This window comes from Sorangium sp. So ce281, assembly GCF_051527395.1.
In the GTDB taxonomy this organism is placed as follows: domain Bacteria; phylum Myxococcota_A; class Polyangia; order Polyangiales; family Polyangiaceae; genus Sorangium; species Sorangium cellulosum_B.
The window spans coordinates 1-57,671 of record NZ_CP150322.1 but is presented as its reverse complement, the minus strand read 5'-3'; the positions used below and the strand labels follow the sequence as shown (position 1 = coordinate 57,671).

The following is a 57,671-nucleotide window of genomic DNA, read 5'->3' as shown; positions in this document are numbered from 1 at the left end:
CCGGCGATCGGGCGCGGCCGGCGCCGCGACACGGCGGCGTGGGAGCGCGGGCCGCTGAGCTTGTCTTTCCGCACGCGGGCGCTACCCCATGATCGAGGCGAGGGCGCGCGAGGCGGGGAGGTCGAGATGAGCTCACAGCGAAACAAGATCCTTGGTTCGATTGCAGGGAGCGGCGCCGTCGCCGTCCGCGGGGCGGCGGAGGCGCTGTTCTCCGCGGCGGGCAAGGGGCTCCTCGACGAGGGCACGCGGGAGGGCCTGAAGCGCGTGATGGTCGAGAACACCACGGCGGTCGTGGACGCGCTCGCGCCCGGGCTCTCGCTGGGCACGCAGACGACGGCGAAGCTCATCGCGGATCAGGGCGGAACGCAGGCCGCCGCGATCGTCGCGCAGGCGGCGGGGCGGCACGCGGGCCAGGCGGCGCTCACCGACGGCGTCTCGACCGCGGTCGCGAAGGGGCTGGCCCGCGAGGCGATGAAGGCCGCGGGCCGGGAGGTCCTGAAGGGCGCGGGCAAGGCGGCCGGTATCGGGTTCGTGATCGAGGGCGCCTTCGGTGCCTACGAGGGCATCACGGCCTACCAGCGAGGCGAGATGACGAGGAAGGAAGCGCTCGCGCACGCGGCGCAGGAGGCCTCGACTGGCGCGGTGGCGACCGGCGCCGGCGTGCTGCTCGCGGCGGGCCTCGTCGCGGTGACCGGCGGCGCCGCGGCGCCTCTCGTCTTCGCGGTGGGCGCTGGCGGCGCGATCGGCGCGAAGCAGGCCCTGCGGCGGCTCGTCGGCCGGGTGTCCTCGAAGGTCCTGGCCCGTAAAGTCGCTGGCGAAGGCCAGGTGGGATGACGCCACCAAGGTGGCGTGTGTCCCGGCCAGCCCGAGATCGGCGCCGGCGCCGGCGCCACGATCCGAGCGGGCATGTCGGCGCCTGGCACCGGGCAGGGCGGCGGCCGGTCCGAGCGCTTCGAGCGCCGGGCGGAGTGGACGCTCTCCTTCCGCACCGGCCTCCCCGCCCCTCTCGCCGATCGGTGCGCCCGTGCGCCCGCGCCGCTCAGAACGGCGGCGGCGCCGTCTCACCGGTCGGCAGCGGGCCCGGCTCCGGCGCGTGCTCCGACTCGACCGGCGCTGGCGCGGCCCCCGGCTCCACCGGCGGCGGCCCCTCACCTGGCGCCGGCGGGGTGCCCTCCTGCTCGGCTGGCGCCCCGCCGTCCGCCGGCTCCGCACCCGCGTCCGCCTCGGGGACCTGCGCCTCCTCGGTCGGCTCCGTCCCGGCGACGAACACCTCCTCGATGGCGTCTTCCTGCCCCTCGCGCGCGAGAAGGCCCGTCAGCGGATCGATCTTCACGCGCACGACGCCGCTCGGCACCGGGAAATCGGCGGCCGGGCGCTTCGCATGCGCCTGCTTCATGAAATCCACGAACGCCGGCAGCGCCGCCATCGCGCCCGTCTCGCCGCTGCCGAGCGGCGCCGCGTCGTCGTAGCCGGTCCACACGGCGCACGCGATGTCGGTCGAGTAGCCCACGAACCAGGTGTCCTTCGACTGGTTCGTCGTCCCCGTCTTGCCGGCGATCGGGCGCCCCAGCGAGCGCGCCTGCCTGGCGGTCCCGCTCTGCACGACCGACGTCAGCACGCTCGTGAGCACGTAGGCCTCCTCCTCCTCCATCACGCGGTGCCCCGGAGGGCGTGGCGGCAGCGGGATCTCCACCCCGCCGGGGCCGACGATCTTCGTGATCAGGACCGGCTGCTCGTGGACGCCGCCCGCGGCGATGCTCGCGTACGCGGCGGCCATCTCGCGCGGCGTGACCTCGTAGGCGCCGAGGGCGAGCGACAGATCTGCGCCGAGCTTCGACTGGACGCCGAGCGCGCCGGCGAAGGCGACCACGTTCGAGGCGCCGACGCGCGACAGCGCCGACACCGCGGCCACGTTCACGCTGTGCGCCGCCGCCTCCCGGAGCCGCGCCGGCGACTTCCCCTCGCTCTCGTCGTAGTTCTGCGGCTTGTACCCGGCGATGGCCAGCGGATCGGTGTCGAGGATCGTCGCCGGTGTCAGCGTGCGCGCGTGGATGCCGTAGCCGTAGACGAGCGCCTTGAACGTCGACCCTGGCTGCCGCCGCGCGAACGTCGCCCGGTCGAGCCCGCCGCGCATCGCCTCGTAGCCGCCGACGAGGGCGACGATCTCGCGCGTCCGCACGTCGATCGCGACGAGCGCCCCCTCGGGTCCGAGCTCGAGCCGCAGCGGCACGGGGGCCGCGGGCTTCCCCGGCTTGCCCGCGGGCGGGGCGCGCCCAGCCTCTCCGGCGGCGTCCTCGTCCTCTTCCTGGCCGGCGGCGGCCGCTTCGACGACCGGCTCCGGCGCGGGGCCGATCAGGCTGACGCGCACCACCTTGTCGACGTCGGCGAACTTGCTCGGCGGGAGCCCGTTCGGGTTGTACCGCTGCGCGCCGCGGAGCGTGACCGTGCCTTCCAGCGTGCCCACGCGCACCGAAAGCGTCCCTCGGGCGTCGTCGGCGCCCGTCACGACCCCCCGGAAGACCTTGTGGCCGGCGGGCGTCCCCTCGAAGGCCGGCGGCTCTTTCTTGCTCCGCGCGAGCGGGCCGAGCAGCTTGTGCCGCTTCGCGTAGGCGTCGAGGTTCTTGCGGACGGACGCGCGCGCCGCCGCCTGCATCGCCGGATCGATCGTGGTCGTGATCGTGTAGCCGCCTTGCTGCGCGGCGGGCCCGACGAGCTCGCGCAGCACGCGCTGCGCCTCCGCGACCACCTCGGGCGCGAGCTCGGCGAGCGATTCGGTCTCGATGGCGAGCACGACCGGCTCCTGCTTCGCTTGCGCCACCTGGATCTCGTCGGCGAAGGCCTTGCGCTGCATCTGATCGAGCACGAAGTCCCGCCGCGCCGCGGCGCGCTCGGGGTTCACCCGCGGCGAGTACACCGAAGGCCCCTTCACGACGGCGACGAGCAGCGCGGCCTCGGCGAGCGTCACGTCGCGCACGCTCTTCCCGAAGTAGTAGCGGCTCGCCTCCTCGACCCCGTAGCGGCCGTGGCCGAAGTAGATCTTGTTGAGGTAGAGCTCCAGGATCTCGTCCTTGGTGAGCTCCTGCTCGATCTTGCGGGCGAGGATGATCTCGCGCGCCTTGCGGTTGAAGGTCCGGTCCGGCGTGAGCAGGACGTTCTTCACGACCTGCTGCGTGATGGTGCTCGCGCCCTGCCGGGCCCGGGTCGAGCGGAGGTTCACCGCGAGGGCGCGGAGCATGCCGAGGTAGTTCAGCCCTGCGTGCTCGTAGAAGCCTGCGTCCTCGGCGGCGAGCGCGGCCAGCTTCACCTGGCTCGGGATCTCGCCGATCCGCACCACGGTGCGCCGCTCGGTGAAGACCTCACCGAGGCGCGTCCCGTCGCGCGCGAGGATGCGCGTCACCTGCGGGGGCCGGTAGTCCTTGAGCTCGTGGGTCGAGGGGAGATCCGCCTCGTAGTGCCGGATGACGAGCGCGATCGTGGCGGCGGCGAGGACGAGCAGCGCCGCGAGCGCGATCCCGATGCGCTTCGCCCACGTCGCGATCGTGGGGCCTCTCTCCTGCGGGGGCGCCCCGTCCGGCTGGCTGGGCGGGCGCTGCGCGCCCTCGAGGTGCGGCGCGCTCGCCGGCCGCGTTGCCCCGCTGATCCGCTCCGGCGGCTCACTCCCTCGCCCCGGCGGCCCCGACCGCCGCGCCGGCGGCTCCGACGCCTGACGCAGCGGATCCGACGCCCGGCGTAGCGGGTCCGACGCCTGACGCAGCGGATCCGACGCTTGACGCAGCGGATCCGACGCCCGATCCGGCGCATCGGTCTTCCTGACCGGATCGTTCTCGTTTCCCCCTGGGTTCCGTGATTGCTCCGAGGCCATGACGCCGTCCCCGTGAACGCTGGCGCAGGCGATGCGCATCCAGAGCGCCCGGCGCGCCGGCGCGGCGACGCTAGCACGCCCGCGGAGGCCCGCCTCGATCCGGGGCGCGCTCGCGGAGGATCAGCCCTGGAAAAGCCGCATGGCCACGATGGTGATCAGGATGCCCGCGATCAGGCAGCCCGCCGCGATGCCGACGAGGAGCAGCGGCTTCGCCTCCGCCTTGGCCGGCGCCTTGGTGGGCTGCTTGGCGAGGGGCGCCGGCGCGGGCGCTGGCCTCGCGGACGGCGCCGGCGGCTGCTGGACCATCTTCACCGTCTTCGCGGGCGACTTGAACGCGGACGACGCGGGCCCCTTGTTCGCCTGGAGCGCGGCGGCGTGCTGTTTCGACGCTTGCTCGAGCGCCGCGTTCGCCTTCTTCGGCATCATCGCCGTGTAGCCCTTGCCCGCGCCGCCCGCGAACGGCTTGAGCGCGTCCGCGAACTCCGCGGCCGACTCGAACCGATCCTCGGGCCGCTTCTCGAGCGCCTTGCCGAGCACCGCGCCGAGCCCCGGCGGAAACTGCTTCCCGGGGACGCGCTCGTCGAGCGGGATCGGGTTCCTCGTCACGTGGTGCTGGATGTACTCCATGGGCGTGCGCGCCTCGAACGGCAGCTTGCCCGTGAGCACCTCGTACAGGATCGTCGCGAGCGAGTAGATGTCGCTCCGCGCGTCGAGCACCTTGCCCTGCGCTTGCTCGGGCGACATGAACTCCGGCGTCCCGAAGACCATGCCCTCCTGCGTGAGCATCACCGACCCCGGCCTGAGCTCGCGCTCCGTCACCTTCGCGAGGCCGAAGTCGAGCACCTTCGGGTAGTCCTTCAGCCCGCCGTTGGTCGACAGGAAGATGTTCTCGGGCTTGAGATCGCGGTGCACGATCCCCTGGATGTGCGCCTCCTGCAGCGCGCCGCAGACCTGGATGAGGACCGGGATCGCGCGCTCGACGGGCAGCGGCCCTTCCTTGCGGACCACCTGGTTCAGGTTCTTGCCCTCCAGGTACTCCATCACGATGTACAGCGAGCCGTCCTCGAGCTCGCCGTAGAGCAGCACCTTGACCGTGTTCGGGTGCGTGAGGTGGCTCATCGCCCGCGCCTCACGGCGGAAGCGCGAGACGAGATCCTTCCGGTTCGCGAGCTTGGGGTGGAGGATCTTCACCGCCACCATCCGGTTCATCGCCGGCTGTGCGGCCTTGTAGACCGACCCCATGCCGCCGGAGCCGATCTTCTGAAGGATCTGGAACTGCCCTCCGAGCAGATCTCGACCGATGTTCGGGTCCGGACCGGCAGCCATGCGTGGAGTCGGAAAATACCACGCAACCCACCCGTATCGTCTATGACCGAAGCAGCCGACGCATCGGATCCCGCCGTGGAGCCAAAATGACCGTAAAAATCGACGCCCCCGGGGCGGCCGAGGCGCTCCAGAGCCCGCTCCTCGCCGCCGCCGGCGTCTCGCACGCCTTCTTCACGCGGCGCGGCGGCGTCAGCGCCCCCCCGTGGGACACCCTGAGCTTCGCCATCGCCCTCGGCGACGACCCCGCCGCCGTCCGGGAGAACCTGGAGCGCGCCGCGCGGCGCCTCGGCATCCCGGCCGCGCGGCTCTATTTCCTCAGCCAGGTCCACGGCGTCGAGGCGCGGGTCCTCACCGGTGAGGAGGATCGCGACGACGTCGTCCGCGAGATCGGGGACGTGACCCTCTCGCGCGTACCCGGCGTCGGCTGCGGTGTCCGCAGCGCCGACTGCGCCCCGATCCTCCTCGCCGATCGCCGGACCGGCGCCGTCGCCGCGGTCCACAGCGGCTGGCGTGGGACCGTCCGCCGGGTCGTGGTCGAGGCGGCCCGCGCGCTCCGCTCGCTCGCCGGCCCCGGCGCGGATCTCGTCGCGGCGATCGGCCCGCACATCGAGGCCTGCTGCTTCGAGGTCGGCGACGACGTCGCCGCCGATCTCGCCGCGTGCTCCAGCGCGGGCGCCGCCGCCGTCGTCCGCGGGGCGCCCGGCGCGCGCCCGCGCGTCGACGTCCGCCGCATCCTCAAGGCCCAGCTCGCCGAGGTCGGCCTGGACGCAGCCTCGGTCGAGGACGTCCCTGGCTGCACCGCGTGTGACCCCGCCCGCTTCTTCTCGTACCGGCGCGACGGACAGCGCAGCGGCCGCCTGCTCTCCGTCGTCGTCGCCGGCCGTACCGTCATCGGCTAGAACGCTCCCATGGTCTCGCTCGCGCGTGACTCCTCGCCGATCGTGCTCGCCATGGTGGGCCTGCCCGCCCGCGGGAAGACGTCCATCGCCCGCAAGATCGCGCGGTACCTGTCGTGGCTAGGCCACCCCACGCGGCTCTTCAACGTGGGCAACTACCGCCGCGCGCACCTCGGCACCGCGCAGCCGCACCAGTTCTTCGACCCCAACAACACCGAGGGACGCCAGGCGCTCCTCGGCATGGCGATGACCGCCCTCGACGACCTCATCGGCTGGCTCAGCTCCGGCGGCGAGGTGGCGATCTACGACGCCACGAACAGCACGCGCGCTCGCCGGAACCTCGTCATCGAGCGCTGCCAGGCGCACGGCTTCCCGGTCGTCTTCATCGAGTCGATCTGCAACGACGAGTCGATCATTGAGACCAACGTCCGCGAGACGAAGCTCCGCTCGCCGGACTACCAGGGCGTCGACCCGGAGGCGGCGCTGCGCGACTTCCGCGCGCGCATCGCGCACTACGCCCGCGCGTACGAGCCGCTCGGCGAGCCCGAGCGGAGCTACATCAAGATCATCGACGTCGGCCGCCAGGTCGTGCTGAACCGCATCCACGGCTACCTGCCGGCGCGCCTCGTCCCGCTCTTGATGAACATGCACCTCACGCCGCACCCGATCTGGCTGACCCGCCACGGGGAGAGCGTGTTCAACGAGAAGGGGCTGCTCGGCGGCGACTCGGATCTCAGCGCGCGCGGCGACGAGTACGCGAAGAACCTCTCCGCGTTCATCCACGAGCGCGCCGGCGACGAGCACGTCAACGTCTGGACGAGCACGCTGCGCCGCACCATCCAGACCGCGCGCCCGATGACGCAGAACCACGTCGCCTGGCGCGCCCTCGACGAGATCGACGCGGGCGTCTGCGAGGGCATGACGTACGAGGAGATCCGCCAGCAGATGCCCGAGGTCTTCAACGCGCGCGCGGCGGACAAGTTCCGCTACCGCTACCCGCGCGGCGAGTCGTACGAGGACGTCATCCAGCGCCTCGACCCGCTGATCATCCAGCTCGAGCGCCAGCGCTCGCCCGTGCTCGTGATCGGCCACCAGGCGGTGCTGCGCGCGCTCTACGCCTACCTCGTGGATCGCCCCGCGCCCTCGTGTCCGACGCTGCCGATCCCGCTGCACACCGTCATCGAGCTGACCCCGACGGCGTATGCCTGCGAGGAGCGCCGCTTCCAGCTCGCGCCCGCCGTCCAGGGCGGCGACTCGAGCACCGCGCACCCCTGAGGCAGCGCGGCCGCGCTGGAGGTGCGGGACGCGCTGCGGCGGGGCCGCGCCGGCTCAGCGATCCCGGCTGATCAGCTTGCGGAGGAGCTCCAGCGGGTGGAACGGCAGCATCGCGGCCATGTCGCTGTCGGTGCCGGCCCGCTCGAGCACCGCCCGCACCGCCGGCGCCACGATCCCCATCGGGTCGATCCGCTCCACGAGCGCGCGGAGCGCGCTGAGCGCCGCGCGCCCCGCGTCGATCCCGAGCGGGATGGCGAGGGCCGCCGGCACCGGCGCGAGGATCACGTCGCGCACCGCGACCGCCCTGGCCCAGGCGCCCGGGCTCGGGTCGACCTCGAGCTGCCGGATCGTCTCCGCCTCCGCGAAGCAACCGAGCGACAGCTCCCCTGCCCGCTCCTCGATGGCGCGCGAGAGGTGCCGGTAGTCGCGGCGCCAGTCGCCCGCGAGCAGCCCCATGTCCTCCCGCACCTCGTCCGGCCCGAGGATCAGGTTGATCCCGCGGGCGTCGCGGCGGAGCGCGACGCTCGTCCAGAGCTCCCCGCCTTCGAACAGGCCGATCACCACCGTCTTGCCGACCCCGGCGAGCGACTCCAGCGTGCCGCGCACGACGCCCGCCGAGGGCATCGGCACGCCGCGCAGCCTCGCCGGCCAGAGATCGATCCTCCCGGCGAGGAGCTCCTCGCGGGCGAGCTGCAACAGCAGGAGCGACTGGCCGATGAGATCGTCGCCGCGCCGCACCCGCGCCCCGAACCGCTCCACGATGGCCTCGAGGACGCCCGCCTCGATGACGGCGGCCCAGCTCGCGTGGTGGCTCGCGGCGAGCTCCTCCGCGGAGAGCGGGAGGGCGCGCTGCGCGTCGTCGATCCGGAGCCGGCCCGCGTCCGTGTGCACGAGCTTCCTGAGCTTGCCGCCCGCGTGGACCGCGACGACGCCTCCGCGCGGACGGCCGACCTCGCGCTCCTCGATGACCGTGCGCCTGGGCCGGAACAACGACAGCACGCGAACCCAGTCGGTCGCGGTGAACCCCTCGAAGCGGACGTCGGGCGAGAGCACGGGGCGAGCCTACCGCCGGCGCGCTCGCTGCGCGAGCGTCACCCCGGAGCGCGTCGCCAGCCCGGCGCGCGCCGCCTGCCGGCGCACGGCTACGCCCCCCACCAGAGCATCTCGTGCACCTGGCTCTCGCCGCGGACGGGCACGATCACCCGGATCTTCTGGCCCTCGATCTGGAGCACGTGGGCGGGGAAGCTGTCCGCCGGGTAGTAAAGCGACTTCACGAAGCCGTTCGCGTCGAGCCAGAGCAGGTGCACCCCGTCCGCGGTCGCCCCGTGCATGAGGAGCATCCGCCCGCCGCCGAGCAGCGCGAACTCCATGCTCTTGAAGCCCAGCTCCTCGAAGCGCTCCGGGGACGGAAAATCGTCGCCCACGGACCTGAGCTCCGGCAGGTGCGCGCGGAGGTGCTTGTAGAGCGTGTCGTAACGGACCTTCGCGAGCTTCGGGATCCGCCGGTCGCCCGCGGCGAGGATCGGCAGCCGCTCCGCGTCGAACGTCGGCACCTCCACGTGGGTGCGGTAGCGATCCACGAGCCTGCCGCGACCGATCTCCTCGTCGCTGAGCGCCTTGAGCCACCACTGGAAGATCGCGAGATCGCCCGTCCCTGCGCTCGACTCGAGCCGGACCAGCGACTCCCACAGGGGCCTCCGGACCTGCCATGTTCCGCCGTGATTCTTGACGACGCACGCCCCGACGTAGAGCGCCCCGTGCGTCACGAGGGTGACGAGCATGGGAGGCTCGCCGCCCGCGCTCGCCGCCGGCGCGCCGCTCGATCCGCGCGCGCCGGAAGGACCGCCTGCCGGCGCGAGCCAGGCGTCGCGCCGCTCGCGCGTCAGCGCCGCGCCCAGCCGGTGGACCGACGCATCGGAGAAGTCGAGCCCGAGATCGGGCGCGCCGAACGCCGCGGGCGCGAGGCGGGCGAACACCTCCGCTGCGTGGTCGATCTGGGCCAGGATCGACGGGTTTCCAGCCGGGTTCGCGTCCGTGGAGCGCACGCCTGCCAGGTCGGCGAGCGCGCCGGGCGGGTAGTGCGGCGCGAAGAAGCGCTCGAAGATCTGGGCGGCCGTGATCGGTTCGGCGGGCATGGCTCGGGGCCGTGAGGATCGGCGTGGCAGAGGGGCGGGCGACCGCGGCCGGCCGCCGCGGCTCAGAACATCTTCTTGCGCTTCGACGAGCTCAGGATGCCGAGCATCTCGCGGTACTTGGCCACGGTGCGGCGGGCGATCTTGATGCCGTCCGTCTCCTCGAGGATCTTGACGATCGCCTGGTCGCTGTAGGGATTCGACTTGTCCTCGGCCACGATGATCTTCTTGATCGCCTGCTTGACGCTCTCCGAGGCGATGTCTTCGTCGGCGACCCTGTGGATGGATGAGTTGAAGAAGTACTTCAGCTCGAAGAGCCCCTGGGGCGTGTGCACGTACTTGTTCGACGTCACGCGGGAGATGGTGGACTCGTGCATGCCCACCGACTCGGCGACGTCCCTGAGGATCATGGGCTTCAGGTAGCCCACGCCGCGCTCCAGGAACTCGCGCTGCTTCTCGACGATGCACTCGGTCACCTTGATGATCGTGCGCCGCCGCTGCTCGATGGCCCGGATCAGCCACTGCGCGCTCCGGAGCTTCTCGCTGATGAACTCCTTCGCCTTCGGGTCCCTGAGCATCCGCTGGGCGAGGTTCTCGTTGATGTAGAGCCGCTGGAGCCCCTTGTCGTTGTCGGTGACGACGAACTGGGTGCCGTCCTTGATGACGTACACGTCCGGGGTGATGGCGATGGTCTTCTCGTCGACCTCGGCGAAGTTGCGCGCCGGCACGCTCTCCAGCTTCTGGATCTCCTGGACCGCGTCGTAGACGTCCTCCAGCGGGATCTTCAGCGCCTTCGCGATCGCGGGGAAGTTGCGCCGCTCCACGTTGTGGAGGTGGTCCCTGATGATGGCCATCTCGATGTCGTCGAAGCCGAGCACCTCCGCCTGCACCCGCAGGCACTCCGACAGGTCGCGGGCCGCGACCCCGACCGGATCGAAGCGCTGGATCATCGACAGCACCTCCTCGGCGTCCTCGGGGTGGAGCTCCGCCTCCCGCGCCAGATCCACGAGGCTGAGGTCGGGCCCCTTCGTGCCGTCCGGACGTTCGCCCCCCTTGAGGTCGAGGTACCCCTTCTCGTCGAGGTTGCCGATGACGAGCAGCGCAAACTGCCGCTCGTTCTCGACGAAATCGCTCATCTGGAGCTGCCAGAGCAGGTGGTCGCGCAGGTTCGACGGCTTGGTCAGGTTCTGGTCGATCGGCGGCAGCTCTTCGAAGCCGCCCCGGTGCGCGGGCATGGCCTGCTGGAGCTGCCTGTTCTCCAGGAACTGCTCCCAGTCCACTTCCTTGACCCGCTTCTCCGTCTCGCGCGCCGCGATGTCGGTGTCTCGGTCGAACCGCTCGCCGTTCTCGAGCCGCTGCTCCGTCGGCAGGTCAGCGTTCCTCCCCCGCTGATCCCCCTTGTCGCCGTCCCGCGCCTTCGGGTCGGTCATGTCGTCCGCGAGGACAGGGTTGCCGTCCAGCTCCTTCCTGATCTCGTCGACCAGCTCGAGCCGCGAGAGCTGCAGCAGCCGGATGGCCTGCACCAGCTGCGGGGTCATCACAAGCTGCTGCGACAGCTTGAACTGGAGCTTCATCTCCATGCCCATGAGGAGCTCCTTCTCTCAGTTCGCCGCCAGCGCCACCCGCCGAACGGGGGCCGGGGCATTGCGCGAGGTTCGTGCCATCGAGTGTCTCATTGGTGGCCTCACCCCCAACGTAGCATCGAACGGGGCAGCGGCCCGGGTCTTGCTTTCACGTCTGCACCAAAAAATAGCGCAAGGCTTGCATCGTATGCCGCTGAACATGGTTTCAGCCTTCGCCGCGGTAGATTTTCGCCCCGCGCGGAGCTCTGCCCCCAGCCAGTTCGGATTGGCCCCCATCTGCCGATCGTTGCACTATCGGCCGACGATCGGGAGGCTTGAAATCCCGAAAGGTTGGGCGAAGGCGCGATGGGAAAGCCGAAGGTGCGCGGACCTACGCACGGGCACGGGATGGAGGTGGAGGGCGTGCGCGGCGGGGCTTCGCAGGATCTCGAGAAGGAGCGGATCCTGTCTCGCTCACCCCTCGCCTCGCTGGCCTCACCGAGCCGGCGGGTGCTGTTCGAGCTCGGCCGGGTCGAGCGGCTCGCGCGCAGGCAGTGCGTTTGCCAGCAGGGCGCGCCGCCGAGGCACCTGTTCCTGATCGGTGCGGGTCGCGTGAAGGTCGAGCGCGTCGCCGACGGTCGGGTGGTCCCGCTCGGGCACCGCGGGCCTGGCGACCTCGTCGGCGAGGGCGCGCTCGCGGGCGCGACGGTCTCCTCCGAGGGCGCGACGGTGCTCGACGAGGGGAACGCGCTCGTGGTGCCGCTCGCCGGCCTCGAGCGGCAGCTCGCCTCCGACGCAGCGCTCCGAGGCGCGCTCGCGGCGGCGCTCGTGGCGCGCAAGCTCGAGACCGAGGCGCGCCTCGGCTCCCTGCTCCTCTGCACGGTCGAAGCGCGCCTGATCGAGTTCCTCCGCGCCGCCGCGCGGCGATGGGGGCAGCCCCACGCCGCCGGCCAGCTCGTGTCGGCTCCGTTCACGCACGCGGACATCGCGCTGCTGATCGGGTCCACCCGCGAGACGGTCACCCTGCTGCTGGGCAAGCTGAAGCGCGCCGGCCTGATCGCGTTCGAGCGGCGGCGGATCGTCATCCGGGATGGCGAGCACCTCGAGGTGCTCGCCGCGACGGCCTGAGCGTCCGCCCGGCGGGGCCGCTGCGCGACCTGCGCTGGAGCCGGTACACCGCGGCGCCGTTCGGCTCGATGACGGTGCGCCGCTCGGCGGGGTGGCCCTCCACGCCTTCTACACCCGCCGCAGCGCCAGGCGCGCTCGGGCGGCTCCCCTCCAGGTCGGCGCGTTCACCCTGGACCAGACGGAGGCGAGGAAAGATCCCGGACTGCGTGGATGGCCGGGGGCTGAGGTCGACGAAGATCGTGCTGAGCAGCCGGCCGAAGGCGTACGGCTTGAGCAGGACCTCGCTGACGTCGTCCGTGCCGTCGCACGAGACCGGCTCGTCGGCGCAGAAGATGACCCGCCGGGGCATCGTGCCCTCGCGCCGCAGGCGGCCCAGGATCTCCCGGGCGCCTTTCGTTCCGTGGGCGAGATCGATCAGCGCGACGTCGTAGACGCGCTCGCGGGATAGGGAGATCGCTTCCTCCAGGGTCGCGGCCGGGCTGACGAGCGCGCCGCGGTTGCAGAGGAGGAGCGCCGTGGCCCTCCGGAGGACATGGTCCTGATCGAGGAGGAGAACGTTCGGTTGGTACGTCATCGGGTATCCCTGCGGCTTGCAGTCGAATTGCGCCGCATCGACGAGGACGGCGACGAGCGCGCCCCTCCGTCGTTCAGCGGCGGCATCCGCGTCCGCGGACGGTCCCCCCTTCGCAACGCACGTGCCGAAGGCGAGGCGCCGCCGCCGCCTGGGCCTCGTTTCCCCTGTTCTCGGCGGCAACGCGCTCGTTCGAGCGTCGCTGCCGGTGAGGCTGCCCCGCCGGCCCCGGGGCCGGCGCTGTGCCCATTTCGCGCTCCCTCCGCGGCGCCTCTCCGCCCCGACGAAGAGCGCCCCCCCACCCTGTCGGCTTGCCCACCGCGTCGCTGGCCGTCGGTGGGCGGTTCGTGCGCACGGGCCAGCCCAGGTTTGCGACCCCTCCAAGCCGGCGCGGTGCGCCGATCCGCCGGTTGCTCCAGGCTCGACGTACCGCGGGCCACATGTCCAGGCCGCTCGCGCTGCCCCGTCCTGACGCGTTCGGCGCAACGCAGCAAACTGATTTTCCCGCTTGATGAGGCTGGCGTAGGGTGCCACAAGCGTCCGCGCGCACGAGTGGCGGAATTGGTATACGCACCGGTTTTAGGTTCCGGCGCCGGGAGGCTTGGGGGTTCGAGTCCCCCCTCGTGCACCACGGCTTGACGCCTGGAGGACTCGAGCACCTCGCGGCGTGACGCGCCGCCCCAGAGCGGCTCCCTGGTGGCCCGGGACGGTCATGGTCCGCTGGGCGCGCGGCGCGGGGGCCAGCGCTCGCCCCCGCGGATCCCCCGCGCGGATCCGACGACGAACGGGTGACGGGGGCCCGGGCTGCGGAGCCTCGGGCGGATCGCGTCGGCGGCGTCGCCGACCGCGTGGTCCTGGAATTGCGCGACGCCCGCGGCGCGACTACGTTCGCGTTCCTCGGCCGGACCCTCTCCTCTCACCTCACCGCCGCGGAGCCAAGGCACGTAAAGATGTTCACTTGGGCGATGAAGAAGATTTTCGGCACCTCGCACGAGCGTGCCATCCGCCGCATGAGACCCCGGGTCGAGGCGATCGGCAGGATGGAGCCGGAGCTGCAGAAGCTCTCGGACGCCCAGCTCCGAGCAAAGACGGCGGAGTTCAAGGAGAAGCTCGCCAATGGGGCGACGCTGGACGACATCCTGGTCCCGGCGTTCGCGGTCTGCCGCGAGGCGTCGAAGCGCGCGCTCAAGATGCGCCATTACGACGTGCAGCTCATCGGCGGCATGGTGCTCCACAACGGCTGCATCGCCGAGATGCGCACCGGCGAGGGCAAGACCCTGGTCGCGACGCTCCCCTGCTATCTGAACGCCCTCGAGGGCAAGGGCGTCCACGTCGTCACGGTGAACGATTACCTGGCGCGGCGCGACGCCGAGTGGATGGGCAAGCTGTACGGCTTCCTCGGCCTGTCGACGGGCGTGGTCGTCAACCAGCAGGGCGACGCCGAGAAGCGCGACGCATACCGCTGCGACATCACGTACGGCCAGAACAACGAGTTCGGCTTCGACTACCTGCGCGACAACATGAAGTTCTCGGCGCTCGAGTACGCGCAGCGCCCGCTGCACTACGCGATCGTCGACGAGGTCGACTCCATCCTCATCGACGAGGCGCGGACTCCGCTCATCATCAGCGGGCAGGGGGAGCGCTCGAGCGACAAGTACCGCACGATCAACGAGGTGATCCCCCAGCTCCGGAACGAGGAGCATTACACCGTCGATGAGAAGGCGCACTCGGTGACGCTGACCGACGAGGGCGTGGAGACGGCAGAGCGGCTGCTCGCCTCGCTCCAGGTGCTCAAGGGCACGAACCTCTATGATCCGGTGAACCTCGAGACGCTGCACATCCTGAACCAGTGCTTGCGCGCGCACACGCTCTACAAGCGCGACGTCAACTACATGGTGCGCGATGGCAAGGTGCTCATCATCGATGAGTTCACCGGCCGCGTCCTCGCGGGGCGCCGGTGGTCGGACGGCCTGCATCAGGCCGTCGAGGCGAAGGAGAACGTCCGGATCCAGGAGGAGAGCCGGACGATGGCGACGATCACCTTCCAGAACCTCTTCCGGCTGTACAAGAAGCTCTCCGGGATGACCGGCACCGCGGACACGGAAGCGGCGGAGTTCCACAGCACGTACAAGCTCGACTGCGTCATCATCCCCACGAACAAGCCGGTGGTCCGCGTCGATTACGAGGATCTCGTCTACAAGACCGAGAAGGAGAAGTTCACCGCGGTCATCAACGAGATCCTCGAGAAGCACGAGCTCGGCCAGCCGATCCTGGTGGGCACGACGAGCGTCGAGAAGAGCACCGCGATCAGCCGGATCCTGACGAAGCGGGGCGTGAAGCACAACGTGCTGAACGCGAAGCACCACGAGAACGAGGCCTACGTGGTCGCGCAGGCGGGCCGCAAAGGGGCCATCACGGTCTCGACCAACATGGCGGGTCGCGGGACGGACATCATCCTGGGCGGCAACGCGGAGATGCTCGCCAAGCTCAAGTTCAAGGAGCAGAACCGCCAGCCCGAGGCGGAGCCCGAGGCGTTCGAGGCCCTGGTCGAGGAGATCAAGAAGGAGTGCACCGCCGAGGGCGACGAGATCCGCGAGATCGGCGGGCTGTACATCCTGGGCACCGAGCGGCACGAGTCGCGCCGCATCGACAACCAGCTGCGCGGCCGCGCCGGCCGCCAGGGCGACCCCGGGACGTCGAAGTTCTACCTGTCCCTCGAGGACGACCTCATGCGCATCTTCGCCGGAGATCGGGTGAAGAACCTGATGGAGCGGATGGGCATGCCCGACGACGAGCCCATCGAGCACCCGTGGGTGACGAAGAGCGTCGAGAACGCCCAGAAGAAGGTCGAGGAGCGCAACTTCGACATCCGCAAGAACCTGCTCGAGTACGACGACGTCATGAGCGCGCAGCGCAAGACGATCTACGACATGCGCCAGTCGCTGCTCGTCGGCCGTTACTCTCCCGAGATCATCGACGAGGAGGGGAAGCCGACGGGCGAGAAGCGGACAATCAAGCCGCTCGCGTCCATCGTCGAGCTGGTCCGCCCGGACGTCGGCTACCTGCTCGGCATGTTCGCGAACGACCCGGTGATGCCGCTCGACGCGGACGGCAACCGGCGCGAGATCGTGCGAAAGGACTTCGAGAAGACGGAGCGGTTCGTCGAGCTCGAGAACATGCAGCGCGAGATCTACACGCGCTGGGGCGTGAAGATCGAGCTCGAGGCGCGCGCCGACAAGGCCCTCGAGATCTACGACGAGTGCTCCGAGCTCATGCCCCTGGCGCTCACGGAGCAGCGCGAGCGGCTGCTCGATCTGATGGACCGGATCATCGGCGCGATGGTCGAGGAGTCTTGCCCGGCCCGCAAGCCGCCGGAGGACTGGGACTGGGGCGGCATCTTCCAGGGCTTCCGCGAGCACTTCGGCGTCGAGCTGCCGGACGACGTCGCGCACATCGGCGACCAGGAGACGCTGGCGCGGGAGCTCTACGAGCGCGCCGAGAAGGCGTACGAGAAGCGCGAGGAGGAGATCGGCGTCGAGCTGTCGCTGCGCATCTTCCGCCACCTCTACCTGGAGGAGCTCGACAAGGCCTGGGTCGACCACCTGACCGACATGGACCACCTCCGCGACGGCATCGGTCTGCGCGGCTACGGGCAAAAGGACCCGAAGCAGGAGTACAAGAAGGAGGGCTACAACATGTTCGTCAACATGGTGGCCCGCGTCTCCTCGAACGTGGTCACGAAGCTCTTCAGCGTGAACGTCAGGCGCGCCGAGCAGGAAGAGGCGCAGATCGAGGCTGCGGATCGCGAGCGGCACGCCGCGGCGCTGCTCGACGCGGTCGCGCAGCACGACGAGTCCCTCCCGATCGGCGCGAACCCCGCCCCGGCGCTCCCGCAGCCTGCGGTCATGCAGGAGCAGGAGTGCCCCTGCGGCAGCGGCAAGCCGTTCAACAAGTGCCACGGCGGTGAGGACGAGGCGACGGCCTGAGCCGGCGCCCCCTGCCCGCTCCGCCTGGCAGCCAAAACGAGGCAGCGAGGGCCCCTGTCAGGCCCTTGCTCCTCGGCATCTGACCCCCGCATGAACACCGCCTGAGGGCCGATCCATCGGTTCCGGGAGGCAGCATCATGAAGGTGTTCATCGATTCAGGGGATATCGCGGAGATCAGGGAAGCGCAGTCGATGGGGGCCATCGACGGCGTCACGACCAACCCGTCGCTCCTCGCCAAGGCCGGCAAGCCGACGAAGCGGGCGATCGCCGAGATTTGCGAGGTGGTCGACGGCCCCATCTCGGCCGAGGTGGTGGCGGTGGAGAAGGACGCGATCCTCCGCGAGGGTCGCGAGCTCGCGAAGATCCACCGGAACGTGGTGGTCAAGGTGCCGCTCATCGACGAGGGGCTCAAGGCCGCCCGGATCTTCGCTTCCGAGGGCATCAAGACGAACGTGACCCTCTGCTTCTCGGCCGCCCAGGCGCTGCTCGCGGCCAAGGCGGGGGCCACGTACGTGTCGCCGTTCGTCGGGCGCGTCGACGACGCCGCGGGGGACGGGATGGATCTCGTCCTGCAGGTCGTGACCATCTTCAGGAACTACGGGTTCTCGACGCAGGTGCTCACCGCGAGCGTACGGCACCCCGTCCACTTCGTGCAGGCCGCCATGATCGGCTCGCACGCCGTGACGATGCCGCTCAAGGTCATCAAGCAGCTGATCAGGCATCCGCTCACCGACGTCGGGCTCGCGCAGTTCTTGGCAGATGCGAAGAAGATCCCCGAGCTGGTATAGCGATCCCGTGGCCGAGAAGCGCAAGGAGAACACGGGGACGAAGCGCCGCGGGAGCCGCCCGGCGGCCCCCGCGGTCGTGTCCGTCACGACGCAGGGAGGGCCCTTCAAGGGGGTGTCGACGGCGGTCGTTCGCCGGCGGGCGAGCAAGATGCTCTCCCACCTCGCGTTGCAGGGCGTGGAGCTCTCCGTCGCCCTGGTGAACGATGGAGCCATCCACGAGCTCAACCGCAGCTACCGGCGCAAGGACAAGCCGACCGACGTGCTCGCCTTCCCGATGCTCGACCAGAACGGGGCCAACTCGCGCAGGCGCGGCCGGCGAGGTCCCGTGGATCCGTCGGCATGGCGCGGTCTCCTCGGCGACGTGATCGTCTCGATCGACACGGCCGCGCGGCAGGCCGCCGAGCGCGATCGCCCGCTGCTCGACGAGATCACGATGCTGCTCGGGCACGGCCTGCTCCACCTGCTCGGCTACGACCACAAGACCGACGCAGAAGAACGAGAAATGACGGATTTGACCCGGGAGCTCGAGGTCGCGGCGGCGTCGCGAAGCAACAGTAATACTGGAATTTAACCGCATTGCGGCACCGCGAGGCCAAACGCGAGGCCAAAGAAGACGGGGGGGTGATGACTTATCGCTTGCGAGGCGAAACCTCGCTTGTTAAACGGACGCCCCCTTTCGACTTGGAGGAAACATGCCCGGTTCGAACAAGCTGACCAAGGCCCAGATGATCGTCGGTCTTGCTGAGGCCACCCACCTCGACAAGAAGTCCGTGGCCAGCGTGCTCGATGCGCTCGGCGAGCTGGTGAAGAAGGAGCTCGGTCCGGAGGGGCCGGGCGAGGTTACGGTTCCGGGCCTCGTGAAGATCAAGGCGAAGGAGATCCCGGCCACGCAGGACCGGGAAGGCATCAATCCGTTCACGAAGCAGCCGATGACCATCAAGGGCAAGCCGGCGAGCCGCAAGCTCCGCGCGGCGCCCGTCAAGGCGCTCAAGGACGGCTGAGCGGCGCGTCCGTGGCCGCAGCTTGCGTCGCCGCATCGGGCGGCGCGAGCTCCGGGGGCCCCGCAGGCGCTCGCGCCCCCGAGCTGACGCCCGGGGCCTTCGCTGTGGAGCGTCGCGCCCGGAGCGCGCAAGCGACGCTCGCGAAGGCGAGCAGCAACGCCATCGGGACGTCGCCCAGGCGGGTGTAGAGCGTCAGCGGCGTGTCCCTGACCGAGGGGGTCGCGAAGGTCACCCCCGGCGCAGCGCTCTCATCGCGGCTGCGCACCACGCCTCGGGCGTCGATCCATGACACGACGCCGAGGTTCACCGCCCGCACGAGATCGCGGCGCAGCTCGATGGCGCGCATGACCGCGAGCCTCGCGTGCAGCTCGGGCTCGGCGCTCCCGGTGAACCAGGCGTCGTTCGTGATGTTGACGAGGAGGTTCGGGGCGAGCGCCCCGGTGATCCGCCGCCCCACCCCGGTGAGCGTGTCTTCGTAACAGTTGAGCACCCCGATCCGGAGCGCGGGCCCGTGCTCTCGGGGCAACGTGAGGGCGCGCGGCTCCGCGCCCGGGACGAGCCCGCCGCTCTTCTGGAAGATGCGCCGCAACCAGGGCAGGTAAGCGCCGCCCGGGACCGTCTCGCCGAACCAGAGCAGCTGCAGCTTGTCCTGCGTCGGCTGCATGCTCCCATCGGGGAGCACGAGGGTCGCGGAGTTGTAGCTGTTCCGTTCCTCGACGCCGTCAGCGGCCTTCACGGGCGGCGCCTGCGTGATGAGCCCCGCGAGGATCGGGCCACGGATGCCGGGCCCCAGGATCGCTCGACCGCCGCGCGGCGCCTGCCGGGCGCTGTGCGAGAGGGGGTACGGGTACGCCGCCTCGGGCCAGAGGGTGAGCTCTGCGCCGCCGGCCTCGGCCTCCCGGGTGAGCTCGTGCAGGGTTCGCAGGATCCGCGGGTGGTTCTTCGTCTGCCAGCGCTCGTGAGGCCCGATCGCCTGGTTGACGAGCGCGACGCGCGCGGCTGGCAGGCCGGCGCTGGCGCGCTCCACCGCGGCCATCCGCACCGCGCCGTGAGCCGCGAGCAGCCCGAACAGCGCGGCGCTCGAGAGCGCCGGGTAGAGGATCGCGCGGAGCAACCGAAGGCGGGTGGGCCGCGGTTCCTGGGCGGGCGCGCGCTCGAGCGGCCGCCCGCCCGGCGCCCTCCCCGAGGCGGCCAGGCCAGCGCGGGCGAGCAAGGCCGCCCCGACGGCGAACAGCACGGAGACGCCCCGCTCGCCGATGAGGTCGGCGAGCTGCACGAGCGCGGGCCAGGGGCTCATGAGACCCGCAGGAGTCCAGCCGAAGACGGTCGGGATGGCCACGGCGGCGAACACGCCGGTCGCAAAGGCGAGCTCGAGGGGAGCGCGCAGCCGCCGGATGAGCGCGCTCGTGATGCCGCCGCAAATCGCCCAGACGAGCGACTGGGCGGCCGCGAGCAGCACCAGCGCGAGGTACGAGGCAGCCGAGCCGAGGGGCGTGAACCGCTGGATGACCTCCGGCACGAAGCGCAGGCCCACGACGCCCGCCGCCGTTCCCCAGAGCGCGCCGCGCCCGAAAGCGCGCCAGATCGTCGGGGCGTCGTGGACGGCGGCCGCCAGCAGAGCGAGGCCAGCGATGACGGCGGGGACCAGATCCGTCGGCGGCGCCGTGAGGGCGAACGTCGCGCCGCCAGCGAGGGAGAGCAACAGCGGGGCGCGGCCACGGAGCGCGCGCATGATCGAGGCCTGGGGCACGATGCGGCGTTATACCGCGTGGAGACGGTCCGGACCGCGACCGGCTGGTCGAGAGCAGAACGGACGCGAACACCGCGCGGTCAGGGTGGACGGGAGGCTATGACGAGCCGCTCACCAGTAAATACTGAGCCCGCCGCGGAAGAGCCCCCCGCCCGACGTGTTGGTCGTCCGGCCGGAGTCGGGATCCGTGAACTCGGGAACGAGCCCGTCGTCCGTACGGCTGCGCACGAAGCCGAGCGCATCGACGTTCAGGGCGATGCGGGGGGAAAGCCGGAACTCGAGGCCGATGCCGCCGTGCGCGCCGAAATAGTCGTACTCCGTGTCCGGAGCGAACTCGGTGCCGCCGGCCGCGACCTCGCTCGAGGCGCGATCGACCTCGGCGTGCGCGATGTTCAGGCCGCCCATGAAGTAGAACTGGGTGCGGCTGCGCGGGTTGACGAACAGCATCCCGGTCAGCGAGAGCGGCACCTCGGTCCGCTGGTCGCCGTTGTAGTCCGTGCCCGCGAGGAAGTCGGCGCCTGCATCGAGCGCGAACGCCGGGACGGGCCGGTAGCGCAGGCTGATCCCGACGCCGCCCATGCCGGCGTCCTCCGCTCCGCCTTGCTCGCGCCCCAACATGACGCCCTCCATGCGGAGGTTGATCCCCCAGTGGCGCCGCCAGCGCCGCTTCACCGGCGGAGGCGGCGCGGGGGGCGCCACGCGGCGCACGATCACGCGCGGCGGAGGGGCTGCCCCAGGCGTCACGACGATCACCTGAGGAGGCGGGCCCGACGGCGAGGTCTCGTAGACGACGACCGGCGGGGCCCGGCGGGCGGCCCCCCTGGCCGGGGGCGGGGGCGGCGGCGCCTCGGCAGGCGCGGCCTCGGCAGGCGGCGGTTCCGCGGCGGGATCGCGAGGCGGCTCCACTTCCTCGCAGAACCACGCGCCGGGAGGACAGTTGCTGTCCTCCTGCGCGAACGCGCTCATCGGCGCGGTCATCGCCACAGCAACAAGGACATGGGTCAAGCAACGGCGCATCGGGCGACTCCTCTTCGGTGCAGGGAGGTTAGCAACCGGGATGCCATCGACCATCTTGCGGGATCGTCGTCACCATGGCCACGCAGCACGCCGGCGTGCATCGGCCGCCACGGCACGCTGTGGCGGAAGGTTCACACGCGCGCCGTTCCGCAGGGTACTAGCTCCCACGGCAAAGGTCACGGCGCGGTCGCCCGCGTCGGGAGCCCTGCCAACATCGAGACCAATCGGGTTCCATCATGCCTACGGTTACGTTGAAGCAGGGTCATGTCCGGCCGGTGTGGTCGGGGCATCCCTGGGTGTTCGCTCAGGCGATCGCGCGCATCGAGGGCGGCGCGGTGGCCGGGGACGAGGTCGTCGTCACCGACCCCTACGGCAGCGTGCTCGGGCGCGGGCTCTACACCCCGCGCTCGGCCATCCCGGTGCGCATGTACACGCGCGAGGACAGGCCGATCGACGCGGCCCTGTTCCGGCACCGGATCGAGCGCGCCATCGCGCACCGCCGCGAGCTCGGCCTGCCCGCGCGGGCGCCTGGCCATGAGACCGACGCCTTCCGGCTGATCCACGCGGAGGGGGACGGCCTGCCGGGGCTCATCGTCGATCTGTTCGGCGACGTGGTGGTCGTGCAGCTCGGGACGATCGGGATCAAGCGCCGCGAAGGGGTGATCTTCGACGCCCTCCAGGCGGCGCTCTCGCCCCGCGCGATCGTGGACAGGACGCCGGAATCCCTCGCGAAGCTCGAGGGGTTCACCGCCGACGCGGGCGTGGTGCGCGGCGACCCCGCGCTCGATCAGCTCCGGTTCGTCGAGCGGGGGCTGCGGTACGCGATCCCGCTCGCGCTCGGCCACAAGACCGGGTTCTACCTGGACCAGCGGACGCTGCGGACCCGCGTCGAGCAGCTCGCCCACAACCGGCGCGTGCTCGATGCCTTCTGCTTCGTCGGCACGTTCGCCATGGCGGCGGCCCGCGGCGGGGCGAGCGAGGTCCTCGCGATCGACGAGAGCGCGACGGCGATCGAGGTCGGGGCGGAGTGCGCGCGGGAGAACGGGCTCCTCGACCGGATCAAGTTCACGCGCGACGACGCCCGCAAGGCGCTGCAGAACGCGTCGAGGCAGGCGGGCTACGATCTCGTCATCTGCGACCCTCCGAAGCTCGCAGGCACGCGCGCCTCCAAGGACGCCGCGCTCATGGCGTACCGGCGCCTCGCGGCCGGGGCGTGCCGGGCCACGCGCCCGGGCGGCGTCCTCGTGCTCTGCTCCTGCTCCAGCGCCGTGAGCCTCGACGATCTGACCCGGGTGCTCGCGCTCGGCGCGCGCGACGCGCGCATGCAGGCCGCGGTGTTCGACCGGCACTTCCAGGGAGGGGATCACCCCGTCCCCGCCGCCTTCCCCGAGGGGCTCTACCTGAAGAGCCTCATCGCGCGCATCGACGCGCTCTGACGATCGCCCGATGAAGCCGCTCTCCCTCCTGCCTCCCGACGCCGCGCGCGCCCTCGCCGGGGTGATCTTCGATCTCGACGACACCGTGCTGGATCACGGCGCCCTCACCGAGGCGGCGTACGCAGCGCTCTTCCGTCTACGCGAGACGGGGCTCGCGCTCATCGCCTGCACCGGCAGGCCCGCCGGCTGGGGCGAGGTGCTCCAGCGGCAGTGGCCGATCGACGCGACGATCGTCGAAAACGGAGCCGTCGCGCTGGTCCGTGAGGAGGAAAGCGACGTCGCCGGCCATCGAGGAGGGCACGCCCCGCGCGCCGGCGCGCGCCGCGTCGTCACGCTCGACGACCTGGACCGCGAGACGCGGCGAGCCCGTCGAGCCGAGCTCATCGGGCTCGCCAATGACATGGTGCGTCGTTTTCCGGCGGCGGCGCTCGCGGACGACAACGACCAGAGGGTGACCGACGTTACCATCGACATCGGGGAGCACCGGCATGTCCCGCCGGAAGACGTGCAGAAGATGCGCGCCGAGCTGCGCGAGCGGGGGGTGAGGACGCTGCTGTCGAGCGTCCACCTCCACCTCACGCGCGAGCCGTCCGACAAGGCCACGGGGATTATGCGCCTGCTCTCCGCTCGGTTCGGCGAGGATCCCACCCGGGCGCGGCACCGCTACGCGTTCGTCGGCGACAGCGGCAACGACGGCGTCGCCTTCGCCGCGTTTGTGCTGACCTTCGGGGTGGCCAACGTTCGCGCCCACCTCGGCAAGCTGTCCGTGCCGCCGCAGTTCGTGGCGTCCCTCCCCATGGGCCGCGGGTTCGCGGAGATCGCCCAGCAGATCGCCGAACTGCGGAAGAATGCACCCGAGCCGTGATCTTGCCGCGCGCAAGTCACTTCGCGCTGCGATCCGCCCCACACCTGACGCAGGTAAGCTAGCCGCGGCGTGCACTGAAGGAATAGGATCGGTCTTTCGGGAGGGCCGTGCCTCCCAACCCTTTACAGGGGCGCGTGTTCTCGGGGACCATGACGTTGGTCCCTCGCCCGCCAGCGGCAGCAGATGGCGTTTCGACCCCCGACCCCCGGCCTCCTCGTCGACAACAAGTACCGCCTCGCGGAGCGCATCGGCGGGGGCGGCATGGGCGACGTGTTCCGGGCGGAGCACGTGCTCGCAGGTCGCGCCGTTGCGATCAAATTCCTCCACCCAGAGCTGGCGGACAACTCGGAGCTCTCCCACCGCTTCTTCCAGGAAGCGCAGGCGGTCAACCGGATCCGCCACCCGAACATCGTCGACGTGATCGACGCCGGCGTCGGCGAGCTCGGTCCGTACATCGTGATGGAGCACCTCGACGGCGAGTCGCTCGGCATGGCGCTCGCGCGCTTCGGTCGCCTCGACATGGAGGCCGCCGTCGGCGTCGCGATCCCGGTGCTCGAGGCGCTCGACGCCGCGCACCGCGCGGGGATCATCCACCGCGATCTCAAGCCCGAGAACATCTTCATCGCCTTCGATCCGAGCCGCGGCTCGGCCGTCGTCCGCCTGCTCGACTTCGGCATCGCCAAGGTGCTCGACTCCGATGGCCCGTCGCCGCGGACGCGCACGGGCGTCGTGTTCGGGACGCCTGACTATCTGTCGCCCGAGCAGGCCACGGGGGAGTCGCCGCTCGACGGCCGGAGCGATCTCTTCTCGGTGGGCGTGCTGCTCTACGAGGTCCTCACCGGCACGCGGCCGTTCCGCGCGCCGACCGCCGTGGCGACCGCGTTCCGCGTCGTGCACGCCGAGGTGCCCACGCTCGCCTCGGCGGGCGTGACCGTCGACCCGCGGCTCGAGGCGATCGTGCAGCGGCTCTTGCAAAAAGATCCCGCGAAGCGGTTCCAGACGGCCGGCGACGTCGTCCGCGAGCTCGAGCGCGTCGCGCCTGAGCCGCCGCGGCGGACGACGGCGCTCGGCAGGCTGATCAACGTGCAGCGGCGGATGGCCCTGAGCCTGGGGAACGCCCCGGAGAACGAGCGCGATCGCCTCTCGTCCTCGCGCGATCGATCGCGCCCGGGGTTCGACATGAACCCCCCGCCGATGCGCATCTCGCCGTCGATCGTGCCGGGGGGGCGCGTCACCGAGGCGCCGCCCGGGATGCGGCCGTCGTCCTCGGAGCCAGCGAAGCCCGCGCCCGGCGTGACGCTCTCGAACGCGCTGCGAAGCCGCGGCTCGGAGCCCACGATGCTCTCGCAGCGCGGCGAGTCGCTGCCCACGGTGCGCAGCGCCGACCTCGGGCACCGGGCCGAGCCGACCGTCCGCAGCGCGGACTTCGGCGCCCTGATGAACCGGACACGCGACACGCGGCGGCCCAACGTCACCCCGGTCCGGCCGCTGCCGGCGCGCTTCGCCGGGCAGTACCATGTGCGCGGCCCCGTCCTGCGGAGCGTCGATCGCACCATCGTGGACGAGTACGGGAGGAGCGCGCGCGACGAGGTCGTCTCGCAGATGCCGCTCCGCTACGCCGACGACTTCAAGCACGACTCGATCAACGCGCTCGTCGGGTACGATCTCGAGGCGCTCGACGCCTACATGGAGCTCGCGACATCGCTGGTCCTGCGCGATCTCGAGCGCTGGCGCGACATCGGCAGGCTCGGCGTGGGCGGCGAGCTGCACAGCCTCGTGCGCACGCTGTTCGCCCGCCCGCTGACCGACATCGCGTCGCTCATGCGCCGCGGGACCTCCATCTGGTCGCGGCTCTTCACGTTCGGCTCGTGGCGCGTGGCGACGGGCCCGACCGGGCGGGTCACGCTCCACATCGGCGACTTCGACCCTGCTTCACTGCCGCTCCGGCTGTGGGTCGTGGGGATGGTCGAGGAGACAGCGCGCCGCGCGTCCGGCGGCGGCGTGAAGGTCACGATCACGCTCGGCGAGCTCGGCTTCACCTCCGAGCTCGCCTGCGAGATCAGCCTCTAGCTCCAACCGCCCGAAGCCCGGCCAGAGATCGCCGGGCTTCAGCGCCGCCTCGCGGCGGCTTCGCGCGGGCGGTCTTGGCTTTGTTTCCTCGGGGCTCCGCCCCGCTCCGCACCCCGGCGTCCGCTTCGCGGCCGCGCCGGTCGCGCCGGTCGCACGAGCGGCGACCGGCGCTCGGGGGTGCGCCGCAGCGCGATGGCTGCGCGTCGCTGGAGGCGTCTCTCAGGAAGGCTTGCGCGCGCGGTAGCACGCCTGACAGAACACGTCGCGGCCCTCGACCGGCTTGAACGGGACCTCGCCCTCGGAGCCGCACGACTTGCAGGTGATCGAGAACGTCGGACGAGTGCGCGGCGCGCGAGGCTGCTGCGCCGGACCGCGGCTCGGCGCGGCAGCGCGGCGCTCACCGGTGAACGAGGGGGCGCGGTAGTTGCCGTCATCTCGGAAGGGCGCGCCGCCGCGCAGGCGGTTCGGGTAGTGGCTCTGCACCGCCCATGCGGGCGCCAGCCCCGAGTACGCGTCCTGCATCGGGCTGCGGTACTCGTTCACGTCACCCGTGTAGCGGGGCTTCCGAGGCTGGCCGTCGCCGCGCGCCAGGCCGCGATGCCCCCCGGCGCCCCGAGGCGGGCCAGGGCGCTGGCGCTCCGCAGCGCGAGCCGGCGATCCGCTCTCGCTCTCCCCTCGATTGTCCTTGCGCGCACGGCGGCAAGTCCGGCACCGCTTGGGCGGAGCAGCGAGCTTCCGTTCGGCGTAGACGGCAGCTTCCGCAGCCGAGAATAGGAACGACGTGCCGCAGCTCGCGCAGACAATGTGCTCGTCTCGATGCTGTTCCATGATTCCTCTTTCGTCAGGCCGACGGGCCTCGCAGGCTCACGGGCTCGGATGACTCGGGTGACTCGGGTGACTGGAGCGCCCGGGAGCTGCCCCGCTGCGCTGGAGAAGCGCGATTTACGCGGGGTTCTACGTGATATCGGTGGGATCGCCCTCTTGATGGGGCACGGAAGTGCCTACGGTGACATGCTTGTCAGGGCGGTCAAGCGTGCCGCCTCCACGCAACGCCAGGATCGATCGCGCGGCGCGGAGCTTTGATTTCGAAGCTCCTCAAGATACCATCCGCGCGACTTTCACGAGGAGCACAGCTCCTCCCGTGACGGACCACGAGCCGCATCCGCCCACGCCGCGCATCGCAACCAGTCGAAGCAATGAGCCATCCCTCCCTGCACCTCACCGCTCGTGACTTCGACGCGTACGCCGCCGAAAAAGCGACCTCGAAGGCCTACTCGCGCCCCCGCCTCGAGGTGAAGCAGCGCGCGCTCGCCTGGGCGCGCGGCGTCGTCGCCCGGCTGGCCGAGCTCGGCATCTCGGTCGATGTCCATGGCTCGGACGAGCACCCCTCGATCCGCAACAAGCACCGGGCCGACTGCCAGTGGGTCTTCTTCTGGCGCGACCAGGCGGCGCGCGACGAGCTCGATCGCCTCCTCGACCGAGGCCGCTCGATCTCCGACGCGATCGACGATCCGAGCCCCTTCACGCGGCACGCCTTCCTCGCGCTTCGCATCTCGGAGAGCGAGGTGCAGGTGTGCTTCGCGGTCCACCCGGACGCGAAGGTGGACGTCGACAACCTCCGGGCTCGCGTCTCGGCGACGGAGGAGGCGACGGGCGCGCCGGCCTCGCCGATCTCCGCCGAGCTCACGAGCGCGCTCCACGCGCTCCCGGAGCAGTTCTCGTTCGGCGCCGCCGGCGGCGATCGCGTGGCCTGCAGCGCGGCCACCTCGGACGCGATCGCCGAGATGCTCCGCCGCGCCGCCGACGGCCAGGTGCCGCTCTGGATCGGCTGGGCGGTCCCGCGCGAGACGGCGGTCGAGCACGCCGACATCCTGGATGAGCAGCTCGAGGACGCGCTCGTCGCGCTCGCGCCGATCTACCGGCTCGTCGCGTGGTCACGCGAGAACGACCGCATCGCGCTCGACCACAAGCTCGAGGGCATCGAGCAGGAGCGGGCGCGCGCCCACGCCGAGATCGAGGCCGAGAACGAGCGATGGCGCTCCGAGCAGGCCCGAGCGCGAGAGCGCTCGATGGAGCAGGCGCGAGCGCGCGGCGATGAGCGCGTCGAGGCCGCCCTGCCCGCCCGCCGACCGACCCTGGCGACGCTGTTCAAGTCGCCGAGCAACGCCGGCGCCGGCGCTGGCCGCGGCGGAGAGCCGCGGCCCTCGCTGAAGCGGGTCGGAGAGGGCAGCGCCCCGGCCCGGCGAGCGCCGCACGGCGAAGCGGAGCAGCAGGCGAGGGCCGAGGCGCCGCAGAAGCCCTCGGCCGATCACGCGCCGCGAGCGCAGCGTGGTCCGTCCGGCGAGCCCGAAGGTGCCGCGAAGGTCGCGCCGGATCCCGCGAAGGGCGGCGTGCTGGAGAAGGGCAGCCGCGTCCGCGTGCGACGAGGCCCCTTCGGCGACAAGATCGGCGTGGTGAGCGAGCTCGATGGGCGCGGAGGCGCGCGCGTCCTGCTCGGCCTGCTCTCGACGAGGCTCGAGCTCGACGAGCTCGAGCTCGTGGTCGATGGAAGAGATCGGCCCGCGCTCTCGACGTCGCACCGCAAGCCGCTCGCGCCGACGCCGCGTAAGGCGCGCTGAGCGTCGCCGCGCGGCCCCCCCCATGCAATGGTCAAGCGCGATCCCTCTACCTACCCCGTCGGCCTCGGCGCGCAGTTCCGCCACAAGCTTCCGCTCTACCTGACGGGCGCGGCGCTGCTCGCTGCGCAGCAGTTCCTCATGGCCAGGCGAGATTTCCTGGTCAAGGACGCCGTCGACGCCGCCGTGAAGGCGCAGTCGAGCGAGGCCGCGCATGCGGCGCTCCTCATGCTCGCGGTCAGCGTGGGCGCCGCGATCATGCGCGTGTTCTCGCGGGTCACCATCTTCACGGCGGGCCGCAACGTCGAGTACGAGCTCCGGGCGATCCTGCTCGCGCGCCTGCACAAGCTCGGGCCGGCGTTCTTCCGCAAGATGCCGACCGGCGACATCATGAGCCGGGCGACGAACGATCTGACGCAGGTCCGCCTCCTCCTCGGCTTCGGCCTGCTGAACGTCGTGGGCTCGATCTTCGCGTTCACGAGCGCCCTGTACGTGATGCTCCACATCTCGAAGAGGCTCACGCTCGCGGCGCTCGTGACGATGCCCGCGCTGATGCTCGTCACCCGGTCGTTCTCGACGAAGCTCTTCGTCCGCACGCGCGACAACCAGGAGGCGATCGGCGCCATGAGCGACCGCGTCCTCGCGAGCCTCGCCGGGGTCAGGGTCGTCCGCTCGTTCGCGCTCGAGGCGTCCGAGATGGCCGCGTTCACGAGCACGAACCAGGGCTACCTCGAGAAGAGCCTCGCGCTCGCCAAGCTGCGCGGCTCCATGGCGCCGCTCATGGGGGCCATCAGCTCGGTCGGCGTGCTCATCGTCTTCTGGTACGGCGGGCGGCTCGTGCTGGAGCAGCAGATGACCCGGGGAGACTTCGTCTCGTTCTGGCTGGCGCTCTTGCGGCTCACCTGGCCGATGCTCGCCCTCGGCTTCGTCGCCGCCATCGTCCAGCGCGGTCGTGCCGGCTACGCCCGGCTCAAGGCCATCTTCGAGGCCATCCCCGAGGTCGTGAGCGGCCCGATGCCCTCACCCGAGGTCGTCCGCGGCGCCATCTCCGTCAAGGAGCTGACGTTCTCCCACGGCGCGAGGAAGGTGGTCGACGGCGTGAGCTTCGAGGTCGAAGCGGGCAGCTCGCTCGCCATCGTCGGGCGCACCGGCTCGGGCAAGAGCACCATCGCCACGCTGCTCGCCAGGCTCATGCCCACGCCCCGCGGCGCCGTGCTCCTGGACGGCGTCGACATCTGCGACCTGCCGCTCGACACCGTGCGCGCGAGCATCGGCTACGCGCAGCAGGACGCGTTCCTCTTCTCGACGACCGTGGCCCGCAACATCGGCTACTCCCTCGACGATCCGGACTCGCCCGCCGCCTTCGAGACGATCCGCGCGGCCGCCGCCGAGGCCGAGGTGCTGAACGAGGTGCTCTCGCTCCCTGACGGCTTCGATACCGTGGTCGGGGAGCGCGGCGTGCAGCTGTCCGGCGGACAGCGCCAGCGCGTCGCGCTCGCGCGCGCGCTCGTGCGCGAGCCGAGCGTCCTCGTCCTCGACGATCCGCTCTCCGCCGTCGACGCGAAGACCGAGCAGGCCATCCTCGCGGCGATCGAGCGGCAGGCCGCGCGAAGGACCGTCATCCTGATCACCCACAGGGTCGCGGCCGCGCGGCGGTGTGACGCGATCGTCGTGCTGGAGCAGGGTCGGGTCGTCGAGCGCGGCACGCACGACGAGCTCGTCCGCGCGGGCGGGATCTACGCGTCGTTCGCCGAGGAGCAGCAGCTCGAAGAGGATCTCGCGACCTTCGAGGCGTCGCCGTCCTCGCAACCGGTGGGGCTCTCGTGACACAGCCGGCGCACGGAGACAGCGCGACGATGCGGTCGAAATCGGGCGGCCCCTCGCCCTCAGGCGAGGCGGGCGCGGGCCCGCGGCGGCCGGCGCAGGCGGCGACGGCCAACGGCCGCGGGGCGACGAAGGCGAGCCGCACGGAGGACGTGCTGAGCCGGTTCCACGAGGAGTCACAGCTCGGCGAGGCGTACGACGCGCGCATGCTGCTGAGGCTGTGGCCGTTCGTGCGCCCGCAGGGCACGCACCTCGCGCTGTCGCTGGCGCTGCTCGTCGTCACGGCGCTGCTGGCGCTGCTGCGTCCGCTCATCATGCGCGACGCGCTCGACGCCTTCGACACGCCCGGCGGGCTCGATCACCTCACGCGCAGCGGCCTGTTGCTCACGGGCATCATGCTCCTGGAGCAGTCGCTCGCCTTCCCGCAGCTCTACCTGATGCAGCTCGCCGGCGCGCGCGCGATGGCCGACCTGCGCGTGCGCGTGTTCGGCTTCCTGCACACCCGCCGCCTCGGGTTCTTCGATCGCACGCCGGTCGGCCGGCTCGTCACGCGCGTGACGAACGACGTGGACGCGATCGGCGAGATGTTCGCGTCCGGCGCGCTCAACGCGTTCGGCGATCTCCTCCGGCTCGTCGTCATCGTCGCGGTGATGGTGTCGCTCGACTGGCGCATGTCGTTGCTCGCCTTCGCGGCGGTCCCCCCTGTCGCCCTCGGCGTCAACTGGACGCGGCGGCGGATGCGCGACGCGTTCCGAGAGGTGCGGGCGAAGACGGCCAGGATGAACGCGTACCTCAACGAGCAGGTGTCCGGGATGGCCGTCGTGCAGGCCTACGCCAGGGAGGAGCGCTCGGCCGAGGAGTTCGACGAGATCAACGCGGCGTACCGCAACGCGAACAACCGCTCGATCGTGCTCGACGCGACGCTCGACGCCGCCATCGAGATGGTCTCGAGCGTCTGCATCGCCGCGGTGCTCTGGTACGCCGGCGTGAACAGCCTGAAGGACCAGATCTCGTTCGGGACCCTGTTCGCCTTCGTCGCTTACATCGACATGTTCTTCGTCCCGATCCGCGATCTCTCGGCTCGGTACACGCTGCTGCAGTCCGCGATGGCCGGCGCGGAGCGCGTCTTCGAGCTGCTCGACAACAAGGATGAGGACGCGACGGCGGCGGCGACGAGCGGCGGCGACGCGGCGAGGGCAGCGGACGAGGGCGTCGCGTTCGAGCTCGACAACGTCGGCTTCGGCTACAAGCCCGGCACGCCCGTGCTGCGGCACGTGTCGATCGCGGCGAGGCGCGGCGAGAAGGTCGCGCTGGTCGGCGCGACCGGCGCCGGCAAGAGCACCGTGGCGTCGCTGCTGCTCCGCCTCTACGACGTCGATGAGGGCGTCGTGCGGGTCTTCGGCTGCGACGTCAGCGCGTACCCTCGCGACGAGCTGCGCCGCCAGTTCGCCGTCGTCCCTCAGGACGTGTTCCTGTTCCCGGGCACGGTGCTCACCAACATCGCGGCCGGCGACGCGATCCCCGATCGGGCCAAGGTGGTGAACGCGCTGAACCGCATCGACGCCCTCGACCTCTTCGAGCGGCGCGAGGGCGGGCTCGACGCCCCCGTGCTCGAGCGCGGCAGCAATTTCAGCGCTGGCGAGCGCCAGCTGATCGCGTTCGCCCGGGCCCTCTACCGCGACCCGCCGCTCCTCATCCTGGACGAGGCCACGGCCAACGTCGACAGCGACACCGAGGCGCGCCTCCAGCGCGCCCTCGAGGGAGCCATGGAGGGGCGCACCGCGTTGATCATCGCGCACCGCCTCTCGACGATCCGCGCCGTCGATCGGGTCGTCGTCTTCCACAAGGGCTGCGTCGTCGAGCAGGGCACGCACGAGGACCTGCTCGCCGCGGGCGGCGTCTACAGCAAGCTGTACCGGCTGCAGTTCGCCCGGCAGGCAACGGCGCACGCCTAGGAGCGCGGGCCCTAGGGCGCCGCGCTCCCGCCGCCGGGATCGGCGTCGGCGCCGTAGCACCTGCCGACGACGGTGCTCCCGGCGGCTCCCATCCCATCACCGTCGGCCCCGCCTCCTGCGGCTCCGGTCGCGCCGTCATCGGCGCCGATCGCGCCCCCGGCGACCACCCGCAGCCAGTACTCGGAGCAGCTGCCGTTGACGACGATCAGGTGCTGGTCGTCCACGCAGGGCACCTCGGCCTGGTTGCCAGCCGCCTGCGCCAGCGTCCCGCCGCTCTTCGTGCCGTCGCGCTCGAACGACAGGTACACCTGCCACCATCGAGGGCGCGCGCCGAGGTGATGCTTGAGCGCGTACCGCATGCCGCCCGGGAAGTAGAGGAGCTCGCCGTCCGGCGCCGAGGTCTCGTAGATGCCCCCCTCCGGGGTGGCCTCGACGAACTCGATCGGCGGGTTCGCTTCCTCGGACCGGTCGCACCTGTTCGGCGAGCACCCCGCCGCGCACACCGCCGACGCGCCCACCGCCCAAGCGGCGGCCCACCTCAAGCGCTGCGCGGCGCTCCCGCCTGCGCCCTGGCTCCGCATCGCTCAGCCGAGCCAGCGCGCGGCGTCGAGCGCGTGGTAGGTGAGGATGAAGTCCGCCCCGGCGCGCCGGATCGACGTCAGCAGCTCGAGCACGGCGCGCTTCTCGTCGATCATTCCGCGCTCCGCGGCCGCCTTGATCATCGCGTACTCGCCGCTGACGTTGTACGCGCCGAGCGGCAGCGTCGTCACCTCGCGCACGCGCGCGATGACGTCGAGGTACGCGAGCGCAGGCTTGACCATGAGCATGTCGGCCCCCTCTTCCTCGTCGAGCGCCGCCTCGCGCAGGCCTTCGCGGGCGTTCCCGGGGTCCATCTGGTAGCCCGCCCGGTCGCCGAACTTGGGCGCGCAGTCGGCCGCTTCGCGGAACGGCCCGTAAAAGCCGGACGCGTACTTCACGGCGTAGGAGAGGATCGCCGTCCCCGTCAGCGACTCGGCGTCGAGGGCGCGCCGGATCGCGGCGACCCGGCCGTCCATCATGTCGCTCGGCGCGACCACGTCGGCCCCCGCCCTGGCGTGGACCACGGCCGCCTGCGCGAGCACCTCCAGCGTCGCGTCGTTGTCGACGTCCACCGCCCCGGACGCGTCCTGCCGCAGCAGGCCGCAGTGGCCGTGATCGGTGTACTCGTCCACGCACACGTCGGTGATCACGAGCAGCTCCGGCACGGCCTCCTTCATCGCCTTCACGGCGCGCGGCACGGGCCCGTCCGGGTCGTAAGCGCTCGTGCCCGACGCATCCTTGGTGCGCGGGAGCCCGAACAGGATCGTCCCGCCGATGCCGAGCTCCTTGCAGAGCCGCGCCTGCGCTGCCGCGGCGCTCACGGGCAGCTGCGAGACCCCCGGCATCGTCCCGACCGGCCGAGGCGCGTCGAGCGCCTCGTTGAAGAAGAGGGGGAGGATGAAATCTCCCGGATGGAGGGTTGTCTCGCGCACCAGGGCGCGGAGGGCGGGCGAGCGACGGAGCCGACGCGGTCTCTTCGTGGGGAACACGGCGGCGGAGCATAGCAGCCCTGCGCCCGCGTGAGCCGCTCCGGTCCAGAGGACCGCGCGATCCGTGGATCGCGTGGGCGCTGCGAATCGGTTAGTGTTCGCAGTGTTCGCAGTGTTCGCAGTGTTCGCCCGAAACCGCCAGCATGAGAACGGCCCTCCACTTCCCGTTTTCCCGCCGCGCTCGCCCACCCGCGCGCGGAGCTCGCGCCGGGCGCGGTCCGCGCGCGCAGCCATCGCTCAGCGGTGGGCCGCTCCAGAGCGCGCGGCCGAGCGCGCCGCCGAGCCGGGGCGCGGCGTCATCGGCTGGGGCGTCTGCTGGGACGACAGTGGGAGCGTGTCGTCGTCGTCATCCGCTGTCGAGCGCGCCGCCGGCTGCTCCGCAGGCGCCGCCGTGGCGGCGACCGTGACCGTTGCAATGTCGGACAGCGGGCACCACACGGTCCATGCCTCATTGCGGACGAAGCTATCGAGGGGGACCACTCCGCTCTCGATGCCGCGCGCGAGCTGGTCGAGCCTGACCGGCCCGACCGAGCGCTCCCCGTTGGTGACGTACCATCGGTCCGGAAAGCCGCGCTCTGAGCTCAGCAGCTCCTCGACCAGTTTCACAGATCTCATCGAATGGACTCCAGAAACCGCCGGACGTTGAATCGACCGGACGCGATTCTAATCCCATAACGCACCGGGTCAACATCACTGCAGAATCGCTATGACAATCAACGTCTGCCATGCATGAACGAGAGAATGACGGGAGTTTGACTGTGTTTCCGAGGCGTAACGATCCTTCCGAGGAGGGCCCCGGCGCGGCGGCTGCGGGGGCAATGAACGACGGAGCGCCGGGCGCGGCCAGGCCAGGCGTCGTGTACCTGGTCGGCGCCGGCCCGGGGGATCCGGGGCTCCTCACGTTGCGCGGCGCAGAGCTCCTCGCCACGGCCGACGTCGTGCTGCACGACGAGCTCGTCCACCCCGCGCTGCTGGACCGCGTGCGGGAGGGCGCCGACGTGCGCTCGGTCGGCAAGCGCGGCGGCGATCGGGTGGTGAAGGACGCGAAGCAGGCGGAGATCGACGCGGAGCTCGTCGCGCTCGGCCTCGCGGGCCGCAGCGTCGTTCGCTTGAAGGGCGGCGATCCGTTCCTCTTCGGGCGCGGCTCGGAGGAGGCGGAGGCGCTGGCGCGGGCCGGGGTGCCGTTCGAGGTGGTGCCGGGCGTCTGCTCTCCGCTCGGCGCGACGGCCTACGCCGGCATCTCGCTGACGCACCGGCACATCGCCTCCAGCGTGATGATCGTCAGCGGCGTCACCCGGGCTGGCAGATCCTTCGACTGGAGCGAGCTCGCCTCCGTCCGCGGCACCATCTGCGTCCTGATGGGCATGCAGGCCCTCGACGCGGTGGTCGCGGGGTTGATGGGGCCCGGGCGCCGCGATCCCGCGACGCCGGCGGCGGCGATCCAGTGGGGCACGCGGGCCGACCAGCGCGTCGTCTCCAGCCGCCTCGACGAGCTGCCTCGCCGCGTGAAGGAGGCAGGGATCGAGAGCCCCGCGGTCATCGTCGTCGGCGCCGTCACCGGCCTGCGCGACACGCTCCGCTGGTTCGATCGGAAGCCGCTCTTCGGCAAGCGCGTGCTCGTGACCCGGCCGCGCCACCAGGCGCGCTCGACGTCGAGGCTGGTGCGCCTCCGCGGCGGCGAGGCGGTGGAGCTCCCGACCATCGAGATCCACCCGCCCCCCGACCCGGCGCGCGTCACCGAGGCCGTCCGCGGCCTCGCCGGTTACCACGCCGTCGTCTTCACGAGCGAGAACGGGGTGGCCTGCTTCTTCAAGGAGGTGGAGCGGCTCGGCCTGGACGCGCGCGCCTTCGGCCCTGCGCGCCTCGCCGCGATCGGCGTCGGGACGGCCGCCGCGCTCGCCGCGCGCGGCGTCCGCGCCGACATCGTCCCGCGGGAATTCCGCGGCGAGGAGCTCGCGGAGGCCATCCTCGCCGACCCCGCGCTCGCCGGACGCCGGGCGGCGTCCCCTCGAGTCCGCGTGCTCCTCGCGCGCGCGCTGGTCGCCCGCGAGGTGCTCCCCGAGCGCCTCCGCGCCGCCGGTTGCGAGGTCGATGTCGTGCCTGTCTACGAGACCCGCCCTGCGTCGGCCGGTCGCCGCGAAGAGCTGCTCCGGGCGCTCTCGGCGGGCGCGATCGACGTCGTGCTGCTCACCTCGAGCAGCACCGTCGACAGCCTCTGCGATCTCCTCGGCGAGGGCGCCGCAGCGCGCCTCGAGCGCGTGCTCCTCGCGAGCATCGGGCCGATCACGACCGCGACCGCCGAGAAGCGGGGGCTCCGGGTCGGTGTGACCGCCGAGGTGAGCACCACAGCAGGTCTCCTGGACGCGCTGGATCGACATTTCACTGCATTGCAAGCGACCCCTGGCGGCGCCAGGAGCGAATGAGCTGGTCGCCCGCTGTGCGGCCGGCGCAGCTGCGGAAATAAAGAGAGCGTCGCAGCGGACCTGGGGGGGAAAGGTCTCCGCCGCGACGCTCGAACCCAGGGGAGAGCAGGGCGCGTGCCTGCGACTTCTTCAAGTCGATTCAGGTACTTAGCACGCCCCAGCAGGAGTCCCCTTGCGCTGCTGCGCCGCCACGGCGACAGAGATGCAAGGACGCTCCTGATTCAGCATTACGGTCGAACACCGACAGCGGCACTCCCCGGGCCGGAGCAGGCGTACAGCGTCACAGCCGGACAGCGCTGGTGAGATGAGCGCCCTCCGGCGCCGTTCGGCTCACTCGAACGTCGCTCGCACCACGAGGAACTTGTTGTTGAGCTCGATGGACGTGAGCTTCTCGAAGATGCGAGGGCTGCCGAGCTCGTTCGACAAGGAGCCGGTGCGTCCGTGCTCGGTGACGAAGTAGAAGGTCTTCACGCCCTTCTTCTTCTGCTCGTTGATGTAATCCTGGAACTTCTTCCCGCTCGACACGAAGGCCGCCAGCCGGTTGCCGGCATAGAAGTTCTCGCCCTTCCAGTTCAGCTGGTAGGCGACGAGCGGCCCTGGGATCTGCTGATTCGCGCGCACGTAGGCGAGCAACGTCTCGCGTTGCCCCCAGTGAGGCGACGTCCGCACGAAGTACACGTCGATGCCCCACGCCGTGAACACGACGGCGAGCGAGAGGAGCGCGTAGACGACATGGCGGCGCCAGCGCGCGACCATCAGCAGCAAGCACAGGGCAGCCGCGGCGGCGGTGAAGGCCCACAGGGCCGCGGAGAAGTCGAGCGACTGCGGCCAGGGGCGCTTGTAATTGTACGTGAACAGGTGCAGCAGCCTGGCCTGGCTCGGCTGTCCCTCGCGCACCATCGCGAGATCGCGCCCGACGAGGAACACGAGGAGCGCAGCGCCGAGCGCGACGGCGCCGAGCATCGCGCGCTCGTAGCTGACCACCGCGGCGGAGCGCGCCGACTGCACCGGCGAGGAGGCGCCGTCCGAGCAGCGCGCGAGCCCTCCCGCGCGGCCATCGAGGCGCAGCATGTCGTCGAGCAGGATCCCCGTGAGCATCGCTGCCGGCGGCACGGCCGGCAGGATGTAGTGATGGAACTTCGTCAGCATCAGCGAGAACAGCGCGAAGCCGAAGAGGAACCACATCGCCAGGAACACCGAGGCGTCGCCCTGGCGGACGTCGGCCGAGCCGCGCTCCCCCGGCGCCGCCCCCTCGCGCCGCCTGAGCCACCACACGAGCGACGCGGGCACGAGCCCGGTCCACGGGAACATCGCGTAGCCGAGCTGCCACACGTAATAGCGGAAGCTCACGTCGTCGCCCTCGTTCGTGTCGTGGACGTGGGTGAAGGCGCGCTTGAACATGTCGTGGAACAGGAGCCTGTCGGTGAACGGCTGGCCGTGCCGCGCGTACATCGCGACGAACCAGGGCAGCGCGATGCACGCGAGCACGAGCAGCCCGACGGGGATCTCCATCTTGAGCACGTCGCGGTACCGGCGGGAGACGACGACGTAGCCGAGCGCGCAGAGCACCGGGAGCCCGAAGCCGGCCGGCCCCTTGGCCATCGTGGACAGGGCAGCGAAGAACCACGCCGAGAGGAAGAGGAGCCGCTGGACGCGCCGCTCGCCCCAGCTGGCGTACAGGACGATCGCGAGCGTCTGCGCCCAGACGAGCGCCTGGAGCGCAGGCTGAAGGCCGGGGAGCACGGGCAGCACCGACCGGCAGGCCTCGTTCCCGGGCAGACCGCAGTTGCCCGGTGAGCCCGAGCTGAAGACGTCGCCGCGGAAGTGGAGGCCGAAGGGCGAAAGGCCGATCTCGACGTGACGCGAGAGCAGGTAGAGGATCTGCGGCAGCGCGCAGGCGAGGATCGCCCCCAGCACGAGGTGATAGGCCGAGAGGCCCACCTTGAGCGGGCCGAGATCCACCTCGTAGACGCGCGCCTCCTCCGCGTCGTCGGTGTGGATGCCGAGCAGGAGGAGCGCCATCGCCGCGGCCATCGTCGCGACGAAGGGCATGTCGGTCATGGTCTGGTGGGAGACCAGGAACCACTGCGGCATCGTGGCGAGGACGAGCCCCGCGAGCAGCCCCGCGCGGCGGCTGAAGATGCGCGAGACGGCCTTGTAGAGGAGATAAACGGCGATGAGCGTCAGCGCGAAGACGGGGAGCCTGACGGCCCACTCGGGCCACGGGGTGCGCCCCTCGGCGGCCGCCGAGAGCATCTCGCCCGAGCGGTAGCGGACGCCGAACGCGGCCATCGCGAGCGCCTGCATCCAGAAGTCGAGCACCGGCTTCGACCAGAACCAGCCGTCCTGCGCCCACCAGAGGGAGATCCAGTCGTTCCTGGCCAGGATCTCGCGCGCGACCTCGCCGTAGTGCGTCTCCCAGGGATCGGTGAGCGAGTGGCTCCCGAGCATGGGCAGGTAGAGCAGCGTGACGACGGCGACGAGCCAGAAGCCGTGCCGCCGGCCGAGGGGGCGCGGAGTTCCCGCCTCGTCGACGCGGCAGGGGCCGAGGCGCTCGCCGAACCGGAACGCGCCGATGACCGCCGTGAGAAACGCGGCAGGGACGGCGATGGCGGGCACCGCCAGCGAGAGCAGCGTCGGCGCGCCGTCCGACGAGAGGGGGCTCGGCGAGAAGAAGCCCGCGACGCTCAGCGTGATCAGGACGAAGAGCGCGACGAGCCCACCGCCGAGCAGCGCGAGCGGGCCGAGGAGGTCGTGGATCCCGACGCGCGTGGCGACGCGCTCGGGGGGATCGTCGAACGAGCCGAGCAGGTCGAGCAGACCGATCGCCGCGATGGCGACGCCGAGCGCGCCGATCGGGACACCCCAGCGCAGCTGAGGCGCGAGCGCCATCACGACGAACGTGAGGAGGGCGCCCGCGGCGGACACGGCAACGCCACGCCAGCGGAGCGGGTTGCCCTGCGGCACGAGGCGAGCCTCCTCGGCGTCGGCCGCGGCCCCGGCCATCCCGACCATGCCGTTGCTCCCCGCTGCCCCGTCGCCGGCGGAAGGCGCGCGTGGCGCAGGAGCGCTCGGGCTCTCCAGATCGCCAGCGGCCGTCCCGTCGCGGGCGTCCGCGGGCGCACCGCTGCGTTTGTCGTGTGTGTCGTTCATGGCTGCGCCGACCGCGGAACGAGGCGCGGCCCTGGCGTAGCAACTCCAGGACGCCGGACAAAGCAGCCACGGCCAGGCAGAGGCCGCGGTGCGCGCCTACTTCGTCAGGCGCGCGATCTCTTCCTTGATGATCGTCTCGGCGAGCACCGGCACGACCTCCCACACGACGCGCTCCACGATGTCGCGGGACAGCGCCATCACGGCCTCCACCTGATCGGAGGTGAGGCCGAGGCCCTCGAGCTTGCTCGCCATCTGGCCGTTGACCTGCGCGGAGGCGGTCGCGGCGACGGCGGCAGGCCCCGTCGCGGTCTTCGGCACGCCGGACACCGGCGTCGGCGAGAAGGCCATCGTCGTCGTGACCGGCACGTTCGCCGGGCCGCCCGGCGCCGTCTTGACCGAGGCCTGGGCCGGCGCAGCGCTCGTGGCCGGCGCGTTGGGCGTGTAGATGAGGGTCTTCGCGCGCTGGAGCGGGCTCGTTGCTGCCTGCTGCGCGGCGGCGGCGGGCTGCGCCGCAGGAGAGCGCGCGGGCGCAGGCGCCGCGGCAGCAGGGGCCGCTGCGGCGGCGGGCTTCGCTTCGCCGCGCGACGCCAGCAGCTTCTTGACCTTGTCGATCATCTGCTGGGTGTCGAACGGCTTGTCCATGTGATCGTCCGCCTGCGCGCCCGATCCCTTGGCGGGGTCGAACGGGTTCTGCTTGGACGAGAGGATCAGGACGGGCGTCGCCGGTGAGGCCTGCTTGATCGCCTTGCACAGCTCGTAGCCGTTCTTCGGCTCGAGCGTGACGTCGGCGATCACCAGGTCGGGTTTATCGCTCTTGAGCTTCTGCAGCGCAGCGTCGGCGCTGCTCGCCGTCACGACGCGGAAATCCTGACCCGCAAAGGTGATTTCGAGCACTTTGCGCATGGTCACGCTGTCGTCTACGGCGAGAAGGGTGCTGGCCACGAACGGGTCTCCTCTCAGATGGCGAGAAAGCGATGACGGCTCTGGATATCTTCGGCTCCGGTCGCGCGATGTGTCAACATTCGCGGTGTATTTCGCCCCCGCGGGCCCCGCGGATGTGCGTTTTTCGCGCCGGTAGAGCCCGGTCCCACGCTGGTGGGCGGAGCCGAGGCGCCCCCCTGTGAGCTTCTACATGCGTTCGCTCCGACCCGCCACTCCGCCGAGCCAGGAAGACAAAGCCGCCGAAACGACCGGCGTCCACCCGGCCGCCCAGGTACGACCTCCGCAGGATGGCCGCTGGACGGTGCCCGCCGAGCTGGATCGGCGCCCGCTGGACGGGGCCGTCCGTGCGCTGGCCGCGGTCTCGTGGTCCGACGCGCGCCGGTTGATCGAGACCGGCAAGGTGCTGGTCGGGAGCGCGGTGGCGCCGAGCGCCCGCCGGCGGGTGCTCGGCGGGGAGCTGCTCGAGATCCGCCTGCACGCGCCGAGGCCCGAGACCGTGCGGCGGCGCAAGCTCGAGGGCGAGCTCGTGGTCTACGCGGACGCGAGCGTCATCGTGGTGAACAAGCCCGCCGGGGTGAGCACCATCCCGTACGGCGACGAGGATCCCGCGGAGCAGGCCGCGACCCTCGACGCGCTGGTGCGCGAGGTGCTGGCCAGGCGCGACCGCCTGCGCGGGCGCGCGCCGCTCGGCGTGGTGCAGCGCCTCGACAAGGGGACGAGCGGGCTGCTTGTCTTCGCGCGGACGCTCGCCGCGAAGAAGCACCTCGCGCAGCAGCTCCGCGTCCGCGCGATGCACCGGCAGTACCTGGCGCTGGCGCACGGCGCCGTCCCGCGCGGCACCTACCGCAGCTACCTCGTCGAGGATCGGGGCGACGGGCTGCGCGGCTCGGCGCGAGAGGGGCGGCGCGAGGGGCAGCTCGCGGTGACGCACGTGGAGCCGATCGAGGTGCTCCGAGGGCCGCAGGAGGGGGCCGGCGCCGGGGGCGTGACGCTCGTCGCGTGCCGGCTCGAGACGGGACGCACGCACCAGATCCGCATCCACCTCGCGGAGGCCGGGCACCCGCTCGTCGGCGAGACCGTCTACGTGCGGGGCTACCGCGGGGCGAGGGTCCCGGCCGCGCGGCTGATGCTCCACGCGGCCGAGCTCGGCTTCAACCACCCGGCCGACGACCGGCCGATGCGCTTCCAGGCGCCGCCGCCCCCGGACTTCGACGACGTGCTCGAGCGGCTCCGCGAGCCGCAGCGGAGGGGTGCTACTTGACCTTGCCGCGGACCTCGGTCATCGCCGCAGCCGTGGCGTCGACCAGCGGCATGACCTTCGCGTAGTCCATCCGCGTCGGGCCGAGCACGCCCACGGTCCCGGCGACGCGGCCGTTCTCCATGTACGGCGCGGCGACGAGGCTGAGCTGGCCTCCACCGAGGTCGCCCGCCTCGCTGCCGACGAACACGGTGACCTCACCCGCGCCGGCGGCGAGCGTCCGGTCGAGCAGATCGACGAGCTCCTCGCGCTCCTCGAGCGCCTTCATCAGCTTCTTGAGCCGGTCGACATCGGCGTACTCAGGCAGATCGATCAGGCGGTTCTGCCCCTCGATGACGACCTCGCTCCGCGGGGTCACGTCGGCCATCGCCTTGCTGCCGAGCTCGAAGGCGCGGCGCCTCAGCGCGTCGATCTGGAGGCGCTCGTCGGCGAGGCGGCGGGCGAACAGGTCCCGGATCTCGCCCAGGGTGCGCCCCTCGATGACGTCGGTGAGCAGGTTGTGGATCCGGGTGAGCTCGCCCTCGTTGATCGCCTCGTCGGCCGAGATGAAGCGGTTCGCGACCGAGCCGTCGGCGAAGACGAGCACCGCGAGCAGCTGCCCGGGCTTGGTCGGGATGAAGCGCAGCTGGGCGAGGGCGCGGAGCTCCGCCCGCGGCGCCGCGACGACCGCCGCGGCGCCGGACAGCTCCGAGAGGTAGCGCCCCGTCTCGCGGAGCGGATCGTTCGCCCCCGCGTAGATCTCGGTGAACCTCGCGCTCAGCTCGGCCTGCTGCTCGGGGGACAGCGACCGGAGCTCGACGAGCGCGTCGATGAACAGCCGGAGCGCGCGATCGGTCGGGATCCGCCCGGCAGAGGTGTGCGGCTGGTGGAGGTACCCGGCCTCCTCGAGGTCGGCGAGCACGTTGCGGATCGAAGCAGCCGAGAGATCCAGCCCGTATTTCCGGGCGAGCGTCCTGCTGCCAACTGGGTCGCCCGTTGCGATGAACTCGGTGACCGCGGCGAAAAGGATCTTTCGAGCTCGATTGGAAAGATCACCCATGTCAGTTGCATGCCGCGCACAAGCGCGCCGCCGTGGCTACCTGGACCAGGGACCGCCCAGCCCGGGAAGCCATGCGGGCCGGACCTTCGCTCCCGTACGTCAAGCTGCGCGTGCGGGCGCTCGACCCACGGACGCGCATGCGACCCATTTTGAGGGGATCGCGCGGCCCGGTCAAATGTCGCGGTAGGATCGGGCAGGTGCCGCCCCGCGCACGGGGCCCCGCCCCACCGGATGGCGGCGCGGCCGGCCACGCGGCCACGCGGCCACGCGGCCACGCGGCCACGCGGCCACGCGGCCACGCGGCCACGCGGTTACGTGATTACGTGGTCGCTCGGCCCCCGAGAGGGTCGGCCTGCCTTGCTTCGCACGAGGGATGTACCGCAACGATGCCGCCCGCACGCCACGCCGCCGCTGCCTGCGCGCTCGCCCTAGCGCTCGGCCCCCTCGCCGCCGCGCCGAGCGCGCAGGGCAAGCCGAAGGTCAGGTACCACCAGGACTGGGCGAAGCACCCGTCGGCGCGCTACGCGGCCATGAGCGCGGAGCAATGCCGTGCGGCGCTCACGCAGCGGAAGATCGCGTTCCAGCCGGTGCAGCGCGCGCCGGGCGTGCTCGCTCCGGTGCGGCTGCCGGACGAGGTCGGCGGGGTCGTCTACCGGACGGCGCTGCCGGCCCATCAACGCGCTGGAAACCCGTACGACGTCTTCGACTGCCGCCTCGCGCTCGCGCTCTCGGACTTCAGCCGGATCCTCCGCGCGCACGACATCGACGAGGTGCTGATGTTCTCGGCCTGGCGGCCTCCGGCCAGGATGTGGCCCGAGGGCAAGCTCGCCACGAGGCACCCCGGCGGGCTCGCGATCGACCCCTACAGGTTCGTCAAGGAGCGCGTCGGCGGCGGGTTCGCGGAGGATTGGCTCGAGGTGGAGCGCGACTTCGTCGGCAGGCGCGGCGCGCCGGTCTGCGGCGAGAGCGCCGACCCGACCGGGCGGCGCCGCGGGGCCGGCAAGGGGGCGGGCAGCGGCCCTCCGGCGGACGCGGCGGCGCGAGAGCTGCGATCCATCGTGTGCGAGGCGGTGGACCAGCACATCTTCACGTCGATCCTCACGCCCAACTACGACCGGGCGCACAAAAACCACCTGCATCTCGAGGTGACCCCCGGCGTCCAATGGCATCTCGTGCGCTGATCCGGGAGGGGCCGTCCCCCCGCGCGCAAACCCGCTCTCCCTCCGAGGTCGACCCGCTATGTTAGCCCGCGTGCCCGCACGAAGACCCCCGCTCTCCCGCGCGTCCGCCGCGCTGGCGCTCGCCGCTGTCGCGCTGTCGTTCACGTTCGTCGGCTGCCCCTGCGTCAGCGGCCCCGTGAACGCGAGCCCTGGCCTCCGCTGGTTCCTGTTCTCGAACTTCGGCGCCAGCAAGATCTGCCCCGAGATGCTGAAGAGCGGGGTCTCGCTGCGCCTGCAGGACAGATCGGCGTCCATCGGGCGGTTCTTCCCGATGCAGTGCTCGTACGACGTCAACGACGCGGCCCAGACGATCACCGTCCACATCGCCGGCACGGGGTACGGCTACATGCAGCCGGCCAAGCGGGTGGGCTTCTCGCTCACGACGTCCGTCGAGTACCGACCCGACTTCCAGCTCGCGGACGACAACGTCTACGTGTGGGGACGGCTGAACCGGATCGTGCAAGGCCCGAGCTTCCAGCTGGGCTACGTCGAGAACCCCGTCATCGACGTGATGGCCAACGTCCCGCCGTTCGGAGGGCTCGCCAACGTGCTCGGCAACCAGATCGTCGCGGGTGAGCTGACCCGCGGGTTCACCGTCCTCTACAACGAGGAGACCGGGAAGGACTTCACGCTGGGGATCCTCATGCCACCCCAGCGACCGCACCACCCGTTCGAGGCCGAGGACGAGGAGCGGTACACCTTCGCGAACGAGACCGTCGAGGTGCACGCGCACCAGCGCGACTACCTCGGGCCGTTCGAGATCGCCGACTCGGACCAGGCGCTCTACCTCAAGGTCAGCGCGCAGGGCGCGCCCGTGGACCTCATGATCGTCGACAAGCCCACCGGCGACGCGTGGCGCGAGGCGTACCAGACCGGCAAGCCGCTCGGCCCCCCGCCAGGCCCGGTGCAGGCAGGCGGCCCTCTCCAGCCCGGGATCATCGAGACCCGCCGCTACGCGCTGCGCCCGGGCCTCTACTACGTCGTCATCGACAACACGGCGGCGGCCGGCCTGGTCGCGCCTCCCATCACGCTGCTCAGCCCCCTCGGGGGTTCGGCGGCTCAGATCAGCTACATGGCGCAGGTCGGCGAGTAGCGCCGACGAGCGTGGCACAGGCAGCATCGGCGAGGCCGCGCCACGTGGGCTCGGTCACCGGCCTTGACGCGGTTCGCCGCGAACGGGATAAACTCGCCATGGCCGTCATGGAGAGAGAGGGGAGCGGCGCCAGCCACGTGGACAAGATTGCCCTCGACCGGCTCCGCGCTCGCCTCCAGGCGTACATGGCGAAGAAGGGGCTGAGATCGACGGCGCAGCGCCGGCTGATCGTCGACACGTTCTTCTCCGGCGCCCCGCACATGACCATCGAGGACCTGCTCGCGGAGGTGCGCGCGCACGACCGAGGCATCGGGTACGCGACGGTGTACCGCACGCTCAAGCTGCTCGCGGAGTGCGGCGTGGCCTCCGAGCGCCGGTTCGGGGACGGCCTTAGCCGCTACGAGCTGGCGGACGACGCCAGCGCGCACCACGACCACCTGATCTGCGTCAACTGCGGGAAGATCATCGAGTTCGAGGAGCCGCGGATCGAGGCGCTCCAGGAAGAGATCGCCGCGAAGTACGGCTTCGAGGTGACCTGGCACAAGCACGAGATGTACGGCGTCTGCGCGGACTGCCGCGACGCCAAGGGCACCACGCCCGACGTCTCGTAGCCCGCCCCGGCGCGGCGAGGAGCCCCGCGCCGGCGAGCGCGCCCGGCGCTCAGCTCTTCGCGTCGAGCGCGCGGGCGTGGAAGACGGCCATGACGCCGCCGAGCAGCGAGGCGATGGGCGCGTAGGCCGGCGGGAGCACGAACGCGGCGATGACCGCGGCGCCGACGAGCGCCGGGGCGACGCTGAGCGCGAGCCCGACGCGCGCCTCGAGGCGCGTGCGGTGCGCGAGCGCGAGGGAGAGCGCGGCGTCGCGGACGTCGTCCGACGCGAGGACCGTGGAGAAGTCGGCGGGCGCCGAGCCGGCGGCGCCGAGCGCCACGGAGACGTCCGCGGCGCCGAGCGCGGCGTCGTCGACGCCCGCGTGGCCGAGGACGGCGACGCTCGTGCCCGCGTCGATCAGGCGACGCACCTCCGTGCCGCGATCCGCGGGGAGGATCTCGGGGCGGATGTGATCGATGTCGAGCGAGCGGCCGATCGCCTCGCACGTCTCGCGCGCGTCGCCCGACATCAGCACGGGCTCGATCTGCGCGTCGAGCAGGTGCTGGATGGCGGCTCGCGCCCCGGGGCGCAGCCCGTCCTGCAGGCCGATGATGCCGACGAGGCGAGCGCCGACAGCGACGAGGACCACCGTGCGGCCCAGCGCCTCGAGCTCGGCGACGCGGCTCTCGGCCGCGGCGATCGAGATCCGCTGCTCGAGCATGAGCGCGCGGTTGCCGACGCAGAGCTCCTCGCCGGACGAGGTGACGGCCGTCACGCCGAGGCCGGGGTGGAAGTTGGGGTTGCGCACGCCGTCGGGCCGCAAGCCGCGGGCGCGCGCGGCGCGGACGATCGCCGTCGCGACGGGGTGCTCCTCGGTGCGCTCCGCCCCGGCCGCGAGCGCGAGCACGTCGCTCGGCTTGAGCTTCTGGCCGGTCGCCTCCAGCTCCGCGAGCTCGGGCTCGCCGAGCAGCAGCGTGCCGCGGGCGCAGAACACGGCGACCGAGGTCTTCCCTGCGCGATCCCAGGCGTCGGCGCTCTTGTAGACGATGCCCCGGCGGAGCCCGAGCAAGATGCCCCGCGCGACGTGCACCGAGGCGATGGACGCCGTGATCGCCGTGGACAGCGCGGCGAGCACGGCGGCCGCGGTCATCGCGATCTCGACCGGAGCGCGCCCGGCGACGAAGGCGGAGAGCGCGCCGATCGCCGCGGCGCCGATCGCCCAGCGCTCGGTCAAGGCGCGGGAGGCCTGCGCGATGGGCGCGAGGGCGTCCGCGCGCCGGCGGGCGTCGAGCAGGACGCGCGCGACCGCGCGATCGCCGCCGGAGAAGGTGCACGCGCCGACGAGGCGACCCCGGACCACGGTGGCCCCGGCGACGACCGGGTCGCCGTCGCGGCGGCGGGTCGGCGTGGTCGCGCCGATCCAGGGGAGCACCTCGACGTCGCCGCCCGTGACGACGAGATCGACGGGGACGATCTCCCCCGCGTCGACCTGGACGCCCTCGCCCGGTCGCAGCTCGTAGAGCTCATCCCCGGCGCCCTCGACAGGACCGCCGTCGCCGCCGCGCTGAGGGGCGCGGTCGGCGGGCGCCTGGCCCTGCGCCCACGCGCCAGGCGGCCGGCGCGCCGGGGTCGAGAGCACGGATCCGATCCACGCCCGCTCCGCGAACACGCGATGTCGGGCGCTCTCGATGAGCCACGCGCTGATCGCGCTGGCGGTGGCGATCACGCCGGCGAGCGACGCGGCCTCGGCCGCGAGGGCGCGGTCCTGACCGAAGAGGGCCCAGACGGCGGCGACGAGCCCGCCCAGGACGGGGGCGAGCATCGGCGCAGGGTGCGGATCGGTGGCGTCGCGCGCGGTCGTGGCGGCGCGGCCAAGGAGCATCCCTGCGCTCACCGTGGCGAGCACGATCCGCGCGCCGATGACGAGCTTCGCGTCCCCGGCGAGGGTGAGCGCGACGGCCAGCGTCCCCGCGATGATCGCGAGCACGAGCAGGAGCGCGCCGATGTCCCGCGCGTCGACCGCGTCGTAGCGCTGCGGCTCCTCGCTCAGGATGGTGTTCCCGATGGGCTCGAGCAGCGCGCGATCGTCGTCGAGGACGGGCAGCTCGGGGAGCTTCTCGTCGAGCGACACGGGGGGAAACGCGTTTACGATCGGCGCGTCGAGCTCGGCGACGCGCGACGCGCCCTCGTCGGCGCTCGCCCGCGCGGGCTCCGCGCGCGGGGTGGTGGTGGAGGCGTGGTGCCCGCCGGCGCCCGGCGGCGCGCCCGGCGGGAGCCCCCGGGGAGGAGCGCCGGCGAAGGGCGCGCCCGACGCCGCGAGGCCCGCAGGCCGGCCGTCCCCCGGCGCAGGCGGCGCCTCACCGAGGAAGGCGTGGCGGCACCGCGCGTTGCAGAAATAATGGAAGCGCTGATCGAAGATCGCCACCTGCCCCGCGCGCAGCGGATCGATCAGCTTGCTGCAGCCCGAGCACGGGACGGGTGCGACGGCGGGACCCGCGGCGCGCGAGGCGACCACCTCAACCTGCAGCCGGCGTCTCGGAGAGCGCGGCCTCGACCTCGGCCAGCGCCTCGTCGATCTGCGCCTCGCTCACGATCAGGGGCGGCGTGAACCGGAGCACGCTGCTCCCCGCGATCGTGAGCAGCACGCCCCGATCGCGCGCGCGGCCGAGGGCGGCCCGCGCGTCGACGGTCGGCGCGAGGATGAGCCCGCGGAGCAACCCGCGACCGCGCTCGCCGAGGCACACGCCCGGCAGCCGCGCGGCGATCGCGGCGAGGCCGCGGCCGAGGTGCTCGCCGCGCTTCACGGCGGCCTCGCACAGCTTCTCTTCCTCGATGACCGCGAGCACCGTGCGCGCCGTGGCCGAGGCGAGCGCGTTGCCGCCGTAGGTCGAGCCGTGCGAGCCCGGGGGCAGCGCGCCGTTGAGCCGCTCCCGCAGCACCAGCGCGCCGACCGGGAACCCACCGCCGAGCCCCTTCGCGAGCGCCGCGGCGTCGCCCTGGACGCCGTCGTACGTCGCGCCGAGCCAGTGCCCCGTGCGCCCGATGCCGGTCTGCACCTCGTCGATGAGCAGCAGCGCGCCGTGCTCGTCGGCGATGCGCCGCAGCTCGGCGAGGAACCCGGCCGGGGCCGGCAGCACGCCGCCCTCCCCTTGCACCGGCTCGACGAGGATCCCCGCGACGTCCGGGCCCATGGCCGCGCGCACCGCCGCCGCGTCTCCGTACGGCACGTGCGTGACGCCGTCGAGCGGCGGGCCGAAGCCCTCGCGGTACTTCGGCGTCCCGGTCAGGGCGACCGCGCCGAGGGTGCGGCCGTGAAACGCGTTCTCGAACGCGATGATGCGGTAGCGCCCCACCTCGCCCCGGTTGAAGAAATGGCGGCGCGCGAGCTTGAGCATCGCCTCGTTCGCCTCCGTGCCCGAGTTGCAGAAGAAGGCGCGGTCGAAGCCGGTCTTCGCGCAGAGCTCCTCGGCGAGGCGGAGGTTCTCGGCGTTGAAGAAATAGTTGGAGACGTGCATCAGGCGGCCCGCCTGCTCGGAGATGGTCGCCACGAGCCGCGGGTGAGCGTGCCCGAGCGAAGCCACCGCCACCCCCGCGCACATGTCAAGGTACCGGCGCCCCTCCGTGTCGAAGAGCTCGCAACCCCTGCCGCGGTCGAGGACGAACGGCGGCTGGCGGTAGTTGCCGAGCAGGTGCTTCTGCGCCGCGAGGAGCGACGAGCTGGGCGTCGAGGCGTCCGCCGGAGGAGGTTCGGCGGCGGGGCTTGTGGCGATGCTCATGGGGGGCGATCTAACGCCGGGGGGGGCGTCAGAGCAAACGGTCGATGCAGCGCCCGCAGCGGATCGTGGAGACCCGGGCAATCTGCGCCTCCGAAGCGCCTCCGGAGCGCGTCCGGAGCGCCCCCGGAGCGCGTCCGGAGCGCGTCCGGAGCGTGCCCGGAGCGCCCAGGCGCCAGGCCCCGCGGGCGTCCTGGACCGGCGCGGCGGCGAGCACCGGCGCGCTCGGACGCCGGCGCCCGCCTCCGGCCGACCATGGGCGTGACGATTGCCAGCGGATCGCGGCTGGTTATAGTGCCGCCGTCCTATGAGCGATTCGGAACAAAATGGGTCGAACCAGAACACGGGGGAGACGGCAGAGGCGCAGGCGGAGCGCGCAGAGGCCGCGGAGCAGCAGACCCCCACCCCCGAAGACAAGCTAGGCGAGGCGCAGGCCGAAGCCGCGCGGATGCGCGAGCAGCTGCTGCGCACCGCCGCGGATTTCGACAACTTCCGTAAGCGCTCCCGGCGCGAGGTCGAAGAGGCGCAGCGCCGCGGCCGCGAGGCGATCCTGAAGGATCTGCTCCCGGTCTTCGACAACCTCGAGCGCGCCGCCAGCCACGCCGAGAGCGCGCCGGACGTGAAGTCGGTCGCCGAGGGCATCCGGATCGTGACGAAGCAGTTCGTCGACACGCTGGAGCGCATGGGCATCAAGCGCATCGCCGCGGTCGGCAAGCCCTTCGATCCCAGCGTGCACGAGGCCATCCAGCAGCTCGACTCGACCGAGCACCCCGCCGGCGTCGTGATCGCGGAGGTCCAGCCGGGATACATGCTGGGCGATTACCTGATCCGCGCGGCCATGGTCGTCGTCTCGAAGGGCTCGCCCGCCGAGCCGGCCGCGGCGAACTGAGCCTCCGCGCGGCGTCGCGCCGGCTCCCTCGGCGCACACCCCCGGCACGGTGCGCATCCTGGCGGTGATGGTGTCCGGGATCTGCCGTGCCCCGCTACCTCGCCGCACGATCTCCTCAAATATCGCGGGCGCCCAGGTCGTCTCCCCACCCGGCGAGCATCCAGGCCTGTAGTATCTTTCGCCGCATATGGGGAAGGTGATCGGCATCGATCTCGGGACGACGAACTCGTGCGTGGCTGTCGTCGAAGGGGCAGGCGTCGCCTCGGCCAACGATGTTCGGGTGATCCCGAACGCCGAGGGCGCGCGCACCACGCCGTCCGTGGTCGGCTTTCCCGCGAGCGGTGAGCGCCTGGTCGGGCAGGTCGCGCGCCGCCAGGCGGTCACGAACCCGCAGAACACCATCTATGCGGTGAAGCGGCTGATGGGCCGCAAGTTCACCGCGCCCGAGGTCAGCAAGCAGATCAGCCTCGCCCCCTACAAGATCGTCGAGGCGCCGAACAGCGACGCGTGGGTCGAGGTCAAGGGGCGCAACTACTCGCCGCCCGAGATCTCCGCGGTGATCCTCGGCCAGATGAAGCAGGTCGCCGAGCGGTTCCTCGGCGAGCCCGTGACGGAGGCGGTGGTCACCGTCCCCGCTTACTTCGACGACGCGCAGCGGCAGGCGACGAAGGACGCAGGGCGGATCGCCGGGCTGGACGTGCGCCGGATCATCAACGAGCCGACCGCCGCGGCGCTCGCCTACGGCCTCGACAAGGTGAAGGCCGAGACGATCGCGGTCTACGATCTCGGCGGAGGCACGTTCGACATTTCGATCCTCGAGATCGCGAGCGGGGTCTTCAGCGTCAAGGCGACCGGCGGCGACACGCACCTCGGCGGCGAGGACTTCGACCAGCGGATCATCGACCTGCTCGCCGACGAGTTCGAGGGGAAGAGCCGCATCGATCTGCGCCGGGACCGCATGGCGCTGCAGCGGCTCAAGGAGGCGGCCGAGAAGGCGAAGCACGAGCTCTCGTCGTCGCTCGAGACCGAGATCAACATCCCCTTCATCGCCGTCGGCCCGGGCGGCGGGCCGCTCCACCTCGAGCGGACGATGCGGCGCAACGAGCTCGAGATGCTCTGCGAGGGCCTCATCCGGCGGACCATCGACGTCTGTCGCGCCACGCTCGGGGACGCCAAGCTCCCCGTCTCCGCGGTCAACACGGTGGTCCTCGTCGGCGGCATGACCCGGATGCCCTCGGTGCAGGCGGCGGTGCGCGAGTTCTTCGGCCGCGAGCCGAACAAGGGCGTGAACCCCGACGAGGTCGTCGCGGTCGGGGCCGCGCTGCAGGGCGCCGCGCTCTCCGGACAGGTCGACGAGGTGCTGCTCCTCGACGTGACGCCGCTGTCGCTCGGCGTCGAGACCGGCGGCGGCGTGAGCTTCAAGCTCATCCCGCGGAACACGACCATCCCCACCGAGCGGAGCGAGATCTTCACGACGAGCGTCGACAACCAGAGCTTCGTCCCCGTGCACGTGCTCCAGGGCGAGCGCGAGATGGCCGCGGACTGCCGGAGCCTCGCCCGGTTCGAGCTCACCGGCATCCCTCCCGCGCCGCGCGGGCTGCCCAAGATCCAGGTCACCTTCCGCATCGACGAGAACGGGATCGTCCGCGTCGAGGCGCGGGATCTCGGGACGGGGCGGGTGCAGGAGATCCGGGTGACCCCCACGAGCGGCCTCACGCCGGACGAGGTCGAGCGGCTCGTCTCGGAGGGCGAGCGGTTCAAGGAGACCGACGCGCTCCGGCGCGATCTCGCCGAGCTCCGCAACCAGGCCGAGACCCTCGTCTACACGACCGAGCAGGCCCTCGAAGGCTACGGCGATCTGCTCGACGCCGAGCTCCTCGGCGAGGTCCACGCCGAGTGCGCGGCGCTGCGGAAGCTGCTCGAAGCCGGCGGCGACCTCGACGCGCTCCGGGACGCCTACGCGCGTCTCGAGGGGGCGGCGTTCCGGATCGCGGAGTCGATGTATGGAGGGGACGATGACGCCGGCGCGAACAAGGCCGTCGAGACATGACGCGCGGCTAGGCGACGCGGCCGGCGCGGCGGCGCCGGCTCGCGCGCCGACCGCGGGCCGCCCCCTCCGGAGCGCCGCGCGCGCTCAAGGCGCGAGGCTGCGCGGGGCGCAGGCGGGGCGATGCTGAGCGAGACCTTCGGGCGGTATCGCTTGCTCGAGCGCCTGGGCGAGGGCGGCATGGCCGAGGTCTTCAAGGCGAAGAGCTTCGGCGTCGAGGGGTTCGAGAAGGTCCTCGTCATCAAGCGCATCCTCCCCAAGCTGGCCGAGCAGGGGCGCTTCGTGGACATGTTCGTGCACGAGGCCAAGCTCGCCGTGCGCCTCTCGCACGCGAACATCGTGCAGGTCTTCGATCTCGGCCGCGTCGACCATCCGAACGGCGATCCGACCAGCTACTTCATCGCGATGGAGTACGTCCCCGGGCTCGACCTGGCGACGCTCCTCGCCCGCTGCCGGAGGGCGAAGAAGCCGATCCCCCTCGCCATGGCCGTCTTCATGACGGCCGAGATCGCGAAGGCGCTCGATCACGCGCACCGGCGGCGCGACGAGCAGTCGCGCCCCCTCGGCATCGTCCATCGCGACATCTCTCCGCAGAACATCCTGCTCTCCTGGGAGGGCGAGGTGAAGGTCACCGACTTCGGCATCGCGAAGGCGACGCAATCGATGACCGACGAGGAGGTCGGCGAGAACCGCGCAGGGAGGATCCGCGGGAAGCTCGCCTACATGAGCCCCGAGCAGTCGCGCGCCGGCGCGATCGACGGCAGGAGCGATCTCTTCTCGCTCGGCACGGTGCTCTACGAGATGCTCGCCGGGTCGAACCCGTTCGCGGCGCCGACGGCGTTCGAGATCATGCGGCGCCTGCAGGCGAGCGAGTATCCGCCGCTCGCGCTCGTGCGCCCCGACGTGCCCCGGTCGCTCGTCGACGTCGTGAGCACGATGCTCGCGAAGGACCCCGAGGATCGGTTCCCCGACGCCGGGCGGCTGCACGAGGCGCTCCTCGGCTTCTTCTACGCGACGGCCGAGCGGTTCGGGGCGAACGACCTCGCCGATTTCCTCGAGCCGTTCCACGAGGAGAAGAGCGCCGAGATCCAGGCGAGCGCCGTGCTCCAGGAGGAGCCGAACGCGGCCAACGAGCGCACGCCGGTCGAGGTGCCGCACACGACGAGCACGCACAGCCGCTCGGCGTCCGGGCTCCTCCAGCTGCTCGAGAAGGCCGACAGCGGCCCGGCCGCGCGCGGGCTCGGCGAGCGGCGCGAGGTCACGGCGCTCGTGCTCATCTTCACGGGATCCGAGGACGACGCGGCGAGGCGCATGGCGCGGGCCCGCGACGTGCTGGCGCGCTACGGCGCGCTGCTGCTCGAGCAGGAGGCGTCGCAGCTCGTCGCCGTCTTCGGGCTCGGCGACGCCGACGGCCGGGACACGGAGGCCGCGGTGCGCGCCGCCCTCGTGATCCTGCGCCCGCGCGGCGGGGGCGCCGCGGTCTCCGCCGGCATCCACCTCGCCCGCATCCTTGTCGACAGCGCCGGCGCCCCGATCCGCGACGAGCGGCTCACCTCGCTCATCGCCTCCGCCCAGGCGCTCGCCCGCGCGACCGAGTCCCAGGTCGCCGTGTCGAACCTCACCGGGCGCGTCCTCCGCAACGCGTTCGCGACCGAGGAGCTGCCCGGCGCGGGCCGGACAGCGCCCGAGGGGGGGCGCGTCGTCACGTCCGCGCAGCCCCCGGACGGCGCGTCCGGCCGCTTCATCGGCCGCCGCGACGAGCTCAAGCAGCTCGGCGACATCCTGGCCGCCGCCACGAGGAAGCGCGCGCAGATCGCCGTCATCCAGGGCGAGCGCGGCATCGGCAAGACGCGGCTGCTCGCCGAGATGGAGCGGCGGCTCTCGAAGGGCGACTACAACGTCGGCGTCTACGTCGCCTCGTGCCCGCACAACGGCGCCGACGTCCCGTGGAGCGGCCTCACCGCGATGCTCCAGGTGCTCTGCGGCATCCAGGAGGGCGACGACGAGGAGCGCATCCGCGCGGTGCTGCCGCGGCTGCGGGCGCTCGGCCTGCGCGACGACGAGTCCGCGGCCGTGCTCGGCCAGCTCGGCGCGGCGCTCGCCGAGAGGCGGGCGCCGCAGGGGACGACCGCGATCCTGCGCACGGCGTTCCCGCGCATGGTGCAGAGCCTGTGCGAGGATCGCCTCCACTGCTTCGCCTGGGACGACGCGCAGGCGATGGACCAGCTCACCGCCGAGACCCTGCTCGCCACCGCGGGCCGCGCCGGCGGGCTCCGCGCCGTGCTGATGCTGGCGACGCGCAGCGACCCGCCGCCGCTGCTCGAGGCGCACCCCCACTTCTACCGGCTCAAGGTCGGGGAGCTCTCGGACAGCGACAGCGCGCGCCTCATGTCGGCGCGCATCGGCGCGAGCTTCCTGCCGCCCGACGTGGTCGCCTTCTGCCGCGAGCGCGCCGGCGGCCACCCGCTCTTCCTCGAGGAGCTCATCAAAGAGCTCCTCGACTCCGGCGCGCTCAGCGTCGTCGGCGGCGTCGTGAAGGCGCGGCTCGACGGCGCGTCGGCGGTGCCGCGCTCGCTGCGCACGCTCATCGCGACCCGGGTGCGGCGGCTCGATCCGAGCGACCGCGCCGTGCTCCAGGCGGCGGCCATCCTCGGCGATCCGGTGCCGACCGAGGTCCTCGCGGCGCTCCTCCAGCAGAAGCTCCCGGCCGTGAACCGCGCGATCTCCGGGCTCGCGACCCGCGACCTCTTGCGGCTCAAGGGCCCCGCGCAGGCGAGCTTCGCGTCGCCGATGCACGGGGAGATCGTCCTCGACGCGATCCCGCCGGAGCTCCGCCGGGAGCTGCACGCCGCGGCCGCGGCGGCGTACCTCGCGGTCGTCGGCGAGGACGGCGCCGAGCACGCCGAGCGCATCGGGCAGCACTTCTACCAGGCCGGCGATCGCGACCGCGCCGCCACGTTCTACGCGCGCGCGGCGCTCCACAAGATCCGGGCGAGCCAGCTCGATCCGGCGCTCCGGCTCATCTTCCAGGCGCTCGATCTCGGCGACCACGCCCACCGCTCGCCGGCGGAGCTCTCCGCGTGGCTCGGCGCGCTCGCCGACGTCGTCGTGCGCGTGCGCTCCGCGCCCGATCTCGTCGACGTCGCCGTACGCGCGCTGCGGCGCATCGACGAGGCCGGCACGCCGGAGCAGAAGCTCGCGGCCCGCGTCGACCTGGCGCGCGCCCTCGGCGCGGTGGATCTCTTCGCGGACGCGTACGCGAGGCTCGAGGAGGCCTACGCCCTCGCCGGCGATCGGGAGGACCTCCGCCGCAAGGCGCTCGCGTGCGAGACGGAGATCGGCGTCCGGACGGGCGACTTCGCGCGCGCCGAGCGCGCCGTCGAGCAGCTCGAGGCGACGGGCGAGATCGACGATCCGAGGCTCCTGCTCGCGATCTCCCAGACGCGCGCGGCCACGGGCGACATCGCGGCGGCGCTCCGCGCCCTCGATCGGGCGGAGGCGCTCGGCGATCCGGGCGACCTCGCGGCGGCGAGCGAGCGCGAGAAGCAGCGCGTCCTCGTGCACGTGTTCCTGCGCGATTTCGACGCGGCGGTGCAGAGCTCCGCCCGCGCCGTCGACCTCGCCCGGTCCGCGGGCCTGCGCTTCGAGACGGCCGCCGCGCTGCACAACCTCGGCGACGCGAGCCGGCGGCTCGGCGATCTGCCGCGCGCCTACGCGTCGCTCACCGAGTCGAAGGAGCTCGCCGAGGAGAGCGGCCACGAGCGCCTCGCCTCCATCAACCGCGCGCACCTCGCCTACCTGGACGGGCTGAGCGGCGCGGCCGGCGCCGGCGAGCTCCTGCGCGAGCTCGCGCGCTACGCCGACGCGCGCTCCTACCGCACCGACGCCCTCGAGAGCCGGTACCTGCTCGGCGCGCTCCTGAAGCAGCGGGGCCTGGTCAAGGAGGCGCGGCGCGAGCTCGCCGAGGTGCTCGATCTCGCGTCCGCGTACGGCAACAAGCTCGTCGCGGACGACGCGCGCTCCGCGCTGTCCGAGCTCTGACCTCGCGCGCGCGACGCGCGGCGATCCACGCGACGCGCGGCGATCCACGCGACGAGCGGCCCGCTAGCGCACCGAGGGCCCGGTGGCCGGCAGGCCGCTCTCGTGCCGCGCGCGCGCCGTCCGCGTCACGCCGCGTCACGCCGCGTCACGCGCGCGCGACTCACTCGTCGGCGAGCTTCTTCTCGAGCGCCTCGAGGTGGGCGCGGACCTGCGGATCCGAGTCGCGCTGCGCCTCGATCTTGCGGACGGCGCTCATCACCGTCGTGTGATCGCGGTTGCCGAAGGCCCGCCCGATCTCCGGGAAGCTGCACTTCAGCCGCTGCTTGCAGAGGTACATCGCGACGTGGCGCGCGAAGGCCACGCTCTTGTGGCGGTCCTTCGAGGTGAGGTCGATCGAGCGCAGGTGGAAGTGGTGGCACACCGCGCGCTGGATGTCCTCGACGCTCATCATCTGCGCGCGCGGCGGCGACGTGGCCGTGATCTCGGCGCGCGCGAACGGGAGGTCGACGGGGCGGCCCGTGAGCGAGCTCTTGGCCGCCAGCCGGATCAGCGTCCCCTCGAGCTCGCGGACGTTGGAGCGGACCATCTGCGCGAGGTAGAGCGCCACGTCGTCCGTGAGCGCGATGCCCTCGAGCGCCGCCTTGTTCCGCACGATCGCGACGCGCGTCTCGAGCTCCGGCACCTGGATGTCGGCGACGAGCCCCCAGGAGAACCGCGAGACGAGCCGCTCTTCCATGCGCTCGAGGTTCTGGGGGTACTTGTCGCTCGTCACCACGATCTGCCGGTCGAGCGTGTGGAGCGCGTTGAAGGTGTGGAAGAACTCCTCCTGCGTCTGCTCGCGTCCGGCCAGGAACTGGATGTCGTCGACCAGCAGCACGTCGCAGCTCGACCTGTAGCGCGTGCGGAACTCGTCCATCCGGTGGTGCTGGATGGCCGTGATGAAGTCGTTCGTGAACTTCTCGGCCGAGACGTAGATGATCCGCGCGTCCGGCCTGCCCTCGAAGACGCGGTGCGCGATCGCGTGCATGAGGTGGGTCTTGCCGAGCCCCGTGCCGCCGCAGATGAAGAGCGGGTTGTAGCGGCGTCCTCCGCCGCCCGCGGCCGCGATCGCGGCCGCGTGCGCCAGCTGGTTCGAGGGGCCCACGACGAAGCTCGCGAAGGTGTGCTTCGGGTTGAGGTCGTCCGGCATCGACGGGACGCGCCGGAGCGCCGGCTCGGGGCGAGGCGCCGGCGCCGGCGCCGCGCTGGTCGGACGCACCACGAGCGCCCGCGGACGCACCGGGGTGAGCTCCACGCGCTGCGCAATGGGCGCGTCGAGGTTCTGATCCACCGTCCACGCGACCTGGACCGACCAGCCGGTGAGCTCTCGGATCTTGTCCGTGAGCGATGGCAGGAAATTGTCCCTGACCCACTCGAGGACGAACTCGTTCTGGACACGCAGCGTCAGGACGCCGTCGGTCAGATCATCGAACTGAACTCCGCCGAACCACTGATCGAAAGTGGCCGGGGAAAGCGTCCGCGTATGCTCGATCGCCCGATCGAAGACCTCGCGCGGCTCGTGTTTCGGAATCGTCAT

Annotated in this window: 40 protein-coding genes, 1 tRNA gene and 1 pseudogene; 23 read left to right on the top strand and 19 right to left on the bottom strand. The window is 71.8% G+C overall.

The window, feature by feature from the left end; genetic code table 11:
• The first annotated feature begins 126 nt into the window (after window positions 1-126).
• Window positions 127-834, top strand: a complete 708-nt coding sequence (locus WMF27_RS00210; RefSeq protein ID WP_437762292.1) for a hypothetical protein — start codon at window positions 127-129, stop codon at window positions 832-834.
• A 205-nt stretch (window positions 835-1,039) separates the two neighbouring features.
• Here WMF27_RS00210 and WMF27_RS00205 read toward each other — a convergent pair whose 3' ends face one another.
• Both WMF27_RS00205 and WMF27_RS00200 read right to left on the bottom strand, forming a co-directional pair.
• Entirely contained in the window at window positions 1,040-3,862 is a 2,823-nt protein-coding gene (locus tag WMF27_RS00205; protein ID WP_437762293.1) for a PBP1A family penicillin-binding protein, read from the bottom strand.
• A 120-nt stretch (window positions 3,863-3,982) separates the two neighbouring features.
• Window positions 3,983-5,188 (bottom strand): serine/threonine-protein kinase, encoded by a 1,206-nt coding sequence (locus WMF27_RS00200; protein ID WP_437762294.1) that lies wholly within the window; start codon window positions 5,186-5,188, stop codon window positions 3,983-3,985.
• Window positions 5,189-5,274: 86 nt separating this feature from the next.
• Between WMF27_RS00200 and pgeF the strand changes: the two genes are divergently transcribed.
• A complete protein-coding gene (pgeF, locus tag WMF27_RS00195; RefSeq protein ID WP_437762295.1) occupies window positions 5,275-6,087 on the top strand; it encodes a peptidoglycan editing factor PgeF in 813 nt (270 codons plus the stop codon).
• Window positions 6,088-6,096: 9 nt separating this feature from the next.
• Window positions 6,097-7,359, top strand: a complete 1,263-nt coding sequence (locus WMF27_RS00190) for a bifunctional nucleoside/nucleotide kinase/histidine phosphatase family protein (protein WP_437762296.1) — start codon at window positions 6,097-6,099, stop codon at window positions 7,357-7,359.
• Window positions 7,360-7,413: 54 nt separating this feature from the next.
• On the opposite strand, the gene WMF27_RS00185 is transcribed toward WMF27_RS00190, so the two are convergent.
• From WMF27_RS00185 to rpoN, 3 genes are all read right to left on the bottom strand, one after another.
• The gene (locus tag WMF27_RS00185; protein ID WP_437762297.1) at window positions 7,414-8,412 is read right to left on the bottom strand and encodes a hypothetical protein; all 999 of its coding nucleotides are present in this window, start codon (window positions 8,410-8,412) and stop codon (window positions 7,414-7,416) included.
• Between the two features lie 89 nt (window positions 8,413-8,501).
• Window positions 8,502-9,494, bottom strand: coding sequence for a hypothetical protein (locus WMF27_RS00180; RefSeq protein ID WP_437762298.1), 993 nt, complete (start codon window positions 9,492-9,494; stop codon window positions 8,502-8,504).
• Window positions 9,495-9,556: 62 nt separating this feature from the next.
• The gene (gene rpoN / locus WMF27_RS00175; protein ID WP_437762299.1) at window positions 9,557-11,077 is read right to left on the bottom strand and encodes an RNA polymerase factor sigma-54; all 1,521 of its coding nucleotides are present in this window, start codon (window positions 11,075-11,077) and stop codon (window positions 9,557-9,559) included.
• 342 nt (window positions 11,078-11,419) lie between these two features.
• Between rpoN and WMF27_RS00170 the strand changes: the two genes are divergently transcribed.
• Window positions 11,420-12,181, top strand: a complete 762-nt coding sequence (locus WMF27_RS00170; protein WP_437762300.1) for a Crp/Fnr family transcriptional regulator — start codon at window positions 11,420-11,422, stop codon at window positions 12,179-12,181.
• On the opposite strand, the gene WMF27_RS00165 is transcribed toward WMF27_RS00170, so the two are convergent.
• Entirely contained in the window at window positions 12,135-12,755 is a 621-nt protein-coding gene (locus tag WMF27_RS00165; RefSeq protein WP_437762301.1) for a response regulator, read from the bottom strand. The two genes, WMF27_RS00170 and WMF27_RS00165, sit on opposite strands and share 47 nt — an antisense overlap.
• 543 nt (window positions 12,756-13,298) lie before the next feature.
• On the opposite strand from WMF27_RS00165, the gene WMF27_RS00160 reads away from it, so the two are divergent.
• The 5 genes from WMF27_RS00160 (at window position 13,299) to WMF27_RS00140 (ending at window position 18,527) form a co-directional block, all read left to right on the top strand.
• Window positions 13,299-13,383: transfer RNA gene (locus WMF27_RS00160), tRNA-Leu, on the top strand.
• Window positions 13,384-13,702: 319 nt separating this feature from the next.
• Complete coding sequence (secA, locus tag WMF27_RS00155; protein ID WP_437762302.1) at window positions 13,703-16,738, top strand: preprotein translocase subunit SecA; 3,036 nt, start codon at window positions 13,703-13,705, stop codon at window positions 16,736-16,738.
• Between the two features lie 137 nt (window positions 16,739-16,875).
• Window positions 16,876-17,526 carry a fructose-6-phosphate aldolase gene (gene fsa / locus WMF27_RS00150; protein ID WP_437762303.1) on the top strand — a complete coding sequence of 217 codons (651 nt, stop codon included), beginning with the start codon at window positions 16,876-16,878 and terminating at the stop codon, window positions 17,524-17,526.
• A gap of 7 nt (window positions 17,527-17,533) precedes the next feature.
• Entirely contained in the window at window positions 17,534-18,097 is a 564-nt protein-coding gene (gene ybeY / locus WMF27_RS00145) for an rRNA maturation RNase YbeY (protein WP_437762304.1), read from the top strand.
• 121 nt (window positions 18,098-18,218) lie between these two features.
• Window positions 18,219-18,527, top strand: coding sequence for an HU family DNA-binding protein (locus tag WMF27_RS00140; RefSeq protein ID WP_012232661.1), 309 nt, complete (start codon window positions 18,219-18,221; stop codon window positions 18,525-18,527).
• Here WMF27_RS00140 and lnt read toward each other — a convergent pair.
• Together lnt and WMF27_RS00130 are read right to left on the bottom strand one after the other, a co-directional pair.
• Complete coding sequence (gene lnt / locus WMF27_RS00135; RefSeq protein ID WP_437762305.1) at window positions 18,514-20,277, bottom strand: apolipoprotein N-acyltransferase; 1,764 nt, start codon at window positions 20,275-20,277, stop codon at window positions 18,514-18,516. The genes WMF27_RS00140 and lnt overlap by 14 nt on opposite strands.
• Before the next feature lie 111 nt (window positions 20,278-20,388).
• The gene (locus WMF27_RS00130) at window positions 20,389-21,294 is read right to left on the bottom strand and encodes an outer membrane beta-barrel protein (RefSeq protein ID WP_437762306.1); all 906 of its coding nucleotides are present in this window, start codon (window positions 21,292-21,294) and stop codon (window positions 20,389-20,391) included.
• 236 nt (window positions 21,295-21,530) lie between these two features.
• Between WMF27_RS00130 and WMF27_RS00125 the strand changes: the two genes are divergently transcribed.
• The 3 genes from WMF27_RS00125 to WMF27_RS00115 all read left to right on the top strand — a co-directional run bounded on the left by WMF27_RS00125 (window position 21,531) and on the right by WMF27_RS00115 (window position 25,665).
• Window positions 21,531-22,730 (top strand): class I SAM-dependent rRNA methyltransferase, encoded by a 1,200-nt coding sequence (locus tag WMF27_RS00125; RefSeq protein WP_437762307.1) that lies wholly within the window; start codon window positions 21,531-21,533, stop codon window positions 22,728-22,730.
• A gap of 10 nt (window positions 22,731-22,740) precedes the next feature.
• Window positions 22,741-23,595, top strand: a complete 855-nt coding sequence (locus tag WMF27_RS00120; RefSeq protein ID WP_437762308.1) for an HAD family hydrolase — start codon at window positions 22,741-22,743, stop codon at window positions 23,593-23,595.
• Between the two features lie 183 nt (window positions 23,596-23,778).
• Window positions 23,779-25,665, top strand: coding sequence for a serine/threonine-protein kinase (locus WMF27_RS00115; RefSeq protein WP_437762309.1), 1,887 nt, complete (start codon window positions 23,779-23,781; stop codon window positions 25,663-25,665).
• 219 nt (window positions 25,666-25,884) lie between these two features.
• Here WMF27_RS00115 and WMF27_RS00110 read toward each other — a convergent pair whose 3' ends face one another.
• Window positions 25,885-26,208: a CxxC-x17-CxxC domain-containing protein gene (locus WMF27_RS00110; protein ID WP_437769917.1), complete on the bottom strand. Its 324-nt coding sequence runs from the start codon at window positions 26,206-26,208 to the stop codon at window positions 25,885-25,887.
• 144 nt (window positions 26,209-26,352) lie between these two features.
• Window positions 26,353-26,493: pseudogene (locus tag WMF27_RS00105) on the bottom strand (zinc-ribbon domain containing protein); the annotation flags it as partial.
• 368 nt (window positions 26,494-26,861) lie between these two features.
• Between WMF27_RS00105 and nusG the strand changes: the two are divergent.
• From nusG to WMF27_RS00090, 3 genes are read left to right on the top strand one after another with little or no spacing between them, the layout of a single operon-like run.
• Window positions 26,862-28,283 (top strand): transcription termination/antitermination protein NusG, encoded by a 1,422-nt coding sequence (nusG, locus tag WMF27_RS00100; RefSeq protein WP_437762310.1) that lies wholly within the window; start codon window positions 26,862-26,864, stop codon window positions 28,281-28,283.
• 27 nt (window positions 28,284-28,310) lie between these two features.
• On the top strand, window positions 28,311-30,107 hold the full coding sequence (locus WMF27_RS00095; protein ID WP_437762311.1) for an ABC transporter ATP-binding protein: 1,797 nt from the start codon (window positions 28,311-28,313) through the stop codon (window positions 30,105-30,107).
• Between the two features lie 29 nt (window positions 30,108-30,136).
• Window positions 30,137-32,059 (top strand): ABC transporter ATP-binding protein, encoded by a 1,923-nt coding sequence (locus tag WMF27_RS00090; RefSeq protein ID WP_437762312.1) that lies wholly within the window; start codon window positions 30,137-30,139, stop codon window positions 32,057-32,059.
• Window positions 32,060-32,070: 11 nt separating this feature from the next.
• Here WMF27_RS00090 and WMF27_RS00085 read toward each other — a convergent pair whose 3' ends face one another.
• The 3 genes from WMF27_RS00085 to WMF27_RS00075 all read right to left on the bottom strand — a co-directional run bounded on the left by WMF27_RS00085 (window position 32,071) and on the right by WMF27_RS00075 (window position 34,242).
• Window positions 32,071-32,640: a hypothetical protein gene (locus WMF27_RS00085; protein ID WP_437943693.1), complete on the bottom strand. Its 570-nt coding sequence runs from the start codon at window positions 32,638-32,640 to the stop codon at window positions 32,071-32,073.
• A 3-nt stretch (window positions 32,641-32,643) separates the two neighbouring features.
• Window positions 32,644-33,645, bottom strand: a complete 1,002-nt coding sequence (hemB, locus tag WMF27_RS00080) for a porphobilinogen synthase (RefSeq protein WP_437769918.1) — start codon at window positions 33,643-33,645, stop codon at window positions 32,644-32,646.
• Window positions 33,646-33,864: 219 nt separating this feature from the next.
• Window positions 33,865-34,242, bottom strand: coding sequence for a DUF4339 domain-containing protein (locus WMF27_RS00075; RefSeq protein ID WP_437762314.1), 378 nt, complete (start codon window positions 34,240-34,242; stop codon window positions 33,865-33,867).
• 203 nt (window positions 34,243-34,445) lie between these two features.
• Between WMF27_RS00075 and cobA the strand changes: the two genes are divergently transcribed.
• Window positions 34,446-36,050, top strand: a complete 1,605-nt coding sequence (gene cobA, locus WMF27_RS00070) for a uroporphyrinogen-III C-methyltransferase (RefSeq protein ID WP_437762315.1) — start codon at window positions 34,446-34,448, stop codon at window positions 36,048-36,050.
• A 330-nt stretch (window positions 36,051-36,380) separates the two neighbouring features.
• Here cobA and WMF27_RS00065 read toward each other — a convergent pair whose 3' ends face one another.
• Both WMF27_RS00065 and WMF27_RS00060 read right to left on the bottom strand, forming a co-directional pair.
• The gene (locus WMF27_RS00065; protein WP_437762316.1) at window positions 36,381-39,203 is read right to left on the bottom strand and encodes an ArnT family glycosyltransferase; all 2,823 of its coding nucleotides are present in this window, start codon (window positions 39,201-39,203) and stop codon (window positions 36,381-36,383) included.
• A gap of 96 nt (window positions 39,204-39,299) precedes the next feature.
• A complete protein-coding gene (locus WMF27_RS00060; protein ID WP_437762317.1) occupies window positions 39,300-40,145 on the bottom strand; it encodes a response regulator transcription factor in 846 nt (281 codons plus the stop codon).
• A gap of 301 nt (window positions 40,146-40,446) precedes the next feature.
• Here WMF27_RS00060 and WMF27_RS00055 point away from each other — a divergent pair, with 301 nt between their 5' ends.
• Entirely contained in the window at window positions 40,447-41,406 is a 960-nt protein-coding gene (locus tag WMF27_RS00055) for an RluA family pseudouridine synthase (protein WP_437762318.1), read from the top strand.
• Here the strand turns inward: WMF27_RS00055 and hrcA are convergent.
• Window positions 41,399-42,442, bottom strand: a complete 1,044-nt coding sequence (hrcA, locus tag WMF27_RS00050; RefSeq protein ID WP_437762319.1) for a heat-inducible transcriptional repressor HrcA — start codon at window positions 42,440-42,442, stop codon at window positions 41,399-41,401. The two genes, WMF27_RS00055 and hrcA, sit on opposite strands and share 8 nt — an antisense overlap.
• 386 nt (window positions 42,443-42,828) lie before the next feature.
• Here hrcA and WMF27_RS00045 point away from each other — a divergent pair, with 386 nt between their 5' ends.
• The 3 genes from WMF27_RS00045 (at window position 42,829) to WMF27_RS00035 (ending at window position 45,366) form a co-directional block, all read left to right on the top strand.
• Window positions 42,829-43,623 carry a hypothetical protein gene (locus WMF27_RS00045; RefSeq protein ID WP_437762320.1) on the top strand — a complete coding sequence of 265 codons (795 nt, stop codon included), beginning with the start codon at window positions 42,829-42,831 and terminating at the stop codon, window positions 43,621-43,623.
• A gap of 70 nt (window positions 43,624-43,693) precedes the next feature.
• Window positions 43,694-44,755: a hypothetical protein gene (locus tag WMF27_RS00040; RefSeq protein ID WP_437762321.1), complete on the top strand. Its 1,062-nt coding sequence runs from the start codon at window positions 43,694-43,696 to the stop codon at window positions 44,753-44,755.
• Window positions 44,756-44,853: 98 nt separating this feature from the next.
• Window positions 44,854-45,366, top strand: a complete 513-nt coding sequence (locus WMF27_RS00035) for a Fur family transcriptional regulator (protein ID WP_437762322.1) — start codon at window positions 44,854-44,856, stop codon at window positions 45,364-45,366.
• Between the two features lie 49 nt (window positions 45,367-45,415).
• Here WMF27_RS00035 and WMF27_RS00030 read toward each other — a convergent pair whose 3' ends face one another.
• A complete protein-coding gene (locus WMF27_RS00030; protein WP_437762323.1) occupies window positions 45,416-47,860 on the bottom strand; it encodes an HAD family hydrolase in 2,445 nt (814 codons plus the stop codon).
• Between the two features lies 1 nt (window position 47,861).
• Window positions 47,862-49,121, bottom strand: coding sequence for an aspartate aminotransferase family protein (locus tag WMF27_RS00025; RefSeq protein WP_437762324.1), 1,260 nt, complete (start codon window positions 49,119-49,121; stop codon window positions 47,862-47,864).
• A gap of 304 nt (window positions 49,122-49,425) precedes the next feature.
• Between WMF27_RS00025 and grpE the strand changes: the two genes are divergently transcribed.
• The 3 genes from grpE (at window position 49,426) to WMF27_RS00010 (ending at window position 56,095) form a co-directional block, all read left to right on the top strand.
• Entirely contained in the window at window positions 49,426-50,007 is a 582-nt protein-coding gene (grpE, locus tag WMF27_RS00020) for a nucleotide exchange factor GrpE (RefSeq protein ID WP_437762325.1), read from the top strand.
• Between the two features lie 187 nt (window positions 50,008-50,194).
• On the top strand, window positions 50,195-52,057 hold the full coding sequence (gene dnaK, locus WMF27_RS00015; protein ID WP_437762326.1) for a molecular chaperone DnaK: 1,863 nt from the start codon (window positions 50,195-50,197) through the stop codon (window positions 52,055-52,057).
• Window positions 52,058-52,177: 120 nt separating this feature from the next.
• A complete protein-coding gene (locus WMF27_RS00010) occupies window positions 52,178-56,095 on the top strand; it encodes a serine/threonine-protein kinase (protein WP_437762327.1) in 3,918 nt (1,305 codons plus the stop codon).
• A 160-nt stretch (window positions 56,096-56,255) separates the two neighbouring features.
• Here WMF27_RS00010 and dnaA read toward each other — a convergent pair whose 3' ends face one another.
• Entirely contained in the window at window positions 56,256-57,671 is a 1,416-nt protein-coding gene (gene dnaA / locus WMF27_RS00005) for a chromosomal replication initiator protein DnaA (RefSeq protein WP_437762328.1), read from the bottom strand.

What these genes read in the sequence shown, in the direction of transcription:
- WMF27_RS00210 (WP_437762292.1), top strand. Translation starts at nt 127, where the DNA reads ATGAGCTCACAGCGAAACAAGATCCTTGGTTCGATTGCAGGGAGCGGC.
- WMF27_RS00205 (WP_437762293.1), bottom strand. Translation starts at nt 3,862, where the DNA reads ATGGCCTCGGAGCAATCACGGAACCCAGGGGGAAACGAGAACGATCCG.
- WMF27_RS00200 (WP_437762294.1), bottom strand. Translation starts at nt 5,188, where the DNA reads ATGGCTGCCGGTCCGGACCCGAACATCGGTCGAGATCTGCTCGGAGGG.
- pgeF (WP_437762295.1), top strand. Translation starts at nt 5,275, where the DNA reads ATGACCGTAAAAATCGACGCCCCCGGGGCGGCCGAGGCGCTCCAGAGC.
- WMF27_RS00190 (WP_437762296.1), top strand. Translation starts at nt 6,097, where the DNA reads ATGGTCTCGCTCGCGCGTGACTCCTCGCCGATCGTGCTCGCCATGGTG.
- WMF27_RS00180 (WP_437762298.1), bottom strand. Translation starts at nt 9,494, where the DNA reads ATGCCCGCCGAACCGATCACGGCCGCCCAGATCTTCGAGCGCTTCTTC.
- rpoN (WP_437762299.1), bottom strand. Translation starts at nt 11,077, where the DNA reads ATGGGCATGGAGATGAAGCTCCAGTTCAAGCTGTCGCAGCAGCTTGTG.
- WMF27_RS00170 (WP_437762300.1), top strand. Translation starts at nt 11,420, where the DNA reads ATGGGAAAGCCGAAGGTGCGCGGACCTACGCACGGGCACGGGATGGAG.
- WMF27_RS00165 (WP_437762301.1), bottom strand. Translation starts at nt 12,755, where the DNA reads ATGACGTACCAACCGAACGTTCTCCTCCTCGATCAGGACCATGTCCTC.
- secA (WP_437762302.1), top strand. Translation starts at nt 13,703, where the DNA reads ATGTTCACTTGGGCGATGAAGAAGATTTTCGGCACCTCGCACGAGCGT.
- fsa (WP_437762303.1), top strand. Translation starts at nt 16,876, where the DNA reads ATGAAGGTGTTCATCGATTCAGGGGATATCGCGGAGATCAGGGAAGCG.
- WMF27_RS00140 (WP_012232661.1), top strand. Translation starts at nt 18,219, where the DNA reads ATGCCCGGTTCGAACAAGCTGACCAAGGCCCAGATGATCGTCGGTCTT.
- WMF27_RS00130 (WP_437762306.1), bottom strand. Translation starts at nt 21,294, where the DNA reads ATGCGCCGTTGCTTGACCCATGTCCTTGTTGCTGTGGCGATGACCGCG.
- WMF27_RS00125 (WP_437762307.1), top strand. Translation starts at nt 21,531, where the DNA reads ATGCCTACGGTTACGTTGAAGCAGGGTCATGTCCGGCCGGTGTGGTCG.
- WMF27_RS00120 (WP_437762308.1), top strand. Translation starts at nt 22,741, where the DNA reads ATGAAGCCGCTCTCCCTCCTGCCTCCCGACGCCGCGCGCGCCCTCGCC.
- WMF27_RS00115 (WP_437762309.1), top strand. Translation starts at nt 23,779, where the DNA reads ATGGCGTTTCGACCCCCGACCCCCGGCCTCCTCGTCGACAACAAGTAC.
- nusG (WP_437762310.1), top strand. Translation starts at nt 26,862, where the DNA reads ATGAGCCATCCCTCCCTGCACCTCACCGCTCGTGACTTCGACGCGTAC.
- WMF27_RS00095 (WP_437762311.1), top strand. Translation starts at nt 28,311, where the DNA reads ATGGTCAAGCGCGATCCCTCTACCTACCCCGTCGGCCTCGGCGCGCAG.
- WMF27_RS00090 (WP_437762312.1), top strand. Translation starts at nt 30,137, where the DNA reads ATGCGGTCGAAATCGGGCGGCCCCTCGCCCTCAGGCGAGGCGGGCGCG.
- WMF27_RS00085 (WP_437943693.1), bottom strand. Translation starts at nt 32,640, where the DNA reads ATGCGGAGCCAGGGCGCAGGCGGGAGCGCCGCGCAGCGCTTGAGGTGG.
- WMF27_RS00075 (WP_437762314.1), bottom strand. Translation starts at nt 34,242, where the DNA reads ATGAGATCTGTGAAACTGGTCGAGGAGCTGCTGAGCTCAGAGCGCGGC.
- cobA (WP_437762315.1), top strand. Translation starts at nt 34,446, where the DNA reads ATGAACGACGGAGCGCCGGGCGCGGCCAGGCCAGGCGTCGTGTACCTG.
- WMF27_RS00065 (WP_437762316.1), bottom strand. Translation starts at nt 39,203, where the DNA reads ATGAACGACACACACGACAAACGCAGCGGTGCGCCCGCGGACGCCCGC.
- hrcA (WP_437762319.1), bottom strand. Translation starts at nt 42,442, where the DNA reads ATGGGTGATCTTTCCAATCGAGCTCGAAAGATCCTTTTCGCCGCGGTC.
- WMF27_RS00045 (WP_437762320.1), top strand. Translation starts at nt 42,829, where the DNA reads ATGCCGCCCGCACGCCACGCCGCCGCTGCCTGCGCGCTCGCCCTAGCG.
- WMF27_RS00035 (WP_437762322.1), top strand. Translation starts at nt 44,854, where the DNA reads ATGGCCGTCATGGAGAGAGAGGGGAGCGGCGCCAGCCACGTGGACAAG.
- WMF27_RS00025 (WP_437762324.1), bottom strand. Translation starts at nt 49,121, where the DNA reads ATGAGCATCGCCACAAGCCCCGCCGCCGAACCTCCTCCGGCGGACGCC.
- grpE (WP_437762325.1), top strand. Translation starts at nt 49,426, where the DNA reads ATGAGCGATTCGGAACAAAATGGGTCGAACCAGAACACGGGGGAGACG.
- dnaK (WP_437762326.1), top strand. Translation starts at nt 50,195, where the DNA reads ATGGGGAAGGTGATCGGCATCGATCTCGGGACGACGAACTCGTGCGTG.
- WMF27_RS00010 (WP_437762327.1), top strand. Translation starts at nt 52,178, where the DNA reads ATGCTGAGCGAGACCTTCGGGCGGTATCGCTTGCTCGAGCGCCTGGGC.
- dnaA (WP_437762328.1), bottom strand. Translation starts at nt 57,671, where the DNA reads ATGACGATTCCGAAACACGAGCCGCGCGAGGTCTTCGATCGGGCGATC.